The 57,383-nt window shown below is 60.1% G+C and carries 51 protein-coding genes, 1 tRNA gene and 1 other RNA gene (1 of these 53 running past the window's edge); 35 read left to right on the plus strand and 18 right to left on the minus strand.

Annotation, left to right across the window (positions count from 1 at the left end):
* Positions 1-203: 203 nt before the first annotated feature.
* Both F4V60_RS12950 and F4V60_RS03450 read right to left on the minus strand, forming a co-directional pair.
* Entirely contained in the window at positions 204-278 is a 75-nt protein-coding gene (locus F4V60_RS12950) for a 50S ribosomal protein bL37 (RefSeq protein ID WP_100227335.1), read from the minus strand.
* 81 nt (positions 279-359) lie between these two features.
* Complete coding sequence (locus F4V60_RS03450; protein ID WP_075729348.1) at positions 360-620, minus strand: WhiB family transcriptional regulator; 261 nt, start codon at positions 618-620, stop codon at positions 360-362.
* A gap of 383 nt (positions 621-1,003) precedes the next feature.
* On the opposite strand from F4V60_RS03450, the gene F4V60_RS03455 reads away from it, so the two are divergent.
* Positions 1,004-1,567 carry a hypothetical protein gene (locus tag F4V60_RS03455; protein WP_232315968.1) on the plus strand — a complete coding sequence of 188 codons (564 nt, stop codon included), beginning with the start codon at positions 1,004-1,006 and terminating at the stop codon, positions 1,565-1,567.
* A gap of 38 nt (positions 1,568-1,605) precedes the next feature.
* Here F4V60_RS03455 and F4V60_RS03460 read toward each other — a convergent pair whose 3' ends face one another.
* Together F4V60_RS03460 and F4V60_RS03465 are read right to left on the minus strand one after the other, a co-directional pair.
* Complete coding sequence (locus tag F4V60_RS03460; RefSeq protein WP_075729349.1) at positions 1,606-2,844, minus strand: Rv3212 family protein; 1,239 nt, start codon at positions 2,842-2,844, stop codon at positions 1,606-1,608.
* Positions 2,841-4,160: a DEAD/DEAH box helicase gene (locus F4V60_RS03465; RefSeq protein ID WP_075729350.1), complete on the minus strand. Its 1,320-nt coding sequence runs from the start codon at positions 4,158-4,160 to the stop codon at positions 2,841-2,843. The genes F4V60_RS03460 and F4V60_RS03465 overlap by 4 nt, the downstream gene beginning before the upstream one ends.
* Before the next feature lie 72 nt (positions 4,161-4,232).
* Here F4V60_RS03465 and F4V60_RS03470 point away from each other — a divergent pair, with 72 nt between their 5' ends.
* The 8 genes from F4V60_RS03470 (at position 4,233) to F4V60_RS03505 (ending at position 16,524) form a co-directional block, all read left to right on the plus strand.
* Positions 4,233-4,457 carry a DUF3107 domain-containing protein gene (locus F4V60_RS03470; RefSeq protein WP_075729351.1) on the plus strand — a complete coding sequence of 75 codons (225 nt, stop codon included), beginning with the start codon at positions 4,233-4,235 and terminating at the stop codon, positions 4,455-4,457.
* Between the two features lie 45 nt (positions 4,458-4,502).
* Positions 4,503-5,447 (plus strand): DUF3152 domain-containing protein, encoded by a 945-nt coding sequence (locus F4V60_RS03475; protein WP_075729352.1) that lies wholly within the window; start codon positions 4,503-4,505, stop codon positions 5,445-5,447.
* Between the two features lie 16 nt (positions 5,448-5,463).
* Positions 5,464-6,237: a hypothetical protein gene (locus F4V60_RS03480; protein ID WP_075729353.1), complete on the plus strand. Its 774-nt coding sequence runs from the start codon at positions 5,464-5,466 to the stop codon at positions 6,235-6,237.
* On the plus strand, positions 6,234-9,368 hold the full coding sequence (locus tag F4V60_RS03485; RefSeq protein WP_232315969.1) for an ATP-dependent DNA helicase: 3,135 nt from the start codon (positions 6,234-6,236) through the stop codon (positions 9,366-9,368). Before F4V60_RS03480 ends, F4V60_RS03485 begins: the two co-directional genes overlap by 4 nt.
* On the plus strand, positions 9,355-12,570 hold the full coding sequence (locus F4V60_RS03490; RefSeq protein WP_075729354.1) for an ATP-dependent helicase: 3,216 nt from the start codon (positions 9,355-9,357) through the stop codon (positions 12,568-12,570). The genes F4V60_RS03485 and F4V60_RS03490 overlap by 14 nt, the downstream gene beginning before the upstream one ends.
* 92 nt (positions 12,571-12,662) lie before the next feature.
* Complete coding sequence (locus F4V60_RS03495) at positions 12,663-13,757, plus strand: potassium channel family protein (RefSeq protein ID WP_075729355.1); 1,095 nt, start codon at positions 12,663-12,665, stop codon at positions 13,755-13,757.
* Positions 13,758-14,477 (plus strand): NAD(+) diphosphatase, encoded by a 720-nt coding sequence (locus F4V60_RS03500; RefSeq protein WP_075729356.1) that lies wholly within the window; start codon positions 13,758-13,760, stop codon positions 14,475-14,477.
* Positions 14,470-16,524: an ATP-dependent DNA helicase UvrD2 gene (locus tag F4V60_RS03505; protein ID WP_075729357.1), complete on the plus strand. Its 2,055-nt coding sequence runs from the start codon at positions 14,470-14,472 to the stop codon at positions 16,522-16,524. The genes F4V60_RS03500 and F4V60_RS03505 overlap by 8 nt, the downstream gene beginning before the upstream one ends.
* Here F4V60_RS03505 and F4V60_RS03510 read toward each other — a convergent pair.
* Positions 16,502-17,386, minus strand: coding sequence for a TOMM precursor leader peptide-binding protein (locus F4V60_RS03510; RefSeq protein ID WP_075729358.1), 885 nt, complete (start codon positions 17,384-17,386; stop codon positions 16,502-16,504). The genes F4V60_RS03505 and F4V60_RS03510 overlap by 23 nt on opposite strands.
* 111 nt (positions 17,387-17,497) lie before the next feature.
* Between F4V60_RS03510 and F4V60_RS03515 the strand changes: the two genes are divergently transcribed.
* A complete protein-coding gene (locus F4V60_RS03515; protein WP_075729359.1) occupies positions 17,498-18,013 on the plus strand; it encodes a M48 metallopeptidase family protein in 516 nt (171 codons plus the stop codon).
* Between the two features lie 16 nt (positions 18,014-18,029).
* Here F4V60_RS03515 and F4V60_RS03520 read toward each other — a convergent pair whose 3' ends face one another.
* On the minus strand, positions 18,030-19,463 hold the full coding sequence (locus tag F4V60_RS03520; protein ID WP_075729360.1) for a zinc-dependent metalloprotease: 1,434 nt from the start codon (positions 19,461-19,463) through the stop codon (positions 18,030-18,032).
* Positions 19,464-19,565: 102 nt separating this feature from the next.
* Between F4V60_RS03520 and F4V60_RS03525 the strand changes: the two genes are divergently transcribed.
* Positions 19,566-20,636 carry a YlbL family protein gene (locus tag F4V60_RS03525; protein WP_075729361.1) on the plus strand — a complete coding sequence of 357 codons (1,071 nt, stop codon included), beginning with the start codon at positions 19,566-19,568 and terminating at the stop codon, positions 20,634-20,636.
* A gap of 27 nt (positions 20,637-20,663) precedes the next feature.
* On the opposite strand, the gene F4V60_RS03530 is transcribed toward F4V60_RS03525, so the two are convergent.
* Positions 20,664-21,302, minus strand: a complete 639-nt coding sequence (locus tag F4V60_RS03530; protein ID WP_075729362.1) for a beta-N-acetylglucosaminidase — start codon at positions 21,300-21,302, stop codon at positions 20,664-20,666.
* Between the two features lie 77 nt (positions 21,303-21,379).
* Positions 21,380-21,916, minus strand: coding sequence for a PPA1309 family protein (locus F4V60_RS03535; protein WP_075729363.1), 537 nt, complete (start codon positions 21,914-21,916; stop codon positions 21,380-21,382).
* Between the two features lie 121 nt (positions 21,917-22,037).
* Between F4V60_RS03535 and F4V60_RS03540 the strand changes: the two genes are divergently transcribed.
* The 6 genes from F4V60_RS03540 (at position 22,038) to F4V60_RS03565 (ending at position 28,839) form a co-directional block, all read left to right on the plus strand.
* Complete coding sequence (locus F4V60_RS03540) at positions 22,038-24,983, plus strand: UPF0182 family protein (protein WP_075729364.1); 2,946 nt, start codon at positions 22,038-22,040, stop codon at positions 24,981-24,983.
* A gap of 155 nt (positions 24,984-25,138) precedes the next feature.
* Positions 25,139-25,215 (plus strand) — tRNA-Met (locus F4V60_RS03545).
* 112 nt (positions 25,216-25,327) lie between these two features.
* Positions 25,328-25,948: a Type 1 glutamine amidotransferase-like domain-containing protein gene (locus tag F4V60_RS03550; RefSeq protein ID WP_075729365.1), complete on the plus strand. Its 621-nt coding sequence runs from the start codon at positions 25,328-25,330 to the stop codon at positions 25,946-25,948.
* A 115-nt stretch (positions 25,949-26,063) separates the two neighbouring features.
* A complete protein-coding gene (locus F4V60_RS03555) occupies positions 26,064-26,303 on the plus strand; it encodes a hypothetical protein (protein ID WP_075729366.1) in 240 nt (79 codons plus the stop codon).
* Positions 26,304-26,329: 26 nt separating this feature from the next.
* Positions 26,330-27,100: a hypothetical protein gene (locus F4V60_RS03560; RefSeq protein WP_232316004.1), complete on the plus strand. Its 771-nt coding sequence runs from the start codon at positions 26,330-26,332 to the stop codon at positions 27,098-27,100.
* A gap of 260 nt (positions 27,101-27,360) precedes the next feature.
* Complete coding sequence (locus F4V60_RS03565) at positions 27,361-28,839, plus strand: DASS family sodium-coupled anion symporter (protein ID WP_075729368.1); 1,479 nt, start codon at positions 27,361-27,363, stop codon at positions 28,837-28,839.
* A gap of 34 nt (positions 28,840-28,873) precedes the next feature.
* Here the strand turns inward: F4V60_RS03565 and F4V60_RS03570 are convergent, their stop codons facing one another.
* Positions 28,874-29,827 carry an ornithine cyclodeaminase family protein gene (locus F4V60_RS03570; protein ID WP_075729369.1) on the minus strand — a complete coding sequence of 318 codons (954 nt, stop codon included), beginning with the start codon at positions 29,825-29,827 and terminating at the stop codon, positions 28,874-28,876.
* Between the two features lie 237 nt (positions 29,828-30,064).
* On the opposite strand from F4V60_RS03570, the gene F4V60_RS03575 reads away from it, so the two are divergent.
* Positions 30,065-31,870, plus strand: coding sequence for an alkaline phosphatase D family protein (locus tag F4V60_RS03575; RefSeq protein WP_232315970.1), 1,806 nt, complete (start codon positions 30,065-30,067; stop codon positions 31,868-31,870).
* Here the strand turns inward: F4V60_RS03575 and F4V60_RS03580 are convergent.
* The 4 genes from F4V60_RS03580 to F4V60_RS03595 all read right to left on the minus strand — a co-directional run bounded on the left by F4V60_RS03580 (position 31,867) and on the right by F4V60_RS03595 (position 36,740).
* Positions 31,867-33,117 (minus strand): acid phosphatase, encoded by a 1,251-nt coding sequence (locus F4V60_RS03580; protein WP_075731024.1) that lies wholly within the window; start codon positions 33,115-33,117, stop codon positions 31,867-31,869. The genes F4V60_RS03575 and F4V60_RS03580 overlap by 4 nt on opposite strands.
* A gap of 134 nt (positions 33,118-33,251) precedes the next feature.
* A complete protein-coding gene (locus tag F4V60_RS03585) occupies positions 33,252-33,710 on the minus strand; it encodes a hypothetical protein (protein ID WP_075729371.1) in 459 nt (152 codons plus the stop codon).
* 48 nt (positions 33,711-33,758) lie between these two features.
* Complete coding sequence (locus F4V60_RS03590) at positions 33,759-35,597, minus strand: BCCT family transporter (protein WP_084559126.1); 1,839 nt, start codon at positions 35,595-35,597, stop codon at positions 33,759-33,761.
* A gap of 78 nt (positions 35,598-35,675) precedes the next feature.
* The gene (locus F4V60_RS03595; RefSeq protein ID WP_075729373.1) at positions 35,676-36,740 is read right to left on the minus strand and encodes a pirin family protein; all 1,065 of its coding nucleotides are present in this window, start codon (positions 36,738-36,740) and stop codon (positions 35,676-35,678) included.
* A 336-nt stretch (positions 36,741-37,076) separates the two neighbouring features.
* Between F4V60_RS03595 and F4V60_RS03600 the strand changes: the two genes are divergently transcribed.
* The 3 genes from F4V60_RS03600 to F4V60_RS03610 are packed head-to-tail and all read left to right on the plus strand — an operon-like array spanning position 37,077 to position 39,669.
* A complete protein-coding gene (locus F4V60_RS03600) occupies positions 37,077-37,364 on the plus strand; it encodes a FeoA family protein (protein WP_075729374.1) in 288 nt (95 codons plus the stop codon).
* Complete coding sequence (gene feoB, locus F4V60_RS03605) at positions 37,364-39,358, plus strand: ferrous iron transport protein B (protein WP_075729375.1); 1,995 nt, start codon at positions 37,364-37,366, stop codon at positions 39,356-39,358. Before F4V60_RS03600 ends, feoB begins: the two co-directional genes overlap by 1 nt.
* A gap of 11 nt (positions 39,359-39,369) precedes the next feature.
* Positions 39,370-39,669, plus strand: a complete 300-nt coding sequence (locus F4V60_RS03610; RefSeq protein WP_075731026.1) for a helix-turn-helix domain-containing protein — start codon at positions 39,370-39,372, stop codon at positions 39,667-39,669.
* A 33-nt stretch (positions 39,670-39,702) separates the two neighbouring features.
* On the opposite strand, the gene F4V60_RS03615 is transcribed toward F4V60_RS03610, so the two are convergent.
* Entirely contained in the window at positions 39,703-40,101 is a 399-nt protein-coding gene (locus F4V60_RS03615; RefSeq protein WP_075729376.1) for an NUDIX hydrolase, read from the minus strand.
* Between the two features lie 197 nt (positions 40,102-40,298).
* On the opposite strand from F4V60_RS03615, the gene F4V60_RS03620 reads away from it, so the two are divergent.
* On the plus strand, positions 40,299-41,366 hold the full coding sequence (locus tag F4V60_RS03620; RefSeq protein WP_075729377.1) for a S1 family peptidase: 1,068 nt from the start codon (positions 40,299-40,301) through the stop codon (positions 41,364-41,366).
* Positions 41,367-41,444: 78 nt separating this feature from the next.
* On the plus strand, positions 41,445-42,176 hold the full coding sequence (locus tag F4V60_RS03625) for a glutamine amidotransferase (protein WP_075729378.1): 732 nt from the start codon (positions 41,445-41,447) through the stop codon (positions 42,174-42,176).
* A 46-nt stretch (positions 42,177-42,222) separates the two neighbouring features.
* On the opposite strand, the gene hisN is transcribed toward F4V60_RS03625, so the two are convergent.
* A complete protein-coding gene (gene hisN / locus F4V60_RS03630) occupies positions 42,223-43,017 on the minus strand; it encodes a histidinol-phosphatase (RefSeq protein ID WP_075729379.1) in 795 nt (264 codons plus the stop codon).
* A complete protein-coding gene (locus tag F4V60_RS03635; protein ID WP_075729380.1) occupies positions 43,010-43,846 on the minus strand; it encodes an inositol monophosphatase family protein in 837 nt (278 codons plus the stop codon). Before F4V60_RS03635 ends, hisN begins: the two co-directional genes overlap by 8 nt.
* 61 nt (positions 43,847-43,907) lie before the next feature.
* Here F4V60_RS03635 and prfB point away from each other — a divergent pair, with 61 nt between their 5' ends.
* The 8 genes from prfB (at position 43,908) to F4V60_RS03675 (ending at position 49,470) form a co-directional block, all read left to right on the plus strand.
* Positions 43,908-45,017 (plus strand): peptide chain release factor 2, encoded by a 1,110-nt coding sequence (gene prfB, locus F4V60_RS03640; RefSeq protein WP_075729381.1) that lies wholly within the window; start codon positions 43,908-43,910, stop codon positions 45,015-45,017.
* A 54-nt stretch (positions 45,018-45,071) separates the two neighbouring features.
* On the plus strand, positions 45,072-45,761 hold the full coding sequence (gene ftsE / locus F4V60_RS03645; RefSeq protein WP_075729382.1) for a cell division ATP-binding protein FtsE: 690 nt from the start codon (positions 45,072-45,074) through the stop codon (positions 45,759-45,761).
* The gene (gene ftsX, locus F4V60_RS03650) at positions 45,761-46,663 is read left to right on the plus strand and encodes a permease-like cell division protein FtsX (protein WP_075729383.1); all 903 of its coding nucleotides are present in this window, start codon (positions 45,761-45,763) and stop codon (positions 46,661-46,663) included. The genes ftsE and ftsX overlap by 1 nt, the downstream gene beginning before the upstream one ends.
* 60 nt (positions 46,664-46,723) lie before the next feature.
* Positions 46,724-47,227: an SsrA-binding protein SmpB gene (gene smpB / locus F4V60_RS03655; protein ID WP_075729384.1), complete on the plus strand. Its 504-nt coding sequence runs from the start codon at positions 46,724-46,726 to the stop codon at positions 47,225-47,227.
* An 83-nt stretch (positions 47,228-47,310) separates the two neighbouring features.
* Positions 47,311-47,692: a transfer-messenger RNA gene (gene ssrA / locus F4V60_RS03660) on the plus strand.
* 140 nt (positions 47,693-47,832) lie between these two features.
* Positions 47,833-48,423, plus strand: coding sequence for a TetR/AcrR family transcriptional regulator (locus F4V60_RS03665; RefSeq protein ID WP_075729385.1), 591 nt, complete (start codon positions 47,833-47,835; stop codon positions 48,421-48,423).
* The gene (locus tag F4V60_RS03670; protein WP_075729386.1) at positions 48,420-49,115 is read left to right on the plus strand and encodes a YqeB family protein; all 696 of its coding nucleotides are present in this window, start codon (positions 48,420-48,422) and stop codon (positions 49,113-49,115) included. Before F4V60_RS03665 ends, F4V60_RS03670 begins: the two co-directional genes overlap by 4 nt.
* 148 nt (positions 49,116-49,263) lie before the next feature.
* On the plus strand, positions 49,264-49,470 hold the full coding sequence (locus F4V60_RS03675) for a hypothetical protein (protein WP_075729387.1): 207 nt from the start codon (positions 49,264-49,266) through the stop codon (positions 49,468-49,470).
* A gap of 218 nt (positions 49,471-49,688) precedes the next feature.
* Here the strand turns inward: F4V60_RS03675 and F4V60_RS03680 are convergent, their stop codons facing one another.
* Together F4V60_RS03680 and F4V60_RS03685 are read right to left on the minus strand one after the other, a co-directional pair.
* Positions 49,689-50,471 (minus strand): MarR family winged helix-turn-helix transcriptional regulator, encoded by a 783-nt coding sequence (locus F4V60_RS03680; RefSeq protein ID WP_075729388.1) that lies wholly within the window; start codon positions 50,469-50,471, stop codon positions 49,689-49,691.
* Between the two features lie 119 nt (positions 50,472-50,590).
* Positions 50,591-51,928, minus strand: a complete 1,338-nt coding sequence (locus F4V60_RS03685) for a M20/M25/M40 family metallo-hydrolase (RefSeq protein ID WP_075729389.1) — start codon at positions 51,926-51,928, stop codon at positions 50,591-50,593.
* 271 nt (positions 51,929-52,199) lie between these two features.
* Between F4V60_RS03685 and F4V60_RS03690 the strand changes: the two genes are divergently transcribed.
* The 4 genes from F4V60_RS03690 to F4V60_RS03705 form a co-directional block, all read left to right on the plus strand.
* Entirely contained in the window at positions 52,200-53,759 is a 1,560-nt protein-coding gene (locus F4V60_RS03690; protein WP_249041621.1) for an AbgT family transporter, read from the plus strand.
* Between the two features lie 74 nt (positions 53,760-53,833).
* Positions 53,834-55,141: a M20 family metallopeptidase gene (locus tag F4V60_RS03695; protein ID WP_075731028.1), complete on the plus strand. Its 1,308-nt coding sequence runs from the start codon at positions 53,834-53,836 to the stop codon at positions 55,139-55,141.
* Positions 55,142-55,325: 184 nt separating this feature from the next.
* Positions 55,326-56,348 carry a siderophore ABC transporter substrate-binding protein gene (locus F4V60_RS03700; protein ID WP_075729391.1) on the plus strand — a complete coding sequence of 341 codons (1,023 nt, stop codon included), beginning with the start codon at positions 55,326-55,328 and terminating at the stop codon, positions 56,346-56,348.
* A 119-nt stretch (positions 56,349-56,467) separates the two neighbouring features.
* On the plus strand, positions 56,468-57,383 hold the 5' portion of the coding sequence (locus F4V60_RS03705) for an ABC transporter permease (protein ID WP_075729392.1). The gene runs 77 nt beyond the window's last position; 916 of the gene's 993 nt are visible here — the first part of the coding sequence; the start codon lies at positions 56,468-56,470; the stop codon falls past the right edge of the window.

Raw genomic sequence — 57,383 nt, forward strand, 5'->3', positions numbered from 1 at the left:
CCGGAAGACCAGCCCTCTACGACAACGCTATCCCAAACGAATACAACCACAACCTAGGAATCCGCAAAGGCTGGCCCGGCACCTAACCCCGACACGCCCGCAGACACACTTTTTGCTCCTTAGCCCGCAAAAGGCTCGTTCTCTGTATTTTCCTGCCTTGGGGCGGCGGGAAAGTACCTGAGAACGAGCCTTTTTTGCTGTGTTTATGCGTTAGGACGCTTGCCGCGGTTAGCGGACTTCTTACGGCGATCCTTGCGCTTACGACCACGCTTGCTCATCGCGTACTCCTTCGTTGAGGGTAAATGAACTTAGTCAACTCTAGCGGCAAGGAATGCCAGACAAGAAATTGGGGGTACTTCCTAGACGGTGACGCGTGCGCGGCCACGTCCGCGGTTGCCGCGACGCTTGAGTGCGCGACGCTCTTCCTCAGACATGCCGCCCCATACGCCGGAATCTTGGCCGGACTCGAGGGCCCACTTGAGACAGGCGGAGGCAACCGGGCAACGGTTGCAAACGAGCTTAGCTTTAGCGATCTGGGTGAGTGCAGGGCCGGAATTGCCGACGGGGAAGAAGAGCTCTGGGTCCTCATCGCGGCAAATAGCTTCGTGGCGCCAATCCATGATTGAAATCTCCTAACAAATTTTAGACAGCAGGGAACATCAGTGCCCCTTACTTCTGGCGAAGAAAGTTGCAACAAATGTCGTGGGGTGTGAGGCAAACTGGTCTGCTTGCAGTGGGGCCCAGGCTCGAAGCTGAGCCGCGTCGCCGCCGCCATGGTTTACTCTGCATTAACCCGAAAGGGCTTTCAGGTTAAGAACCGGTTAAACAGTTCGTTGTTTTTGCTACTTGAAAATAATGACATGTTTAAGTAATTCCCGCTAGGGGTAGACGTCAAAATGTGTCAAAGCTCACGGAGCCGATGGCTACTTAGGGCTGCCTAATAAGCGCTGCAGACCTGAACGCGAGCTGGGAGAAACGTTCTGAGCTGCGCAATGTTGCGCGGATGAGTGAGTTTAATGAGCGCAATCCCGTCAAATCTGTCGATCGACACGGTGCCCCCACCGCAGGTGTACCGCGGATCGCCCTCATGGGCACCAGTAGACTGTCCCGCGTGAATAGTCCCGCGAATGATCCCGTGAACAGTCCCGAGAAGAATGCTGAGCGTGCGCCGCAGCCCATCGTCATCGCCACGGCAATCTCCGTTGTCCAATCCTTGGCCGTCATCGCCTTTGGAATCTTCCTTATTGTTCGAGAGCTGATGGGGAAAGAAAACCCGTCGATGATCTCTGAATCATCAGCAGGAGGATTCGTCGGAGTCGGAACCGCGCTGTTTATCTTCGTCGTATTCGGCTTTGTCATTGCCGGTTCTTGGGCTCTGCTCAAAGGCAAGCGCTGGGGCCGCGGCGCAATCGTCCTAGTGGAGTTCATTCTTGCCGCTAGCTCCTTCCAGATGCTCAGCGGCGGTGCGGTGGTTCTAGGCGCAGTAGTTCTGGTCAGCGCCGTGGCAGTGCTCGGGCTGCTGCTTTTCGTCCCTGCCTCGGCGCAGTGGTCGGCGCGCAACTTTTAGAGCTGGGGGAGAGACCCAACTTAAACCGGGGAGGTGCTCTAACGCGCAGAGAGGGCTACCGCCACGTCTCCGCGCTGCTCGATGATGCTCTCTCCGGCCAAAGAGAGATAGACAGCGCCGCGGTAGTCCCCGCGGTCCACGGGGATGGTATAGCGGGTACTGCCGTTGGATGCATCCACCACGGCGATGCCTTCTGGAACCGGGACGAGGAGCTCTGGACCCGCTGCCACTGGAGTGCCGATGGCCTCGCCGAGGACGCGGTCTACGTGCAGATCGGAGGGGGTAAACAGATACAGACGTTCCCCATCGAACCAAGACATGTTGTGCGGGAGATCTGCGGTAGCCGGGGCGAAGGGGATAGAGGCGCCATCGTCAAGCGGGGCGGGCTGCGCTGCAGAGCGCGAGATTTCGTTGCCAGAGCGATCGTAGGCCACAATCTCTGGGCTCGGGCCGGGGATGAACACCGCCGCCGCCTTTTGGCCCACCGCCACAAGCTTTGCGCCGGAGTTATCTACTTCTATATTCGCCTCTACCTCGGGCTTGCGGGAGTCCTCGGGCGTGGTCTCTTGCAGGCGTAGCCAGGTAGAGTCTGGATCCGCAGGGCATGTTTCAGTCACGGCGAGTAATTCAGTACGCGTGAGCGCAGAAGTGATCGTGCAATCTGCATGTTCTTGCATATCGGATTCCTGTGGCGCCTCGACATCGCCATACTCCACGGAGCGAACAAGATCAGAGCGCCACAGCTCGGCGCGTTCGCTAGAAACCGTGCCGACTCGGTCATTCGAGGATAAGGACACCACGTCCGGAGAGTTGATGGCGCTGCGAGTGTCTGCATACTCGCCCGTGGCCGCAGAAATTGCTACCACGTCGCCACAACCCGCGCTCGTGCGATAGGTGGCTACGACCTTGTCCCAGGCGGTGGAAAGGGAACACAGGGTAACGTCGGTGCGCTCATAGGACCACGCGGTACGCCCATCCGCCGTGGTGGCGGTGATGGTAGAGCCTTCATGAGTAATGAGCAGGCCAGCCGCAGTCACAGCGCGGAAGTTTCCCGGGGTGAGTTGGTTGCTCAGGCGGAAGTCCTCACCGAGGCCGGCTGGCGCTTGGGAGAGCTCGCTTTCGGCAGGGGTACCAGGCGCGGCCTGCTGCGTGAGGTGGCTGTGGCGGATACTAGCGGTAGAAAAGGCTCCAACGACTGCCACGGCGCACACAATCACGATAATGAAGGCGGCCTTCCAGTCCCGGGGTGAGTCGCGGAGAATGGGGGCCGGGCTCATCGGCGCCGACTGTGGGAGCGGCGCTCCCGGGTGCTATTGCGGTGAGGAGAATTCTTCTGTGACAGGAAGCTGGCACCAATGACCTTGGTGGCCGGGCCGACGGTCTCTTCCACGTCTTCTGGAATATCCAGAGCCTCGGCGAGCTCGGGCGAAGTGCTAAACCACTTCGGGGGCTCCGGTTGCTCGAGTCCTAATTCATCATTGATGATCTGCCACTTCGGTAGCTCGTCATATCCAACCAATGTGATGGCGGTGCCGGTGTGGCCCGCGCGGCCGGTGCGCCCGATGCGGTGGACAAAGGTCATGGGGTCATCCGGAACTTGGTAGTTGATGACGTGGGTGACATCGTCCACATCGATGCCGCGGGCGGCGACATCGGTGGCAACGAGAATCTCCACCGTCCCATTGCGGAAGCTGTCGAGAGACTTTTCGCGCGCGGCCTGTCCCAGATCGCCATGAACCGCCGCCACCTTGAAGCCGCGCTGGGCGAGCTCTTCAGCCACGGTGGCTGCGGAGCGCTTCGTGCGGGTGAAAATGATGGTGCGTCCGCGTCCGCGCGCCTGGAGGGCGTGGGCGAGGACGGATAGCTTGTCCATACGGTGGGCAAGGAAAGTGACCTTGCGCGTGGAGGCATGAGTCTGCGATTCCTCGCCGGCCTCTGCGCGAATGCGAAGGGGCTTATTCATGAACGTGCGCGACAGTGTGAGAATGGGTCCAGGCATGGTGGCGGAGAAGAGCATGGTCTGGTGCTTGTTCCCGTGCAGTGCCTTGAGGATCTTCTGGATGTCTGGCAAGAAGCCGAGATCGAGCATCTCATCTGCCTCATCGAGGACGAGAATTGCCACGTGATCGAGGACGAGGTGGCCTTGTTGCGAGAGGTCGAGGAGGCGACCGGGCGTGCCGATGATGATATCTACGCCCGTCTCGAGCTGCTTGATTTGCCCCTCATAGGGATGGCCGCCGCACAATGTGGCTAGGCGTAGCGGGAGCTGGGAGGCGGCAACCTTGAGGTCTTCACCGACCTGGACGGCCAGCTCACGGGTCGGCGCAATAATGAGGGCCCGCGGGGTGCCGTCGAGCTCCTCGATGGCGGCATCATCAAAGACGCGGTCTAAGACGGGAACGCCAAAGCCGTAGGTCTTGCCCATGCCCGTGCGTGCTTGCCCAATGAGATCATGGCCGGCGAGCGCAATCGGCAGAGTGAGCTCTTGGATGGCAAAGGTATGAGTAATGCCCCGCGCGGCAAGTGCATCGCAGATTTCGGCGGCGACACCGAGGGCCGCAAAGGTCGGGGACTGGGAATTTGAGGCGGACACACCTCGATAGTAGCGGGGATCGTTATAGTAGAGCCATTAGGAAGCAATCACACAAGGAGATTTAACACCCCCATGGATATTAAGTTCGGATTCGCCGATACCGCCCGCGAACTAGTCATCAGCGTCGATGGCCAGCAGGATGAGCTTTCGCAGCAGATTAATTCCGCGCTGGCAGATAACTCGGCACTGGAGCTCGTGGACGAAAAAGGACGTAAGTACATCATCCGCACCGACCGCGTGGTTTATGTAGAGATCGGCGCCACTAAGCCGCACGCCGTGGGCTTTATGGGGGCATAAAAGCAATTCCACCTCTGGCCACCTCATTGGGTAACCTAATGCCCCATGGAGACTTCGGGCAGCAACCATAGGCGCCAGCACCGCAAACCAGCTCCACCGAACGCGGTGGAGCGTTTCGCACAGGAATATGGTTGGTGGCGTGTCGTGGCGATCCCGATCATGGTCATCATCACTGTGTGGGTGATCGTTGACATTGCCCGCGGTGGCTCGGCCACGGAATCTCGCTCGACTGCAACGTCGGTCGCCTCATCGGTTGCGCCGTCGGGTGCGGAGCACGTAGGTCCTGATCCCGCGGCTGTCGACGCCGCTCGCTTATCCATCGATGAACTACCGCCAGGCGGCCCCTTTACTGAGGCGGGAGACGGTACTTTCCGCGAGGTCGGCAGCCCAGGGGCCCACTTCGGGCAGGGCGGAAAGAAGCTGGTGCGTTATGCGCTGGAGGTGGAAAACGGCATTGATACCTCGACACTCGGTGGCGATGCTGCATTCGCCTCACTGGTTGACGCCACCTTGGGAGACCCTCGAGGCTGGACCGCCACGGGGGACTATGAGTTCATTCATGTCGCTGCCGCGGACAACCCAGATACCACCATCCGGCTGACCTCCGTTGCCACCACAGCCGAGCTCTGCGGCGCGCAGCTGCAGACCGAGACCTCTTGCCACACCACCATCACCGGAGACTCCACGGTTAACCTCAACGAGTCACGGTGGGTGCGCGGCTCAGCCACCTTTGAGGGCGATGTGGGAAACTACCGCCAGTACCTCATCAACCACGAGTTCGGGCACGCCATCGGCTATGCCTCACACCAGGCCTGCGGCGGACAGGGCAAATTGGCCCCCATCATGATGCAACAGACCCTGAGTCTTAATAACGCGGAGCTCTACGAGAAAGACTCCAAAGAGATCTACCCTAATGAGGACACCACCTGCGAACCTAACCCGTGGCCTTATCCCACCGCCGCCAGCCAGGATCCGCACAACCCCGAATAGGAGCTAAGTAGCCGCCATGCCCATTCCTCCAGAACATGTTCTCAGTGCTTTTCCCTCCGGTAGTTCCGCACGGACGTCGGCAGGCACCCAGCTCGGTTCGGCTTGGGATAACGGCATCCGCGTCGGTGATACGGTTTATGCCCAAGCCAGCGAATGGGCATCGTGGTCAGCCAAGGTGCGCGAGAAACTGGAGGTCGCCGGGGCCCGTATAGCCAGGCCAGTGCTTTCCAGCGACGGTCGTTATACCGCCGCAGGGTGGAAGGCCACGTCTTTCATCGAAGGCAGCCTGCAGGGACGCATCGATGAGACGGCTCAACTAGCGCTGCGTTTGGAAGATGCACTATCCACCACACCGCTGCCCGGATTTGGCAAGCGAGATGACGTATTCGCCCGCGCCGAGCGTGCGGCCTGGGATGAGCAGGGGGAGGCCCTGCGCGTGTTGGATCATCCGCACGTGGTCATTGGGCACGCCGACCTGTTGGGAACCACCGTGTACTCCGGCAGCAACCCTCCGGCCGTCCTCGACATCGTTCCCACGGATTCGCCTCGCCCAGCCGGTTGGAGCGCGGCTATCGTGATCGTCGACGGACTCATTGCTGGCGCCGTTGATGAGGGGATCTGTCGGCGTTTTAGCCACGTGCCAGACATGGACCAGCTCCTGCTGCGGGCGGCGTCCTATCGCCGCCACGTCAACGATATTCACCCCCACTCTCAAGCGATCACTCGTTCGCACATAGAGGCGGTAGAGGAGATGCTCGTGTCCGCAGCGACGGGGACACTATCGCGGTGAATTATAACCCCCATGCCGCCACCCGCGCCGGCGTGATCCTTCCGCCCTCGCCACAGGTGCGTCTCGTGGCTCGGCCCGCCACGCACCACGCACGGCAGTGGGACTTCGATCTCCCCGCGCAAGGTACGTGGCGGGTGCGTGGCGGAGCTGGCACCGGCGTATCGAGCCTGCTCATCGACACCGTCATCGCGCAGATCGAGGCGGGGGCGGATCCTTCCGGCATCCTCGTCGTAGCCGCATCCAAAGAATCGGGATCACTGCTGCGCCGCGAGTTGAGTGAGCGCCTGCACGATTACAGCGCGCAAGCCTCCATGGTGCGCTCCGTGCACTCTCTGGCCTTCGCGCTGCTGCGCCAAGCCAGCCCGGAGACTATCCGGCTTATCACCGGCGCGGAGCAAGATGCGGTCATTCGCGAGCTTCTGCAAGGCCACGTCGTGGATGGGCGCGGTTTATGGCCCTCCGAGATTCGCCCCGCCCTAGGCTACGTCGGCTTTGCCAGGCAGTTGCGAGATTTTCTCCTGCGGGCCATCGAACGCGGGCTGGCACCAGCTGATCTGGAGGGGCTGGGGTATGAGTATGCGCAGCCCATGTGGACCGCGGCGGGCGATTTCCTGCGGGAGTATGAGCGCACGCAGGCTCTGGCTGGTGCCAACTCCTATTCTGCGGCCGAGCTGCTCAACCAGGTGCTCCTGCGCCCGCAGCTGACCCGGAGCCATCCCTGGCACACCATCATCGTCGATGATGCGCAGCTGCTGGATCCTACCGCAGGTAGGCTCATCGAAGCTCTCGTTCCGGACGCGCGCCTCGTCGTTGTCGCGGGCGATCCGGATCAGGCGGTCTTTGCTTTTCGCGGCGCTAGTTCGCAGTTCCTGCAGGATTTCCGCGCCGAACACGAGCTGAATCTCACCCGCGCCTGGCGCACCCCGAGCCCGGCATGCGTGAGCATCGTGGATTCACGCGGCACCTTGCGCGATGTCGTGGCTGACACGGTGCGGCGCCGGCACCTGGAGGATGGCATCGCCTGGCACGAGATTGCTGTCATCGTGCGTTCCACCGGCGAACTTGCCGCAGTCAGGCGCAGCCTGTTGGCCAGTGGAGTGCCTGTTCACATCAGCCCCACCGACGTCGTGCTCTCCCAACAACGCCTGGTCAAGGCCATCCTCCTGGCCCTGCGCAGCCTGGAGGAGGAACTGAGCAATACCGAGCTGGAGGAGCTCATCACCGGTCCAGTCGGCGGCGCGGATCCCGTGACCCTGCGCCGACTCATTCGCGGTTTGCGGCGCTGGCGGCCCCAGGAGCGCGGAATCACCACCCTGCGCGAGGTTTTGCGCGGGCCTTTGCCGGACTTCAAAAACCTGCTTACCGAGCGTGAGCTGGCGATCCTCGGCCGCGTCCGGGGGGTTCTCGGCGCCGGGTTGGAGGCCATTGAGGCCGGCGCCAGCGTCGAGGAGATCCTGTGGGCGGTGTGGCAGGCCACGGGGCTGGATACGCGCCTGCAGGCCTCAGCCCTGCGGGGTGGGGCTACCGGCTCCCAGGCGGACCGTGACTTGGACGCCATCATGGCGCTTTTCGACGGCGCCGGAGACTTCGCCGAGCGCCGCCCGGGCGCCGAAATAGCATCCTTTGTCAGGCATATCAACGAGCAAGAACTTCCCACCGGCGTGCGCGATCGGCGCAGCGCCATACCGGAAGCGGTGGAAATACTCACCGCGCACGGCGCGGTCGGGCGCGAATGGGACACCGTGGTGGTCGCTGCCCCCCAAGAAGGCGCCTGGCCCTCGCTGGGGGAGACCGGATCGATCTTCGGCCAAGAGGATCTGATCGATCTGCTCGATTCCGGCATCATCCCCGGAACCCCTGTCAGCCACGGCGCTGTCCGCTTGGCCGAGGAGCGTCGCCTCTTTCACGTAGCCACCACGCGCCACCGCCGGCGGCTGCTTATCGCCGCGGTCGATTCCCCGGAGGGCGATGAGGTGGAAGAGCCCTCGCGCTTTATTGCGGAGTTTGCAGAAGCCGGCGTGGACGTTCCTGGCCAACAGGCGCGCCGGGCAGCCGCGCGTAAGCTGCGCCGCACGAGGCTATCGCGGGAGTTGGGACTGGACGTTGCTGAACCGGCCCCCATCGCCGCGCGCGAGGGCCTTGAGGTTGATCCTTTGTCGGTATCGGTGCTTTCCGTTCCCGCCTTTGTAGCGCAGTTGCGGCGCGTGGTGTGCAATCCACAGGCAGGGGAGAGTGAGAAGGCCCAGGCCGCGCGACAGTTGGCGCGCATGGCGCAGGCAGGAATACCGGGTGCGCACCCCCAGCAATGGGCCAATGCGCGCGCGGTGGCCTCGAACGTGGCGCTCAAGGACAAGGATTCGCTTTCGCCTTCGCGTGTAGAGGCGTTGGTGAACTGCCCTCTCAACGCCATGCTCGCTGGTGTCGCCGAGTCTGCGGATAATCCCATCCATCTAGTGCGCGGAACTTTGGCGCATGCCTTTTTTGAGGCCTTGGGGCGCGGCGTCGACAAGCGCGAGGCCTTCGAGCTCACGTTGGATGCTTACCTGTCTGTCGTGGAGTGCCCGCCATGGCAAAGGGCGTCCGAGGAAGAGGCCTTTGCCACCCTGCTGGACCGCATCGCAGTCTGGGCCAACGAGACTGCCGGTGTCCTAGAAACCCGTGGGGTCGAGGTACCCGTGTCTGTGCGCATCGGGGAGGAAGCGTCGATCCATGGCTACATTGACCGCCTGGTACAAGCCGGGGAAGACTTTGTGGTGGTGGATCTGAAAACGGGAAAGACTCCGCCGAGCCAGGCACAGGCACAGGACAACCTGCAGCTCAAGACCTACCAACTCGCGCTGGCCCATGGAAAATGGGAGGAAGGCGCCATTGTCACAGGGCCCGGCCTGCCACGTGGCGGCGGCATACTGGTCTATCCAGGAGCACACACCGTCAAAGTTCCCACTCGCGAGCAGGCGGCGGTGCCCCCCGAAGAGTTGGAGGAGTTTGCACAACAGCTACCACCGTTGCTCGCCCAGATGCGGGGGCCGCTCCTTCGCGCACGCGAGAATCCCACCTGCGAGCGCTGCCGCCTGCGTACTATCTGCCCGGTCCAAAAGGAAGGAAGGCTTGCCACCGATGCCCACGACTAAGTCGGAAGACCTCCGGCAAGAATCGCGCTTCGACGCGGTGACCCTGGCAGGGGCCTTGGGCAAGAAGTTTCCGCCCACCGCCGAGCAAGCCCACGTCATCGAAAGCCCGCTGGGACCCAAGCTCGTCGTCGCCGGCGCGGGTGCGGGCAAGACGGAAACCATGGCCGCGCGAGTGGTCTACCTGGTTGCTAACGGGCTCGTGCGCCCAGAACAGGTCTTGGGATTGACCTTTACCCGCAAGGCGGCCCAGCAGCTGGAAAAACGCATTCGCACCCAATTGATGGCGCTGCGCGGATCGGGCCTCATCGTTCCGGGTTCAGACGTGGCGGAGGCATTGAGCAATATCGCCCCGGCTGTGTCCACCTATGATTCCTACGCTGGGGACTTGGTGCGTGAGTACGGGCTCTTGCTACCGGTGGAACCGAGTGCCCGGATCATCACCGAGGCCGAGCGCTTTGCCATCGCCCACGAGGTAGTGCGCAACTATGGCGGCAGGCTGTCTGCGGGCCAGTCTTTGTCCACGGTGACCCAAACGCTGCTGCGTTTGAGCGAGTCCATGGATAGCGAATTGGTCGATCCCGCAGCTCTGCGCGCGCACGCGGAGGTGTTCCAGTTAACCGCCGAGGATCTGGAGAAAACGAGCAAGAAAGGGCCGGAGTTTAGCAAGCAAGTCCAGAAGTATCTCGATACCCAAAAGCTGCGGCTGGAATATCTCCCGCTCGTTGAGGCTTTGCATGAAGAGCAGGCCGCGCGTGCTGTCATAACTTTTGGTGAGCAGATGTCCATCGCGGCCCGCCTGGCACGGACGCACCCACAGGTGGGGCAGCAGCAGAGCCAGCGCTACCGAGTCATCATGCTTGATGAGTACCAAGACACCTCCTATGCCCAGCGAATCCTGCTGCGCAGCCTTTTTGGCGGCGAGAGGCAGGGGCTGGCCGTTACCGCGGTGGGAGATCCCATGCAAGCCATCTATGGCTGGCGCGGGGCCACAGCGGAGAACCTGGCCGCCTTCGTCGAGGACTTTCCGCAGGCTGGGGGAGCGCCAGCGGGCAAGGATCAGCTCACCACCTCCTGGCGCAATCCGGTCCGGGTGCTGGCGCTGGCTAACGACGTCGCCACCTCAGTATTCGCCGGCGCGCCGCGGCCCGTGGACGAGCTCGAGGCCCGCGCCGGTGCCGCGCCGGGCGAGGTGAGCCTGGGTTATTTCGCCACGGGTGCGCAAGAACGCGAGTTTATTGCCCAGCACCTCCATAAGCTCTGGGAAAAGAGACCTGAGGAATCCGGTTTTAGCGCGGCAGTGTTGGTGCGTACGAACCGTCAGTCCGCATTGATTTCGCAGGCCCTCGATGAGGTTGGCGTGCCCAATGAGATTGTCGGGGTGGGCGGCCTCCTCTGGCAGCCGGAGGTCCAAGATCTCGTGGCCCTAGCAACGATGCTGGTGCGCCCCCAAGACAGCGAGGCGGCGTTGCGAGTGCTCAGCGGGCCTTTGTGTGGCCTGGGCGTGGCTGATATCCAGGCGCTGCATTCCCGCCAGCGCAATCTCATGGGCGCGGGGGATGCCCGCGTGCGCTGGGAGGAAGGCAGCGATGCTTTGGCCCATTTATCGGCGCAGCTAGAGCAGGCGGTGGCGGAGGGCCCGGACCAAGTCCTGGGGCTTGCCGACGCCCTCGCTGACTTAGGCGAGCGCGAGCGCTACACCCCGCAGGGGCTGGCGCGCATGGAAGAAGTAGGAGCTAAGCTGCGGCACCTGCGTACCTATGCCTTGTCTAAGCCACTCAGCGATCTTTTCGCCGACATCGAGGATCTCTTTTGCCTGCGCACCGAGGTCCTTACCCGCGGCGGCGCAGGCGCTACCACCCAGCTTGATAAGTTTGCAGAGGTGGTAGCCAGTTTCCACGGTGATTCTCTCTATGCTTTCCTCGATTTTGTCGAGCTTGCCCGCGAGCGTGAAAATGGCCTGGACTCCGGCGAGGTTCCCACCCGCGGGGACCGCGTGCAGATCATGACCGTGCACAAGGCCAAAGGCTTGGAGTGGGAGCATGTCTGCGTCGTCCACGCGGACTCCAGCAGCTATGGCGCTAAGGCAGAGACCTTCCTCACCAACGTCCATAAGGTCCCCGGGGATGAGGATGTCATTGAGGTCGACCCGGATGCCACGAAGCGCTCCGCCTTTGGCAAGGCCTGCGAGGAGTATAAGGCGCAGGTGCGCGAGCACGAGGCAGAGGAGGCCGCGCGCCTGTTCTATGTGGCGCTCACGCGCTCCGAAGCCACTCTCACCATCACGGGTTCCGGAACTAACCTCAAGACAGGGGCCAGCAAGCAGGGGCCCTACGCGTATTTGGCGCTCCTGCGGGCAAAGCACCCAGATCTCGTTGTCCACTGGGATGTGCCGGAAGACCCCGAAGCCCTCGAGGCAGCGCCGCCACAGGAGGCAGACTTCCCGGCGCTGCACCCTGCACCGGAGGCGCTTGCCGGGGCCGAAGCAGTCTTGGCCGCCATGGAAGAACTTCCGGATTTAAGCGCGGGGGAAACCTACGAGCTCTGGGAGCAAGAAGCCGGTGCCTTGATCGAGGAGTATTCCTTGCTGCAAGCCCCGGTTGTCGAGGTAGAGATGCCTAGCGAGCTCACGGCCTCTGACATGGTGGCGTTGAGCACGGATCCCGTCCAATTCGCGCGCCGACAACGCCGACCCATTCCCTTCAAGCCCAATTCCTATGCCAAGCGCGGCACGGCTTTCCATGCCTGGTTGGAGGATTACTTCGCCATGCCCGCCTTGCTCGGCGAGGATGAGCTTCCCGGCGCAGAGGAGACGGAGCCTGTCGACGTCGAGAAGCTGCGCCAGGACTTCCTCGAATCGGAATGGGCCGACCGTGTGCCGGCGTTCGTGGAGGCGCCCTTCGAAATCACTATCGGTTCCAGCGTGGTGCGCGGAAGGATGGATGCGGTATTCTCACAGCCTGATGGCTCGTGGTTCATCGTGGATTGGAAGACGGGGCGCCCTCCTGCGGGCTCGGCCTTGCGCTCGGCGGAGGTGCAATTAGCGGTCTACGCCGAGGCGTGGCGGCGCATCCGTCGTGCAGACAATGTTCGTGCCGCGTTCTACTATGTGCGGGAGGGATACCTCTTCGAACCCCGTGATTTGCCGCGGGGCGATAAGCTTGCTGAGCTTTTGGAATCGGCGGTGACTCCGCCACAGGTTTAAGGTATAGGACAGTTCTCAGAAGAGAGTTTAAGTCCACTACAAGGTTTGATAGAGCGGAGAGATCACTGTTTGCCAGGAAACGCGCCAGTCGTATGAGCGCAAGGCTCAAGGAGCGCTTAAATCCGCAAGCGGAGCGCAGCACCGAGCCCGACTATGCCCTCATCGACATCATCAGGGTCCCACGGGATGAAAGCTCCAGTCCGTGGCGTCAGTTGGGCTATCGTGCGCTGTGGGCCTTCGGCCTCGTTGTCTTTGTTACCTTCGTGGTCTACTTCGACGGCGAGGGATATAGCGAAGATATTTCCTTGCTCGATGCCGCATACTATGCCGCGGTTTCGCTGACCACGGTGGGCTACGGGGACATAGTGCCCGTCACCCCACAGGCTCGTTTCATCAACCTCATTATCATCACCCCGGCCCGCCTCGTCTTCTTGGTTTTGTTGGTCGGTGCCACCTTGTCAGTCCTGACCGATAAAGCGCGTAGGACCTTCGAGATCCAGAATTGGAGAAAGCAATTGCGTAACCATACCGTTGTCATCGGCTACGGCACCAAGGGCGCAGGGGCGGTCTCCGCGCTGCTGGCGGATGGTGTTGCAGCTTCGCAGATCGTGGTCATCGATTCCAACCGCGCTTCTCTCGCACATGCCGAGCACCACGGCCTCGTCACCATCTATGGCTCGGGCACCAAGCAGGACATCTTGAAAATCGCCGGCGTCGAGCATGCGCAGTCTATCGTGGTCACCCCGTCCACGGACGATACCGCCGTGCTGTGCACGCTCTCCGTGCGCGAGCTTAATCCCAAGGCCAAGATCGTCGCCTCCGTCCGTGAGTCCGAGAATCGCCACTTGCTGCGCCAATCGGGAGCGGATTCCGTGGTCACCTCCGCAGAGACTGCTGGGCGCATGCTGGGGCTGGCTACCGTTACGCCCACGGTGGTGGAAATGATGGAGGATCTGCTTTCCCCGAATGAGGGATTCTCCGTGGCCGAGCGCCCCGTCCGCGAGTTTGAGGTGGGCTCTAACCCGCGTCACCTCGCGGATATAGTCTTGGCTGTGTTGCGCAACAATGACCTCCACCGCGTCGATACCGCGGACGCCTCGGCGCTGAAGCCGGGGGACCGCTTGCTCTATATCAAGCACGATATGGAACGCCCCGTGGAGGTCACAGAAAAGGACGAGGAGGACTAGGTGTACTTGCCAGTAACCGCTACTGGGCACGTGCCCGTTGACGGTACAGGTCTGCCGCTTTTTCTTCCCGCGCCCACGGGCCAGATTCAGGTCGCACTCCAGGGTTTCGTTGCTTTCTTGATCGAGGATTCCGCTGCGGCCCGGCTAGGCCAGCTACACGATGCACCTTATTTCGCAGCGAATCCGCAGATCCTGCGGGCCATTGCGCTCATCCGCAACCGTCGCGAGCAGCGCTTCGATCCACGCACTGGCAAGCCTCTCGAGTTCCCAGAACCGGGTATCGTAGGCCACGATGCTGATGACGCGAACCGGCAGGTCTTTCCACGGCTGGATCCAGCGGTCATTGGACTCATTACTCTGGCCGGCAGCGAGCGCATTCTTCTCGCCCGCAACCGTCAGCGCTCCGGTTTTTACTCCCTCATCGCTGGTTATGTTGAGTCCGGAGAAAGCCTAGAAGAGGCCTTTAGGCGCGAAGCTCTGGAGGAAACGGGGCGCCGAGTCGATGACGTCACCTATTGGGGCTCGCAGCCGTGGCCCCCAAGTGGCTCCATCATGCTCGGGTTTTCTGCGGTGACGGAGGATGTCCACGCCACCTGCGATTCTGACGGGGAGTTGGAAGAGATTCGGTGGGTATCTCGCAGGGAGCTTCCCTCCCTGCCCATTGCCCGCCCGGGATCAATCGCACACAAAATGATCATGGAGTGGTATCACGGTGATTAAACCGGACTTGTCCCTATTAGATGAGGATCAACGGCGCGCGGCCGTCGCGCCTCGTGGCCCCGTCTGCATTCTGGCTGGCGCGGGTACGGGAAAGACCCGCACAATTACCTACCGCATCGCCAACTTGGTAGACCAAGGCTTCGTCAACCCGCAGCGCGTCCTCGCAGTGACTTTCACCGCGCGCGCCGCTGGAGAGATGCGGGATCGCCTTGCCGCCATGGGGGTCGGGGGAGTCCAAGCCCAGACTTTTCACGCCGCTGCGCGGCGTCAGCTGCGCTACTTCTGGCCACAGGTAGCCGGTGACCTGCCTTGGCAGCTCATAGACAATAAGTTCTCCTTGGTTGGCCGTGCGGTTCGTTCGCTGGGGGCAGATAACTCCAAGGATTCGATCAAGGACTTCCTTTCAGAAATCGAGTGGGCCAAGTCCTCGCTCATCAGCGCGGATTCCTACCCGGAGGTCATCGCCACCACGGCGCGGGAGGCGCCCACGGATCCGGCCAAGGTCGCTGAGGTCTATCGGCGCTACGAGCAACTCAAGTCCACGCCGGAACGCATGCTGTTGGACTTCGATGATCTCTTGATGCACATCGCCGGAGCGATTGAGAACGTCCCTGGCGTCGCCGAGGTATTCCGGGAGCAATACCGCACCTTCGTCGTGGATGAGTACCAGGACGTGACGCCCCTCCAGCAGCGCGTGCTCAACGCCTGGCTGGGGGATAGGGATGATCTGACCGTGGTGGGGGATGCCAATCAGACCATCTACTCCTTCAACGGGGCCTCGCCGGAGTACCTCTTGGACTTTTCGCGGACCTACCCAGAAGCCACCGTCGTCAAGCTTCAGCGGGACTACCGCTCCACCCCGCAGGTCACGGGACTGGCCAATACTGTCATTGGCAAGGCTACCGGGCGTGCTGCGGGCACCCGGCTGGAACTGCAGGGCATGCGTGAGCCCGGTCCGGAGCCTACTTTCCGTGCCTATGAATCGGAAGAAAATGAGGCCAAGGAGGTCGCGGGTCAGATCCTCACGTTGCTGGCGCAGGGCGTGCGCGCCTCCGAGATCGCTATCTTGTACCGCATTAACGCGCAATCCGAGCCTTTCGAGCAGGCCTTGGCGGATGCCGGCATAATATACCAGGTGCGCGGAGGCGAGGGTTTCTTCCGGCGCCCCGAGATCCTCGAGGCCATCCGCGTACTCATCGCGGCCTCGCGCCGTGAAGATTTGCCTGATGATCCGGTAGCCATTGCCCGCGCGGCCTTCGTCGAGCTCGGTCTAAGCGCCACCGAGCCCCAAGGTGCGCAGGCCCGGGAGCGCTGGCAATCGCTCAATGCATTAGTTGATCTCATCGCCCAGATTGTGAGTGATAGCCCTGATTTTGATCTACCTGCGGTCTTGGGGGAGCTGAAGCGCAGGGCTGATGCCAAGCAGAACCCCACCATGGAGGGCGTCACCTTAGCTACTCTGCACGCGGCCAAAGGCCTGGAGTGGGATGCAGTATTCCTCGTTGGTTTGACGGAGAAGCTGCTGCCCATCAACCACGCCATCAAGGCCGGAGATGAGCAGATCGAAGAGGAACGCCGGCTGTTTTACGTGGGAATTACCCGGGCGAGAGTGCACCTGGCGTTGTCGTGGGCCCTGGCCAAGAGCACAGGCTCGCGGGCTTCACGTGAGCGCACCCGCTTTCTCGACGGGATTGTCCCTGAGGTGGCGCAATCACATACGGCAGGGCGCAAGTACCGCCCGCAGCGATGCCGGGTATGCCGCGGCGAGCTGCAAACGCCGGCCGAGAAAGTTCTGGGTCGGCACGAGGACTGTGAGTATCAGGGGGACGAGGAGGTATTCAGCGCCTTGCGTGCCTGGCGTTCGCGTGCGGCGCGGGACGCCAAGGTGCCGGCCTACGTAATCTTTTCGGATGCCACTTTGCGCGCACTCTCTGAGGATCTACCAGGCAGTGATGCGGAGATGCTCGATGTGGCTGGCGTCGGCCCCGCCAAGCTTGAGCGCTACGGCGCCGAGGTCCTCGAGGTTATTCGCGCAACAAGGGGCTAATGGCCTGCAAGGCCCCGCTAAAGCACACGGGGCAGCGGCGGTGCTCGTTGAGGAAGCGCTGCTGGTTGCGCCCGTAGACATCGACCTCGAGTACTTCTCCGTTAAGCATGGTGGCGCCGCTTGCGCCTGGCGGAAGGGGCCGGCCCGCTAGTTTGCGGATCTGGATGAGGGCCTGGGCGGCGACGGCCTGTATCGCTGCCGGGTCCGCAATTCCAGGGGTCTGCGCCAGCTGTTGGGAGACGTGGTGCCAGCGCGGATCTGCATCTACGCGGTGTAGGTGTGCACACAGCGGGCACGGGCCCTGCTCACCGCGGCGCAGCGGGCCGATGAATCCACGGGAGTCGAGCAAGGAGACCGGTAACCAGGTGAGTCCGTGGCCATCAAGCGCGTTGGCTGTGTCCACGGGATCCGCCAGGAAGTCCACGGCGACAACCGGAATATCCGAATCGAGGCTTGACGCATAGGAGCCCAGAGATTCCTCTCCCAACGGCGTGCGCAGCTCAAAGCCATCGGACTGCGCCATGGCGCGCAGTCGCCCTGCTAGGACGGAATCCCCGAGGATGGTGAGGTAGCTCGCCATCGCCGGGGGCCTGAGAATGCCATATCCCACCAGGTCCGCGACGAGGCTGGAAGAAGCCATGACCCCCAGGCCACAGTCCCGCAGGTCCTCGATGATGCGTGCGCGTGGGGCGGGCTCAGCCAGCGCGTTCAGGACGGCGGCAACCTCTGTGGCTCCTTTTACCTCGATGAGACCCATACGAGTTGCGTCTGCGCCAAATTGCACCACGCCCGGCTCGCGCACCACAGCTTGGCAGCCATATGTCAGCTGCAGTAGTTCTCCGCCTTGGTATTCGTCATACATTCGCGTTGAGTCTTTCTCCCCTTGGTGTTCTCGAGTTGGACTCCTCGAGACTGCGTGACACCCCCTGCCCCGCAGATAGGCACCATTGCACCACAGGTAGAATCTGCTGTCATGTCGAGTGCCCAGATTCCCGTGGACGTTATCCGTTCTGCCCGCCGCCGGCGCACGGTGCAAGCGCGCGTGACCGACGGAGTGCTGCAGGTGCGCATTCCGGCATGGATGTCGCGCGAAGAAGAGGCCCAGGCTGTCGCCGACATGCGCGCGCGGCTAGAACGCAAGCATAAAAGCCGGCACTCCTCTGATGAAGACTTGGCTCGCCGGGCACGGGAGCTCAATGAGCGCTACCTCGCTGGCCGCGCCACTTTTAGCTCCATCAGGTGGGTGAGTAATCAGAATTCGCGCTGGGGTAGTTGCACCACGGGAACAGGTGAGATTCGCATCAGCGACCGCCTGCGTGACGTGCCCGATTATGTGGTGGAAGCCGTGATCATTCATGAGCTCACGCATACCTTCATCCCCGGTCACGGAACCGAGTTCTGGGATTGGGCGGATAAAGCCCCGCAAGCCGAAAGGGCAAAAGGATACCTCGAGGCCTATCAGCGTTTTAGCGCCGAGGCCCCGAGGTAGTTAAAGCGGGACTTTCTTAGCCCTCGTTCTTTTCGCCGTTGTCCTTATCGCCCTTGTCGCTGTCGTCACCGGTGTTCTTATTTTCGGTGTCACCATCACTGGCGTTGCCTTCAGCGCCGCTGTCTTGCTCACGCAGCATCTGCTCAAGCTTGGCAAACTCCTGCTCGAAGCCCTCATCCGTGGAATCATCCAGGAGGGAATCGATGAATGCGGCGGGGTTATCGATGTTGTCTGCGGTGGGCAGGAAGTCCGCGTGATCCCACGTCTTATCACGCTGCTCAGGACCGACGGCCACGGTGGCGCGGTGCCACAACTCTGCTGCCTCGGACACCTTTGGTGCACTGAGTTCGATGCCCACGACCTTCGAAAGGGCTTGGTCGGCGGAGCCTCCGCTAACGCGGCGCCGTGCCCAAGCCTCGGTCAAGGCGGCGGTGGAGGGGATGCGCTCGCCCAAAGCCTCGGAGACAACGTGCTCGACCCAGCCCTCGACCAAGGCCAGCAAAGTCTCTAGGCGTGCGGCGGCGGCCGCGTTACGAGAACTGATCTTGGGGGAAAGATCCATGCCCTGCAGCTTGCCAATGGCATCTTGGATGGCTTGGGGGTCTCCCGATTCTAGGTTGAGATCGCGCGCTGCTTCCTCGATGTGAGAAGTATCGATAACTAGGCCCATGGCGTATTCCTCGACGGAGGAAACGATGCGCTCCACTAACCAAGGAACGTGCTTGAACAGGCGCTGGCGAGCTGCCTCACGTGCAGCCACATAGACTAAGACCTCCTGGGCTGGAATGTCCAGGCCGGCGCTGGCTTTTTGGATATTCTGCGGCAACAACGCGGTCACTCCAGCAGGCGCGATGGGCAGCCCGAAGTCCGAGCCAGTCAAAGCCTGGGAGGCCAGATCCCCTAAAGCGTGCCCAAGTTGCATGCCGAAGTTCATGCCAGACATCTGGTTCATCATCTGCGAAAGAGGACCCATCATGTTCCGGGCTTCTTCAGGCATGGACTCCAGCTGAGCATCATTCATGTGCTTGGCCACGGGGGAGACCATGCGCTGCCACATGGGCAACGTAGCCTCGAGCCACTCCACGGAGTTCCATGCGCTCACTGTGCCAGAAGCGGTGGGTAACGTCGTGGCGTCATCGAGCCACAATTCCGCAAGGCGCACTGATTCCTCTACGGCGCGTGCGTCTTCCGGACTGACGGGCTTGCTAGCAGAGATCTCCTGCATGGCGATCCGCTTTGCCAGATCGTAATTAACCGGCCCAGCACCGCCCTCAGAGTTCATGGAGGAGCCCATGCCGGATAGCATCTGACCGAATTGGTTCAGCATGTCGCCGAGCCCGCCACCGCCGGCGCCGAAGTTAAAGCCCCCGAAGGGGTTGTGGTCGCGGCGGCCGTCGTTGTCATCGTCGTCATCACTATTGGGGAAGGAAAAACCGAATCCTTTGCTCATGCGTCCCAATGTACCGATACTCGCGCTCACTATTCTATGAAGCGCGCAACGCTGACAGCGAACACAGATAACTCCGAATAAAACGTTGTAGGCTAAGGCCTCGTGAAATCAGCAGCAAACCGTCGACGCCGCACCCTCGTCTTGGGTGCTATCCCCGTCGTGCTTACCGGAGCATTGGTGAGTATCGATCGTATTCCGGGAACAGACATCTCCCTGACTGTTCCCTACGCGGCCGAGGGGCCAGGGCCCACAGTGAATACGCTGGGGGATGTCGATGGAGTGCAGGTAGTCGCGGTTAAAGCCCCGCACGTCTATGACACAGACGGCAACCTAAATATGACCACCGTGTCCGTGCGTACCAATATGACTCTTGCACAGGCCTTTGGCCGCTGGTTGTTTACGGATGACACCATCGTGCCCATCGAGACCGTCATTCCGCAGAATATGACTGATGAGGAAGTAGAACAGTCCAACAAGCAGGCTTTTACTGAGTCTGAATCTGCCGCCACCGTAGCGGCTATGAATTATCTCGACCTTCCTCTAAAGATTAAGGTCGTCGACGTGCTTGATGGTTCCCCCGCGTCAGGCAAGATTCAAAAAGACGACGAAGTAACAGCCATCGATGGCGAGGAAGTGACCGAGCCCGGGCAGGTTCAAGATCGCATCCGCGCCAAACAGCCGGGCGACAGCGTAGAGGTGAGCGTTTTGCGGGGTGGGAAAGAGCTCACAAGTGCGGTGACCCTCGGTTCCTCGCCTGCTGATAAGAAGGTATCGTTCCTCGGCCTGAGCATGCTGTCTGAGCCTGCGGAGGACATCACCGTGGACTACAATCTCCAGGACATTGGCGGCCCCTCGGCGGGAATGATGTTCACCCTCGCGGTCATCGACAAGCTTTCCCCCGGGGATCTCAACGGCGGCAAGTTCGTGGCCGGAACTGGCACGATCGACGAAAGTGGCACCGTGGGGCCCATTGGAGGCATCGAACACAAGGTGCGGGCGGCCGAGGAAGCAGGGGCGCAGATCTTCTTAGCCCCGGCAGACAACTGCGCGGAGGCTACCAAGGGCGCAAACGGAGACATGGTGATAGCCAAGGTGAAAAGCCTGCAGGATGCGACCACCGCCATGGACAACTTCTCCCAAGGAAAACCTGTAGAGACCTGCCAGGCGGGGTAGAGGAAGTCCCCGGCGAAGGGACGAAGCCTAAGCGAGGCCTAGCTCTTTAATCCTGTCCTCGGGATCTTCCTGGTCGGTCGAAATCATCTGCTGCATCACCAGTCCTTCCTTATTATCTACGACGGTGATGACCGCGGTAGTGCCCAGAGTGGACCAACCCACGACGCGGTCGCCGTCATCTTCCACGACGCGAGAGCTGCGCAGCTCGGTGAGCACCTGCGTGGTCTGCGAGGCCTTGGATTGCGACTTAAAGAACTGGAATTGGCCAATTTCCGGGCCAGAGCAGTTATAGGAATCTTTGACCCCGGCTGGATCGCAGCGATCGAACTCGGCGAATACCGTATCCGGGGCAAGCGAGCCGAAGATCTTCTGTGCATCCGCCACCGACTTGACCTGCCGGGATTCCGAGCGCGTGGAGTCTGCAGGTTCGCTGCTTTGCGAAGCCGCCTCCTCGGAACGGTTTCCAGATTCAGAGGCGGAAGCCTCAGTGGATGAAGCGCTAGCGGAAGAGTCCTGTGCAGAGGTAGAGCTGGCCGTAGTCTCCGGGGTAGAGGAGTCGGATGCGGCGGGATCCTCGTCTCGGGTGGAGCAACCCGCCAGAAACAGCCCCAAGGAGAGGCCGAGCGCGGCGGCGCCGGTCAAGCGGTGGACAGCGCGGTTGCGCACGATAGGACTCCTTGCATACGTACTTAAGTGTTGGTGCCTTTAGCGAGGTCGCCGGAAAGGCAACCCGGTCTATTAGTCTAGTCGAGTTCTTCCGGTTCTTGTTCCAAACCGTATCGAAGGGCGGCGATGATCCCCGGCGCCACGTCCGGCCCGCCCCGCAACTGGATCTCGTCCTGCGCGAAGGGGCCTGCCTGCGCCAGATCTTCCTCGGTCGGGCGCAGCTGAAGCAGCGTCAACTCCACGCCTTCCTCACGGAGGACACCGGAGAACAGGCGGGCGGGACTCGGTTTCGCTGCGGGGTTCGACGTATCGCGAAAGACAATTTCCTGGGCGAGGATGACCCCCGCGACCTCGGGAGGCCAGGCCAAACGCGATACGTAGTCCGCAAGTTGCTCGGAACCAGGCTCGATGTTGTCGGGAAGAGAATCTTGGACCACGAGAGTCAGCGGTGAATCATCCGCTTCGTCCCATTGGCCTAGTTGCTCTGCCAGCAGCTCGGTCGGCACGAGGGCGAATAGGGAAGGCCGCGCGTCCCAGCCCTCGCCGTGGACAAATTCGACGGCTTCACGCATGGCCTTGTTGAGAGCGGGCTGGGAGATTCCGGGGGAACTCATAAACATCCTTATTCGTTATCTGTGTATTGCTTCCCTAAGCTGGAAGTCTATACCGGTAATATTCATACGATTTTGATTGGAGCTGGCGTTGGTCTCTGGACTATCCCAACCCGCGGCCCCTATGAAGCGACCCCCTCGTGCGCTCACGTGGGTCGTGGCTATCATAGCCATCCTATTGTTCGTCGGGCCTTTGGCCGTCGGCGTTTACACGGACTGGAGGTGGTTCGGGGCAATCGAGTATCGCAACGTCTTTACCAAGACAATTCTCGCGCGCATCGTCCTCTTCGCGGTCTTTGCGCTCGTCAGCGGCGCCGTCGTGTGGCTGGCCGGCTACCTAACCTGGCGTGGGCGCCCTGATGAGTTCGATATCGGGGATCTCAATTCTCCGGTGCATCAGTATCGCCGTTCCATTGAGAAGGGCATGCACCTTTTCTTCCGGGTGGTTCCCTTCATCGTTGGCATCGTCGCCGGCATCTTGGGCCAGTCCGCATGGCGCGACGTTTTGCTCTTCCTCAACCGTCACCCCTTCGGCGTTGAAGATCCGCAGTTCGGCAACGATCTGGGCTTCTATGCCTTTAGCTTGTCCATGTGGCAGCTGCTCGTCAGCACGCTGTCGGTGCTCACTGCAGTTGCTTTCCTTATCGCATTGTTTGGACACTACATCCTCGGCGGCATCCGCATTGGTAACCGTTCCGCAGGCATCACCGGTGCCATCTCCCGTCCTGCTCGCGTCCAGCTCGCGGTGACCGCAGGTATCTGGATGCTCCTGCAGGTAGCAAAATACTGGTTCGAGCGCTATGAGCTGCTTTACGCAGATCACGCACTTTTCACCGGTGCTTCTTATACGGACATCAACGCCTACCTGCCGGCGAAGATTATCTTGATGATCATCGCCGTATTCGTCGCAATCGCGTTGTTTATGGCCCTCGTAGTCAAGGACCTTCGCATCCCCGGACTTGCGGTTGTGTTGATGCTCCTTTCCTCGCTCATCATCGGTCAGGCATGGCCGCTGCTCATGGAGCAGTTCTCGGTGCAGCCTAACCGTCAGGCCAAGGAAGCGGAGTCCATCGGGCGCAACATTGAGTCCACGCGCTACGCCTATGGCCTCACCGATGAGGACGTGACCTACGAGCGCAACTGGGGCGCTAGCGAGGTCGCTGACTCTGAGGTAGCCTCCGAGTCCGCCACGATCTCCAACCTGCGCCTTCTTGATCCGGATGTTTTGCCTCCGACCTTTACTCAGATGCAGCAGCTGAAGAACTTCTACGGCTTCCCCAGCCCGCTGGCCATGGACCGCTATGAGGTCGATGGCGAGATGCGGGACTTCGTGGTCGCCGCGCGCGAGCTAGATCCCAATGAGCTGCGTGAGAACCAGTCGAACTGGATCAACCGCCACACTGTATATACCCACGGCAACGGCTTTGTCGCCGCACAAGCAAATACCGTCGATGAAGTAGCGCGTGACGCCGGATCTGCCCGCGGTGGTTTCCCCGTCTTTACAGTCTCCGATCTTCAGACCAAGGCCGGCAAGGCCCAAGGTGAGGGAGAGACCAAGGATGCTGAGGAATCCCTGGGCATCCACGTCGACCAGCCGCGCACTTACTTCGGTCCTGTCATCGCCTCGGCGCAGGACGGACTGGACTATGCCATCGTCGGACAGACGGGTGATGAACCGGTTGAGTATGACACCGATTCCTCCACTTACACCTATGACGGAACGGGCGGAGTCTCCATCGGGAACGTCTTTGACCGCGCCGCCTATGCGCTTAAGTACCAGGAGATGAACTTCCTGCTCTCGGATCGAGTGGGCGAGGATTCCAAGATCCTCTATGACCGTGACCCGCGTGAGCGCGTCGAGAAGGTTGCCCCCTGGCTGACCACGGACTCTTCCACCTATCCTGCCGTCATTGATGGCCGCATCAAGTGGATAGTTGATGGATACACCACCCTTGACGCCCTGCCTTATTCTCAGCGCACCTCGCTGACGGAAACTACGCAGGATGCTCAGAACCCGGACGGCACGAGCCAGCGCCTCATCAATGACAACGTTGGTTACATCAGGAACTCGGTCAAGGCTACGGTTGATGCCTACGACGGCACGGTAGACCTCTACGAGTTCGACACTGAAGACCCAGTCCTCAAGGCTTGGGAGGGCGTGTTCCCCAACGTGGTGAAGCCCAACTCTGATATCTCGGCTGAGCTGCGTGATCACTTCCGATACCCGGAGGATATGTTTAAGGTTCAGCGCACGCTTCTGGCCCGCTACCACGTTGATGACCCAGGGGTATTCTTCAACAACGACGCATTCTGGTCCGTTCCTGAAGATCCTACTGCCGGCGAAAATGAAGGCCTCAACCAGCCGCCGTACTACGTGATGGCCGCCGATCCCAAGACCGGCAAACCTAGCTTCCAGCTGATCACCTCTTATCGTGGACTTAACCGTCAGTTCCTCTCGGCACACATGGCTGTTTCCTCCGACCCGGAGACTTATGGCAAGTTCACCGTGCGTGTCCTTCCCACTAATACTCAGACCCAGGGTCCGAAGCAGGCGCAGGATGCCATGATGTCCTCGGACCAGGTCGCGCGTGACCGCACTCTGTGGGAGGGCTCCAACGACCTGCACAACGGCAATCTGCTGGCATTGCCGGTTGGTGGGGGAGAGATTCTCTACGTCGAGCCCATCTACTCGCAGCGCAAGGGCCAAGAGTCTGCGTTCCCGAAGCTGCTGCGCGTACTCGTCTCCTATAAGGGACGGGTTGGCTACGCACCGACCATCGCCGAGGCGCTGGAGCAGGTTGGCATCGATGCCAAGGCTGCCCAAAGCATCGAGGAGGTTAGCGGTGACGGCGGGGATGCCTCTGCTGCCAAGGAAGGGGATGAAAAGCCCGCGGATTCTGCTCAGCCGGCGACTGCTCCTTCTTCCTCCAGCGAGGGCGAGGCAATTTCCAAGATCAATGATGCTTTGAAGAAGGTCGAGTCCGCCCGCAATGGTTCCTTCGAGGAATACGGCAAGGCACTCGATGAGCTCGACAAGGCAGTTGACGCGTACCAGTCACTTTCCAAGTAGTGACTGATTGCTCAAAGAGTGAAAGCGGCACCTGACCGGCTGATTTGGGAGGGTGCCGCTTCCTTATGTATAGTTACAGAAGTCGCCAGCACAGAGGGCTTAACTTTAAAAGGTTAGTTACTCGGTGTAGCGCAGATGGATGGAAGTCATCTCATCGCGGGGTGGAGCAGCTCGGTAGCTCGCTGGGCTCATAACCCAGAGGTCGTAGGTTCGAATCCTGCCCCCGCTACCAACTTCCGATTATCCTCTCGTCACCTTCGGGTGGGGAGAGGATTTTCTCGTATTCGGGTACAGTATTGGCTCGCACTGCTGCTAGGTGAGTCCGGTAATGATAGCGTTCAGGCATGAATATGCTCCTGTTGTCCCTTAACGTGGGCGCAGTCCCAGCCTTTCTGGAGCAGTGCGTGGGTGGGCTCGCCCGGCCACTGCGCCTCGGATACATCACCGATGCAGCGGAGGGGATGCCTTTCGCGGCTGCGGAGCGCACCGGCGTTGCGGAATTGGGCTACGAGTTGGTAGATATTTCTGCCCGGAGGGAAACTGCCGCTTCCTTCGCCGAGGTGCTTGGCAGCCTCGATGCCGTGTATGTAGCAGGAGGGGAAACCTTTCTCTTGCTTGAGGCATTGCGTTCCAACGGCACGGGGGACGTCCTTGCGGAGCGCGTGCGAGCGGGATTGCCTTATATAGGGTGCAGTGCAGGATCGATCATTACGGGGCCGTCAGTGACCCCGGCGGAGTTGATGGACAGCCGTGACGTCGCGCCTGGGCTCAGCAGTGATAGGGGGCTCGGCCTCATTGACAAGGTCATCGTTCCTCACGCAGACGGAAAGCTTCCCCCGTATCCGGCCGAGTTGATTGCGCGCATCGTTGAGACTTACGGGGACAAATATCCGCTGTTGCTGCTGCGTGACGGTCAAGCGCTGCACGTCAGCGGCGCTGCGGCGGAAGTCATCCCTTCACTGTGACAGAAAGTGAGAGTTGATTCACCCAGTGTTTTCCTAGGGATCATTTCCTGATCATGGACCTCCGATACTTTGTTGAGGTTCGTGAAAAGTTACTCTCCCTGGAAAGTGGTCAATAGTGAAGAAGTTCAGTCTCCTCGCAGCCCCGGTGGTGGCGTCGGCAGTGTTGTGCAGCAGCGTCGTGGCGGCAGGTGCCACCGAGGTCACGAGCTCCCCAGTCGTGGTCAATGAAGCGGAGTCCAATGGAGACCCCATCGGTGATTTCGTTGAACTGGCCAATAAGGACACCAACAACTCGGTGGACAGTGGGCTACGGGCTACCCAGAAGGCGGCGGCGCACCGGACGCGGAAGGCATAGTCGCCGCGCGCAATGGCGATATCTACCTGGCCACCGAGCGCAACAACGAAGATAAGAAGGCTTCCCGGCCCTCGATTCTTCGCTTTGCCAACCCCACTGGCAAGGAGGGCACGCAGAACGCACAGCAGGAGCGGAACCTCGCGATGTTCACGGGAGATATTCAGCCTAATGGCGGCTTGGAGGCGCTCGCGCAGCTGGAGGATGACGTCTTCGCCGCCGGTGTCGAGGAGACCGGTGACGTCCTCGTTGTCGATCTCAGCCAGGGGGAGCCGAGGCTTATGCAGCGATATTCTTCGCCTTTCAAGGGAGTAATGGCACTTGATTACAGCGCGGCTTCCAAGCAGCTCAGTGTCCTCTGTGACGAGATATGCGGGGGCGCCTCCCAGGTGTTGAACTGGGACGGAAATAAGCTCAGTGAGTCAGATGGAAAGATCTACGAGCGTCCGGAGAAGATGGGCAACTTCGCAAACGAGGGTTTTGCCAGCCACACAGACCAAGTTGAGTGCGAAGCCGGCGGTACTGTTACCGTCACCAGCTTCCTCTGGGCGGATGATGCCGCGACTGATGGTGTATCCTTGCGTTCCGCGCAGGTGCGTCATGGTGATTGTGCGCCTAAGCAGCCGACCCCGCCTACGGAGTCATCTCTTGGTTCTTCTTCCACCGACTTTTCTGCCGGTAGCGTCGTGGGAGCCCTCGTCGCAGCCTTGGCGGGCGTTGGCCTGGTCGGCGCGCTCGGTGCGATCCTCCCGCAGCTTCTGAAGGCATTCCCAGCCCTTAAGGCTTTCCTCCGCCTTTAGTGTGGCACCACTATGACTGAGTCCTAAAAGGCAAGTTTCAACGCCCTCGCGCCCCATATGCGAGGGCGTTTATGCGCCTTCGGAGGCTGTGAGCAACCACATAGAAGGGCTGCAGGATGCCCGTTTATGTGGGAAAATGCAACAAGAATTGTGCGGTGGGGGACTGTGAGGACTAATGGGATTTTCGTACGTTTTCTTAGCAACGACCTGCGGAGTACCGTAGAAGTCGTGCAGAAAACTCCGAGGAAATGGATACTCTCATGACCGCCCCCACTAAGGCACCAAAAGCCACACCGGTGCCCGAAACAACAGCAAAGCTGTATTTCAATTGGAAGAAGCTCCTCATCCCCCTCGTGGTCGGAGGAGCCATCGCGCTCATTCCGATTCCTGGTGACCTGGAGCCCCGCGCCTGGTACATGTTGGCACTCTTTGTAGCCACTATTGTGGCGATCATCGCCAAGGTTATGCCCATGGGTGCGGTGTGTTTGGTGGCGCTGACCCTCTCCGGTCTGCTGGGGCTGACCCCCATCAAGGCCGAGCAGGGCGATGTCGGAATGCTCTCGGGATTCGCCAATTCCACCATCTGGCTCATCGGCATCGCGATGTTCCTCTCTCGGGCCGTCATCAAGACTGGGCTTGGCCGGCGCATCGCGCTCTTCTTCGTTTCGGTATTCGGCAAGAAGATGATCGGCGTGGCCTATGGTTTCGCGCTTGCCGACGTCGTTATTGGCCCCGGCGTTCCCTCTGCCTCCGCGCGTGGTGGCGGAATCATGTACCCGATCATGCAATCGGTCGCCTCGGCCTATGGCTCTGAGGCCGGCCCCACAGCGCGCAAGGCAGGTGCCTTCCTGGCCATTGCCATCTCGCAGATTGACGCCATTGTCTGTGCAATGTTCTTGACCGCCATGGCTGGCAACCCCATCATGCAGTCCATGGCCGCCGACTACGGCGTGCATATCACCTGGACCTCATGGTTTGTGGGCGCTGTTGTCCCCGGCATCGTGGCGCTCATCGCCATTCCTTTCTTCCTCTACAAGGTCTATCCGCCAGAGATCAAGGATTCTCCTGAGATCGCCCAGTTTGCCAAGAAAGAACTCAAGGAAATGGGCCCCATGTCGCGGGCTGAGGCCATCTTGGCCGCGGACTTCGTGCTGCTGCTCTTCCTGTGGGTCGTAGGGGATATGGTCTTCGGCATCAACGCCACCGTCTCCGCTTTCATTGGCCTGGTTATCCTCATGCTGGCCTCCATCATGACCTGGGATGACATCATCAAAGAAAAGGGCGCGTGGAACACCATCTTCTGGTTCGCCGTGCTGGTCATGATGGCTGGAGCTCTGAACACTTATGGTGTGGTCGATTGGATCGCAAGCTCCATCGCTGGCTCTATCGGCGGGCTGTCCTGGCAGCTCGGACTGTTCATCTTGATTCTGGTATTCTTCTACACCCGCTATCTCTTTGCCTCTGCCACTGCGCACATTGCCGCGATGTACTCGGCCTTCCTTGCCACGGCAATAGCCCTGGGCGCTCCTCCCACCTTGGCGGCCATGGCACTGGCCTACACGGCCTTGCTCAACATGGGCCTGACCCAGTACTCGGGTGGCCCCGGCCCGGCTCTGTTCGGCTCCGGCTATAACTCGACCGGCCAGTGGTGGGGGTACAGCTTCTTGTGCTCGATTCCTTCCCTCGTCATCTGGTTCGTCGTCGGCGGCCTATGGTTCAAGGTGCTCGGCTGGTGGTAATGCTTTCGCTGCTTTAGCAGCCCACGTAGCTGGCCTAAGACCCCTCCGGTTCTTCCGGTGGGGTCTTTTCTGCTGCAGCAGCAATGGCTTGGGCCAGGACCAGATCTTGCCAGCCCATACCGGAGGTCTTGAATACCACGGGGCTCTCGCGGTTGAGGCTATGCCGGCCGGTGACGATGTCCTTGAATTCGATGAGCGAGCCGGCCTCGAGGCTGCCTTCTTCGATGGCCAGGATGACGTCTCCGCATTCGCGCAAAGCGTTAGCCGTGTCCTCGACGATGACCTGTGCGCTGCCCATGACATCGGAGCCGAGCTCGCGTTTATGGGGCTCATGGGAGCCCATTGCCACGATGATCGAGTCCTGGCGTGCTTCCGGGAGGCTAAAGAGTGGCTCAGCGGAGGTGGTACAGCACATCACGAGCTCTGCCTGCGCGAGTGCGGTCCGAGCCTTATCACTTCCCGCCTTCTGCCAATTGTCTAGGTCGGCGGCGGGAGATCGGCTGATAAAGGTGATGTCGATGTCGCGGCGGCCATTGATAAAGCTGCTCAAGGCCTCGGCGTGCCCCCGGGCTTGAGGCCCAGTGCCGAAGATGACGGTGGGCAGCGCAGTATCTTCTTCCTCGAGCAGCTGGCTGATCCCGGCCAGGGACAGTGCGGGGGTGCGCAACGTGGTCAGGGCGGCGCCGTCGATAATAGCGCGTGGGGAAAGCGTCGCTCCGTCGAAAAGCAGGTACTGCCCTTGGATGCGCGGAATGCCTTCGCCGAGGCTTTGTTCAGCGATTGTAAGCACCTTGATGCCGGCGCCGGTGTCCGTGGAGGAGGGCATGGTCAGCAGCTGGCCATGCGGAATGGGCACTGCTTGGCGGGGAGGGTTGGTGGAGGGCTCATAGCCCGTGGCGAGCGTGCGGCGGATGATCTCCACAGCAGTAGCGGGGGAGAGCCTGGCAAATACCTGTGCGGCGGAAATGAAGGGGATGTTGCGGCTCATAGGAAGAGTTTCTCCTTAGAATCTAGGAACTTTGGTTTATGGGCACCGGAATCCGTAGCCAATGGAGTGCCCCACCCTACCCAAGAAGGGCTGAACACTTTGTTGCCCGGACTGCGGGGCAGGCGGTCGTGTCTGGCGCCTTAATGGCTTATGAACCGAGTATGTCCCCGGTTATGTCTTGGGTAAAACTTGTGGAAAATCTAGTTGACCTGCCCGTTCCCGGTCAGCATTGTGTGAGTGGGCGGGGTACTCTCCCCGAACGTGACCACGTCTTGGCAGAGATCTCAGACCGCCCCAACTCGTAGCGTTTCCCGGCGCTCCTTCCTCGGCGCAGGCGCGGCGACAGGTGCCGCTGGGATCTTCGGCGCTAGGGCGCGAACTGCCCTAGCTGCGGAGGCGAGCCCGGTATTCGCGCATTCGTTGGCCTCGGGAGATCCCTACCCGGACAGCGTGGTGTTGTGGACTCGGGTGACACCCACCCCGGAGGCTCACCCGGGTTCCGGATTAGGGCCGTCCACTCGCGTGCGCTGGGAATTAAGCTCTGATCCGGGCTTTGGAATCCTCGTGGCCTTCGGGGAAACACTCAGTGATGCGGGCAGCGACCACACCATCAAGGTGGTGGCCAGAGGGCTCGCTCCCGCCACCACATATTTCTTTCGCTTTAGCGTGCTGGATGGTCCCGCCAGCGGCGCAGTGTCGCGGACGGGACGCACCCGCACGGCCCCTGCGGTGGATGCACAGCTTCTGCGGCTGCGCTTCGGGGTATGTTCTTGCTCGAATTATGAGGCTGGGTACTTCCGCGCCTACCGCGATATGGCGGACCGAGACGATCTCGAGTTCACGCTGCACCTGGGAGATTTCACCTATGAGTACGCCAGCGGGGAGTACGGTGCGGCTCATAAGACCACGGTGCGCCGTGTAGAGCCCGCGCAGCGCACCACCACTTTGACCGATTACCGCATCCGGCAGGGCCACTATCACACGGATCCGGACCTGGCAGACTTGCTGGCAGCCAAGCCGCTTATCGCCATCTGGGATGATCACGAGTTCGCGGATAACTCTTGGCGTGAAGGCGCCACGGGCAACTCCATCGACATTCATGATGACTTTCCTGCCATGAAAGCCCAGGCCACCCAGGCCTACTTCGAGTGGATGCCGGTGCGCGCCGGGGAGGGGTTTGGCACGTCCGATGACCGTCACCTCTACCGCCACCTGCGCTACGGTGACCTAGCGGAGCTCATCATCCCGGATCTGCGCAGCTTCCGGGATTATCAGGTGCTGATGACTCCCTCCAATTCGGGGCTGGCCGCAGACCCTGATTACCTCCGGGCGGTTGGCGCCCCAGATCGCAGCATGCTGGGAGGCACACAATTTCAGTGGTTCGCGGATGCGTTGGCCACCTCTGGCACGCGTTGGCAGCTCATTGGTAACGAGGTGATGTTTGCCCCGCTGACCCTTCCTCCAACTTTAGATCCCCACATCCATGAGTGGCTGGTTCACCAGATAGGCTTGCCTGCAGAGGGAATTGCGTTGAACGCGGATCAGTGGGATGGCTACATGGCCGAGCGTTCAAGGATTGTTGAGCTCATCGCGGCTGATAAAAAGCCGGGAGTGGTCTTTCTCACTGGTGACATTCATTCGTCTTGGGCCGCTGATATTCCCGCCAATGCGGGACAGTTTCGCCTTGGGCAGGATAACCGCGTGGTGGCCACGGAGTTCATTACGCCCTCGGTCACCGCCGGCAGCGCCTTTGATTCCTTGGCATCTAATCCGGCGCTGGATGTCCCAGTACGCGAACTTTTGAGAGTAGGCCAAGACCTCATTCGCAGCGTCGATACTTGGTACCGCTATATCGATCTCACTTCGCACGGTTACATGGCTGTGGAGGCCACCGCCGAGCGCGTCCAAGTGGATTGGCTGCATGGAGACGTGCTGGAGCCCAGCGCCGGTGTGTCCCACAGTGCTAGTTACCAGGCGCTTTATGGCGCGCCGGGAGCACGCTCGGTGGGAGAAGAGTTAGACCGCTCCGCTGCGATCTACTAGACTGGGGAGCCGTTGACGCTGAGCTCGCCGTTGGGGGCGACGGTGACCTCGGCGGCGAACGCTGCTGCGAGGTTGACGCGTTGCCACGAACCCGCGGCGCCGTTGTCTTGTTTATCCAGAGGAGAGCCGGAGGGGAGCGCGGTGGCAGCGATGACGCGCGCTCGTTGTTCCCAGGACAGCTCCGGGAAACGGTTGTGGAGCAAGACCGGAGCCCCCTGCGGAATATTCATGGGGCGATCCGTGGCATAGACGGGGGCTAGTCCATACGTTGCTTGGTTGGCATATATGGTCGCTGCCTGGGCATTGCTGGCATAGGCGCGGCCGGCTGCCTGCTCGGCGGCGATGGTCTCTGTGAGGGGCTTGCCGGTCCGCCACGTCAGTTCGGTACGAATCTCTTGGCCTACCTGGTTGAGAGCGTCTCGCATTTTTGGATCATTGAAATGATCCGCTGCTGCAGCGGTGCCGGTCATGCGCCCGCCGATGACGTCGAGTGGGTAATGCACTCCCATGACCACCCAGCTCTCCCCAGCCTCGGAACCGCGGGCGAGAAGCTGAGGGCCCAGCTCGGGCAGAGCTGCGGCGAGCAGCGTGGTGATAAGAACCGCCTGATTGGTGTGCCCGGAAGGAAAGGAGGCGGAGCCATTCAGGGCATAGTAGTCCTCGCGGCCATCGTTGTGCTTGTTGATGAGTTCTGGGGCCACCTCGAAGGGGCGGGGATAGTTAAAGATCTCTTTCTCCACCAGCGTGGAAGCTGCAATGCCCTGGGCGCGGGAGACATAGCCGGAATCGAGGAAGGCCCGTGTCTTAGGCAGCCGGTTTTCCGCGATGGCGGCGCGTAGTTGCTCGCCGAGGGTGGGACCGAAGGCGTCGGAAAGCGTGCCAAGTAGCCCACCGCTGTCGGCGCGAGCATCCGCCTGGGCGCGCGTGATCCGCTCGGGAGAGGCGGAGTTATTGATGCTCAGCGTGATATTCAGATTCTCGGCGAGGGTATCTGGGTGGTTGGCGCGCAGGTCAGCGAAGCCGTCGACCACAGAGTAATACGTGCCGCCGGGATAAGAGCTGATGTCAGAGATGTACCCAAAGTAGGCATCCGGACCGAAGGGTTGCGGTTGGGGCGCTCCTGATTCCGCTGGATAGGTGGTGGCAGGCAGAGAGCTAGGAGCGTATTGCTCCTGCAGTTCTTGCAGCTGCTGAGGGGGAGCTAGAGGCAGTGTGGCCGCAGAAGCCGGCGCGACTACTGCTTGCATGGCTACGGCGCCAGTGATGAGAAGCGCTGAGAGGCGAGGGAGAACTATGTTGCGTCGATGATTCACACAGGCACACAGTATTGACCTTGTTTTTCCTCTCGGGAACGCCTAGATGTCGAAGCGGTGAATTGTGGCTAACGCAGGCGCGCTGATTCGATGCGCCGCGGGGCTATGTAGGCAGTAGAGCCCGCGCAGATGACGGCGACGAGGGTGAGGATGGTCTCCCAGTCGCCGTCGAGAAGCCCGCCGAAAAGAACCCAGACGATGATTGCTGCGGCGGTGAGCGCAAGGATGGCCACGCCAAAGAGGTTCTCGTTGCCCGTGCCGACAACGGGGATATACAGCAGGCCTGCGCACACGCCAACTAGGCCTGCGACTATTGCGACCAAGATGGCCATGGCGGGGCCCTGTTCGGCCCAACCGGAGATGGTGGAGACGATGAGATCGGTGACGATGACGACCGCGAAGGTGATAACGGCACAAAGAACGCCCAGGATCGTCAAGTTGATAGCTAGTTTCTTGGTATCAAACTTTCCCTGTGGCTGTGGAGAATAGTAGCGCGATTCATCATCATAGGGCTGTTGATATGTCATGGCTCTAATTCTCGCATGCGCGGGCAAGCCGAGGAAAGACGTGGGCCCTTACTTCGGCTTGCGCACGATGGTGACATCTTCCTCTGGGTCGTCGGCGACGGCATCGGTGTACCACTCTGTCAGGGCGGGATCGTTGGTCTCGAAGTCGGCGCCGGCGCCTTGATCAGAGGGAACCTTGGTGACTCCAAAGACGAAGTCATCGCCGTGATCGTCGATTCCCTGCGCAACCCCCTTGCGGATCGCAGCGAGGGCGAAGCGGCGCCGGATCATAACGGGGTCATTGCGTAGATCGATGGCCCAGGAGACCATAACGCCCACGAGGATGATGGCGAAGGGAAGTGCGCAGGTAACCATGATGGACTGGAGCCCGGACAGGGCATTTTGTCCGCCGGCGAGCAGGAGCGACAGCGCCACTAGGCCGAGCGCGGCGCCCCAGATGATGGTGACTGGTTTGGAAGGCACCGCGCGTGCAGACTGGGACATCGAACCCATGACATTGGTGGCAGAATCTGCGGCAGTGGTGAAGAAGATGAGGATGGCGACCAAGACGATCACGTTGGTGATGGAGCTGAAAGGAAGGTTCCCCATGAGATCGAACATGACGTTCTCCCCGGAGTCCTTGACCTCCATGTCGCCACCGTTGAGGCGTTGCCAGATGGTGGAACCGCCAAAAATGATGAACCAGAGCATGGATATTCCTGCTGGAACGATGACGACGACGGTGACAAACTCGCGGATGGTGCGTCCGCGCGAGATCTTGGCAATGAACATGCCAACGAACGGGGACCACGAAATCCACCAAGCCCAGAGCAGCGTAGTCCATCCGAGGAGGAAGGCGCTTTGGGTGTCACCTTCGCTGGCATAGACCGAGAGCATGGCTGGTACCTGGTTGAAGAAGGTGATGACGGTTGAGGGGATGAGATCGAGCAAGAATACGGTGGGGCCGGTTAGAAGCGCGAAGATAGTAAGACCCAGCACGAGGAACATGTTGGCGTTTGATAGCAACCGGATGCCTTTCTTGACGCCGGAGACTGCTGAGATGACGAAGATAACCGTGAGTATAGTGATGGCAATGACGAGGAAGATGTCGCCGCCCAGCTCCTTACCGGTGACTATGGAGGTACCGGTTTGGATCTGCAAGGCACCAATGCCTAGTGAGGTGGCGGTGCCAAAGAGGGTCACCAGCACCGCGAGGATATCGATGATCTTGCCCAGGATGCGATTGTTGCCATCGGGGAAAATCGGCTCGAAGAGGGAAGAAATCAGCGGTAGCCGTCCGCGCCGGAAGGAGGCGTAGGCAATTGCGCCGCCCACCAGGGCGTAGACGCCCCAGGCTAGAGATGCTTGGTGCAAGATGCCTTGGGAGATGGCAAAGGTGACTAGTTCGGGAGATTCCGCGGGTAGATCCGTGCCCGGTGGTGGGGTAATGAAGTGGATGAGTGGTTCCATCGGGCCGTAGAAGATGAGCCCGATTCCAAGACCCGCGGCAAAAAGCATGGAGATCCACGACAGCGTTGAATAATCGGGCTCGCTATCGTCGGAGCCGAGTCGGATTTGGCCGGTTGGTGCTAGGCCGATGACGATCATGAAGATCAAGATGATGATCATCAAGGCGGTGAAGAACCAGCCGAAGTTGGTGACGACCCAGCTTTGCATGGTCATGCCTACTTCGTTGAGGCCGGTCGGCGAGATGAGTGCCCAGACAAAAACTGCGGTCGACACGAGAAGTGCAACCGCGAAAACAACCTTATTGGTGGGGAAAGTCGAATTGGTATCATCGACGTCGATTCCGGGAACGAGTGCCGGGTGAATCGAGCGATTTCCCGAAGAGGCCTGTTTGACCGCCGATTTCACCCGGTTTCTTGCTTTTTTCTTTTCTTCAGACATAGAGAGTCCATTCGATTGGTCTAAAAGCTTGCTGGGGTGATCTTAGCGGGGAGGGTGCTAAGGAGTTTCTATAACCCCCTAGAAAATGGTCTCATTCTTTTCATTGGTGGCGCCGGACTGCGTCGGTGGACGATAGGGATCTTGGCCCGGCCGGGCCACTGGCGCTGGGTTCTTGCGCTGCCGTAACTGCACCGGAGGAATAGGGGGCGCAGGCAGTCGGCGCGGGGAGTCAGGACTGTGGCCTATATAGCCTTCGACCTGCCCGAAGCGCTCACTGCCGGCCTCCCATTCCGCGCGGTAGTGACGGATCTCGGCATCATCGCGGCCGATGAAGTTCCACCACATCACCAAAGACTCGGGGAAGGGTTCCCCGCCCAGCAGGATCAAACGGGCGCTCTCACTTCCAGTATTGCTGATGCATAAGGTGTTTGCCCCGGTTCCGGCGTAGGCGAGTTCGGTCCGGTTGACGGTGACGCCTTCTAGCGAGATGCGGCCCGTGTCTACCAAGATGCCGTGCTCGAACTCGGCATTCACCGGTAGATCGAGCGTGGCGCCAGGTTCAAGGTTCAGCTCCGCGCCGAGCAGGGGACTGAAGGTGGTCACGGGCGAAGTAGAACCGAGCGCCGACCCGAGAAATACCAGCGCGCTTCCGCCTGGAAATTCGACAGGTTGGGGAACGTAGTGGTCAAAGCGGCGCTCGCCGTGCCGTGCGCTTTCCGGCAGCGCCGTCCAGAGCTGCACCCCGTGGAGGATTTCCGTGTCCTCGGTTGAGACCTCAGAATGGCAGATTCCGCCGCCGGCAGTCATGAGGTTGACCTCGCCGGGGCGCACGATCTCGTGAATACCCGCGGAATCATCGTGGCGAATAGTGCCGGAGAAGAGCCACGACACCGTCTGGAGTCCTGTGTGGGGGTGGGGAGCTACATCCATACCGCCGGATTCGCCGACTGGGTCTGGCCCGTAATGATCGCAGAAACACCAGGCGCCAATGAGGCTGCGGCGGCGCTGGGGGATGGTGCGGTGTACGGTCATGCCGCGTGGCCCTCCCAAGGGGACATCGCGCGCGGTGATGATTTCGATGTCGACGCGGGTGTCACCGGCGCTGCACACAACTTCGGCCGGATGGGGATCAGCATTGGACATGGCGGCGGCTCCTCGCTCGACTGGGAAATTTTCAGACGTGTCCTACATCATAGCTTTTGTGTGCGAGATTCCGGAGCAAGTTGCCTGGCAAGGGGGAGCTTAAGTAACGGAGGTAGATGCTTATAAAAGCCTACGTTAAAACCTATCCTGTGGTGCAAAAGACAAAGCTGTGGAAAAAACCTCCTGGCCAGCAGTTTCGGGCACTTTCGGGATGGTGGGGAACCGTTATAGCCTCTAGAATATTCGACAAAATTCACTGAGCAGTTGTTTAATCTAATTAGCCAAGACAAACCTTATAACTACGTCTCCCCTTGGCTTATGAGAAAAGAGAATGTCATGTCGTTCCTGCGTCGTGCCGCCAGTGGTGACACCCCAGCACAGCCCCTGCTGTCCTTGTTTTCTATCCCCGTCGGTCACAGCTGTGTCCTGCAGCACGTAGGGGAGGAGTTCCTCAGCCGGCCAATGCGCCAGCGGATGGCAGAACTAGGCTTGCGCGCGGGCACTCACATCGCCATCTGCCAGAAAACGGCCGGTGGTGGCCGAGTACTGCGGATCGGCAACACTCGTTACGCGGTGGACAAGGATACCTCGAAGCAACTCATGGTCGCGGCGGGTGAGAACTAATGGCTCCTAAGACTGCTCCTACCACCTGCCATTGCGAGTCCCACGGTGGACCCGTCGCCCCGGCAGGAACACCAGTCATCGCCCTCGTCGGCGCGCCCAATGCCGGAAAGTCCACGCTCTTTAATGCTCTTACCGGCGCTAAGGCACGCATGGGCAACTGGCCAGGCACCACTGTTGAGGTTAGCCGTGGGGCATGGAAGGCGCACGCGGGCAAAGAGAAGCACAATGAGAATGCATCAGGTCGCGTTTTTGACGTGATCGACTTCCCCGGCGCCTATTCTCTTAACCCCATGAGCCCCGACGAACAGCTCACGCGCGATCTCGTGATCGATTGCGTCGAAGAGGAGCTGCCGGACCTCGTACTCGTGGCCGTTGACGCCTCCAGCCTCTCGCGCAGCCTCTACATGGTGGCGCAATTGGCTGAGGAAGCCGCGCGCATCGTGGTCGTGGTGACCAAGAGCGATATCGCGGCGGAAAATGGCGAGGTCTTCGACCTCGACGCAATCTCGAAGCAGATACAGGCCCCCGTCGTGGCCATTGACCCGCGCCACCGTGTCAACCTGGAAGGCTTGGCAGAGGTCATTGAGGCGGAGTTGGCGCGCCCGCGCCGGGTTCGTCGTCAAGCGGAGGCGTCCACGGATGCCTTTGCGCTTGCCGACGGCCGCTTTTCCTGGATCGAGCACATCGTGGCTGAGGCCAGCACGGTAAAGCATCACGCCAGCGCCAGCCGCAGTGAACGCATTGACCGCGTGGCGTTGCATCCGTTAGCCGGACCTTTGCTCTTCTTAGCCGTCATGTGGGCGGTATTCCAGATTACGACCACCGTTGCTGCGCCTTTCCAGAATTGGCTGGACGGATTCTTTAGCGGCCCCGTCAGCGACGGTGCCACCGCGCTGCTCGAGACCCTAGGTCTGACGCACCCGGTGTTCTCCGGACTCATTGTCAACGGCCTCATTGGGGGCGTGGGCATGGTGCTTACCTTCGCACCGCTCATGGCCTTGATGTTCCTGTGCCTAGCAGTACTCGAAGATTCCGGATACATGGCGCGTGCGGCGGTAGTGACGGATCGCGTGATGAAGGCCATTGGCCTGCCGGGCAAGGCTTTCATCCCCCTGATCGTCGGCTTTGGCTGCAATGTGCCTGCCATCTCTGCGACCCGGGTACTTGGACAGCGCCGCCAGCGGGTACTGACCGCGCTGCTCATTCCCTTTACCTCTTGCTCGGCGCGGCTGACCGTGTACCTCATGCTGGCGGCGACCTTTTTTCCTGATCATGCCGGTTCCGTCTTGTTCGCGATGTATCTCATCTCCATTGGCCTCGTCGTCGCGGTAGGCCTGCTGATGAAGAACACCCTGTGGCGCAGGATGGGCTCCGAGCCCTTGGTCATCGACCTTCCCGTCTACCAGCTCCCCGGCGCGCGACTGGCGCTTTCTGTGACCTGGATTCGCCTGCGTGGATTCTTGCACACTGCTGGTGGAATCATCGTCGCCACCGTGGCTGTGGTCTTCGTGCTGCAGTCGACTCCGGTCACCGGTGGTTACGGCTTCGCCGACGAGGATATGCCTTTCGACGACACCGCTTATGGCCGCATGTCCAACGCGGTGGCCCCCGTATTCGAGCCGGCCGGATTCGGTTCCGGCGCCATTGCCGGCACTTTGGTGACTGGGTTCGTGGCCAAGGAAGCTGTTATTTCGACGTGGGCGCAGACTTACAGTCTTGATGATGTCAGCGATGAGGATCCGGATGATCAGGGTCAGTCCGCTCTGGCGGAGGCAGTCCGCGAGGACTTCTCGCAGGCCTCCGGCGGGCACACCGTGGCCGCGGTCTGGGCGTTCATGCTATTCCTCTTGGCCTACACGCCCTGCGTAGCTACCCTGGCAGCACAACGCCGCGAGATCGGCACCAAGTGGATGCTTTTCGGCGTGGGGATTCAGCTGGCCACGGCATGGTTGCTGGCGGTCGTAGTATTCAACTTTCTAAAGATCTGGTTCTAATGACAGCGCAAATGACACAACAACCTTCGACGCGCAGTGAGCAGGCTGGGCCGCTTTCCAAAGTGGCTGCCGCCGTGCGCGAGGGAGCCACCACAGCTGCGGAGATCTCTCGGGCGACGGGGCTATCGGCCTCGACGGTGTCTGCGGCCTTGGACTACCTCACGCGTGTTGGCATGATGCGTTCCTCGCAAGAGTCGAGCGTATGCACGGAATGCGGCCTGCGCAGCTCCTGCACAACAGGCCCCAGCTCTTGCGGCTCTCAACGCGGCGGACTGGTCACCTTAACCCTCCTAGACACACCTCCGCGCTAAAAAGTGCCCGCAGGAACTGTGTGTTCCTGCGGCTTAGTAATCTTTGAGAAGATGCGCAAAGACCTGTTCGCGCAACAAAGGCGCCAATGGCACTCCCGGGGCAGCGGGGTTTACCCAGGCAAGTTCACTGATTTCCGTTGAGGGGTGCGCCACGGCAATGGACTCGGGGTAGGCAAAGACATGCGCGCGGATGGTGTCATCTTCCTCATTGGCGGAAGGGCTGACAAAGACCCCAACGGGAAGAAGCCTATCTGTATTGATGGTGGCGCGAATGGTCTCAAAAGTCACCCGGCACGCGGCGGTGGCGGGGGACTCACCGCTGGAAATGTCTCCATTGGGCAGCATGAAGTGCGGCGTGTCCGTCTTGCGGATGCTCAGGATACGCCCGTGAATGTCATGGAAGACAACGGCGGAAACCTCGCGGGTGCTCATGGTTTAACAGCTTAGTCCGCTGAAAGGATTTTTCCTGTTAAGTAGATCCCTCGGGCTTAGTGACATCGATCCGCGCGTTCAAGATAACGGCTTGGACACAGTCCCGGCGAGTGTCTTTGGAAGCCCCACATCCGTGACACCATAGGTTAAAGCAACGACTGCAGCGCCTAGACCTTATAAAAGGAAGTCCTTTAATCATGTTTCCGATACCGTATCTGAAGACAACTCTCGTGGCCTCGGCCTTTGCCGGTGCTTTCTTCTTGGGTTCGCCATTGGCCGGTGCTGCGGAGGCGCCGGCGGGCTACTTTGAACAAGCTCGCACGGAGTTGGAGAGCGCGGGAGTCGCTGTACCTGCAGTGGACCCAGCAGTGACTAAGGCTATCGATAGCGGGTTGGGGTCCCTTCTCAACACCGAGCAAGCGCGCGCAGTGCAGGAAAAGTACGCGCAGCCAGCAACCAATCCGAACCCTCTGGGGCTGGTAGAGGAGGCTACACAGCCTGAGTTTCGTCCCCAAGGCACGGATCCAAATTACAGCTGGAAGAATGACGCCTTTTCCAAGGTAGCAGCCGGGAAACCGGGCGCAGATTTTGTCCTCCACCGAGTTCCCGGCTCCTATTTCGACGCTCCGCGCATTCCGGAGGAGTCCAACACGGCCATGACCCAGGGGCAATCCCTGTATGGCCCAGGCACTCCTCTCTATGTCAACGACAATACGATGTGCACACTCGCCGTTGCGGGTGAGGACGGCGAGGGAAGAAAGGTGGGGATTACTGCCGGGCACTGCGGAAACATCGGCGATGATGTCGCCTCCGCAGACTCCTGGCACGTGGGGCCGACCGGCACTATCGCCGCCAAAAACGAGTACTTGGACTATTCCGTCGTCGAGTTTGGTTCCCAGGCTAAGGTCAGCCGCAGTTACAACGGCCTTGAAGTAAATAGCTTTGGCGGGCAGGTGAATCCGGGTGAGGTGGCCTGCAAGAATGGCGTGGCAACCGGTACCACCTGCGGGGTGACCTATGCGGAGAACTCCGAGATTCAGATCAACCAAGTCTGCGCCATGGGTGGGGATTCAGGCGCCCCGCTCTATTCCAACGGCCGGGTAGTAGGTTTCATCACGGGCGGAATCATCAACAACTTTGATTGCCGCACGCCGTGGCAGGGAGCTATTCACAGCCCCACCACCGCCACGCGCGCGGACGCCGTCCTTGCCGATCTCAACGCGCGAGGCGGAGTGGGAGCCGGATTCCGGTTGCCGGAGGATTAGATCCGCACTTCCTGCGGGATTAAGAGCATAATTCTCCTTATCGAAGGAAAACACCTACGATGAGGAGAAGAGAAGATCATGACTGATGCCCGCAAAAACGCCTATGTACTGCAACAGCTGGCATTCGAGGACTTGGGTATTCTAGAGCCGCTTTTGAGAGAACGTGGCTACTCAATCCGTACCTGGGAGGCGGGAGAAGTCCCTGAGCTTCCCTCCCAACTCGGGCCTGCGGATCTATTAATCGTTCTCGGCGGGCCGATTGGCGTCTACGAAGAGGAGGCCTATCCATTCCTGCGGGAGGAAAAGCTCCTCGTGCGTCAGTGGTTGGACAAAGACTTAGCGATTCTCGGCATCTGCCTAGGCGCGCAACTCATAGCTGAGGCTCTAGGAGCGCCGGTAACACCCACAGGCCGCAAGGAAATTGGATACGCGCCGCTGACTCTGACTCCGGCGGGAGCATCTAGCGTCCTTGCACCGCTGGCCGGTGAGCAGGGCGAACCGGTGCCCGTGCTGCATTGGCACGGGGATGAGTTCGCCATTCCTGCCGGGGCGAAGCGCCTTGCGGAAACGGCAGGTTTTCCCAACCAGGCATTTAGCGTGGGCGAGAAGGTGCTCGCGCTCCAATTCCACCTCGAGGCGGATTACCAGCGCATTGAACGCTGGTTGGTCGGTCACGCAGGCGAGCTTTCTGCCGCCGGAATCGATCCCACCACCATCCGCGAGGACGCGCGCCGCTATGGACCTCGCCTGGCCGTGGCTGCAGGAGCTGTTTTCAACGGCTGGCTCGACGGCGGAACACTTGGTGACTAATCGGCGGAACACTTGGTGACTAATCGGCGGAACACTTGGTGACTAATTAGTCACCAAGTGGGGGATGCAGGCTACTGAGAACTTGGTCGTGGAGGAGTCCGTTCGAGGCGAGGGCGGAACCGCCATGGGGGCCGGCAACACCTTCGAGGGAGGTGAACGTGCCGCCAGCCTCCGTCACCAAGAGGGAAGGGGCAGCTAGATCCCAGAGCGAAACCTCGGGTTCGGCCGCGATGTCAACTGCGCCTTCCGCAACGAGGCAGTAGTTCCAGAAGTCGCCGTAGCCGCGCAGGCGCCAGACTTTATCCGTCAACGCGATGAACTCTTCGCGCAAGCCGTGCTCTTTCCAGCCACTCAGGGAGCTCATAGACAAGGAGGCATGCTGGAAGTCACTGACGCGGGACACCTGGAGACGCTTGGGCTCGCCACCGAAGACGCGGTAGGCGCCGGCGCCCTTCGCTGCATACCAACGCCGCCGCAGTGCAGGGGCAGAAACAACGCTGACCACCGGCTCGCCATCTTCCAGAAGGGAGATGAGTGTGGCCCATACGGGGACGCCACGCACGAAGTTCTTGGTGCCATCGATGGGATCAATGACCCACTGGCGGCCGCTAAAGCAGGCCTCGCCACCAAATTCCTCGCCCAAGACCTCGTCACGAGGACGGGTGCGCTTGAGCTCGCTGCGAATGAGTTTTTCGCAGTCGAGGTCGGCATCAGAAACCGGGGTCATATCCGGCTTGTCTTTCACCGAAAGATCAGCTGCCTCGAAACGGTCCATGGTCACCACGTCTGCGTGACCCGCCATCTCGAGGGCTAGTCCGAGATCCTCTTTGTACTTACCCACGAAGCAACTCCTCCATTTGTTTAACTACCTGCTTGTTTCCAGCCAGGCTCCATTCCACTCCGCCGGAATTGACCTTGATGGCGCTACCACCGGCGGCCTCGACGAGGGCCTTGCCCGGGAACCAATCCCAGTCAGCCACGGAATGCTGCATCCATGCGCCCCACGTGCCTTCGGCAACGGAGGCTAAGTCTACCGAGCCGGCGCCCAGCATCCGAACCGTGGCGAATTGGCTAGCTACTTTCTGCCAGGTGGCGTGAATAGCCGGATCTTGCAGGGAGGAGGGGTGGAGGTAGGTAGCGAGGCAGACCTTTTCAATGGGGACATCACCGAGCGGGGCGACGTCTTGTCCGTCGCGGGAGGTGGGAAAGCCGTGCCCACCAAACCAGGTGTATCCCATGGCGGGACGGTGGACGGCGCCGAGGATGACATCTTCGCCGGCGACGAGAGCGAGGGCGGAGCACCAGTAATCAGAACCGGAGGTAAAGTTGTAGGTTCCATCGACGGGGTCAATGACCCAAGTGCGGCCTGAGGTGCTGTGCGCTGCCGCGCCCTCCTCGCCGAGGATCCCATCCTCAGGGCGCGAGGCAGTGATGACGCCTGCCACGAAGCGCTCGGCGGCGCGGTCGGCATCGGTAACGACATCGGAGATGGAGGTCTTGTAATCTACGGAGAGTCCTTGCTCGCGCATGCGCCAGGCAAGACGGCCTGCGTTGTAGACCAAAGCCTGCGCCAAGTGGGCGTCGGAATCCTGCGCGTGAGCAACGTTGAAGGTCTTGATGAGAGCGTCAATCATCTCATTCAAGCTGGGCGGTTGAGTCATGGACACCATTGTCGCGCTTAACGCCACCGATCGCTAATTGAACGCGGTCTCACGGGTAGACTAGGCGGCTATGCGCCAGGAAGTATCAGCACGAATCTCAGAATTGAACGCCACTTACGGGAGCATCGAAAAGGTTTCGGATCCGGAGGCTTTGGCCGAGAGTATTCGAGAGCTAGAGGCCCAAGCGGGAGATCCCTCCTTGTGGGATGATCCTTCCCACGCCCAGAAAGTCACCTCTGCGTTGTCGGCGGCCCAGGCGAAGCTGCGCAAGCTTGAATCCCTGCGCGGGCGCCTCGACGATCTGCCCGTGATGTATGAGCTGGCGGAGGAAGAGGGAGACGCGTCGATCGCAGACTCAGAGCTGGAGGATCTCGCAGCCGCTATTGATGCGCTCGAGGTCACCACGATGCTCTCTGGCCCTTATGACGAGCGCGAGGCTGTGCTTAATATTCGTTCCGGTGCCGGCGGCGTGGATGCGGCCGATTGGGCGGAGATGCTCATGCGCATGTACACCCGCTGGGCGGAAAAGCACGGCCACAAGGTAGATGTCTACGACATTTCCTATGCCGAGGAGGCGGGCATTAAATCGGCCACCTTCGTTGTGCACGGTGAGTATATGTACGGACAGCTTTCCGTTGAGCAGGGGGCGCACCGCCTCGTGCGCATTTCTCCCTTTGATAACCAGGCCCGGCGCCAGACTTCCTTTGCAGAAGTTGAGGTGTTGCCTGTGGTTGAACAGACGGATTCCATCGAGGTCCCTGACTCCGAGATTCGCGTTGACGTCTACCGCTCCTCGGGCCCGGGTGGCCAGTCCGTCAACACCACTGACTCCGCGGTACGCCTGACCCACATTCCGACTGGGATTGTTGTGACCTGTCAGAATGAGAAGTCACAGATTCAAAATAAGGCCTCGGCGATGCGTGTGCTGCAGGCCAAGTTGCTCGATCGCAAGCGGCAGGAAGAGCGCGCCGAACTCGATGCCTTGGGCGCGGGTGGTAACGCCTCCTGGGGAAATCAGATGCGCTCCTATGTTTTGCACCCTTATCAAATGGTCAAGGATCTGCGCACCAACTACGAGGTGGGGGATCCCTCGAAGGTGCTCGACGGTGACATTGATGGCTTCCTGGAGGCGGGGATTCGCTGGCGTATGGCCGAAGGCGGCGCTAATACAGGAGCCTAAAGAGCGCCGCGTTTGAGGTTCCCAATGCCAAGCCATGTTGCTAAAGTGGCGCAAGTGATCACCTTCGAAAAAGTATCCAAGATCTACCCGACCTCCACGCGACCAGCGTTGGATGAGGTCTCTTTCGAGATCGATGACGGGGAATTTGTGTTCCTCATCGGGCCTTCCGGATCCGGCAAGTCGACATTTCTGCAGCTCATGGTGCGCGAGACTAACGTGACCTCCGGTGATATCCACTTTGATAAGTTCCACGTCAATAGGCTCAAGGGCCGCGAGATTAATCATTTGCGCCAATCCATTGGTTACGTGTTCCAGGATTTCCGCCTCCTTCCCAAGCTCGATGTCTACCACAACGTGGCTTTCGCGCTGGAGGTCATCGGGAAGAAGAAGTCGCGCATCGACAAGGCTGTGCCAGAGGTACTGGAGATGGTGGGCTTGGGCTCCAAGCAGCACCGCATGCCCCATGAGCTCTCAGGTGGTGAGCAGCAGCGCGTGGCCATTGCCCGCGCCTTCGTCAATCGCCCCACACTAGTGCTTGCCGACGAACCTACCGGCAACCTCGATCCAGCTACCGCGTCGGAGATTATGGGGTTGTTGACCACCATTAATCGTCGCGGAACAACGGTCGTTATGTCGACGCACAACGCGCGCGCCGTGAATGAGGCGCGCCAGCGCGTCCTCGAGCTTTCTAATGGCAAGCTCGTCCGCGACGAAATTAATGCACTCTATGGGGAGGCGCTCTAATGCACTTGGGATACGTGCTGCGCGAGGCTTTCAAGGGCCTCGGACGAAATCTGACGATGACCATCGCCATGATCATCACCACGGCGATTTCGGTAGGCCTTGTTGTCGCCGGTATTCTCGTGACAGACATGACCAAAAACACCAAGGAGATCTACCTTGAGCGGGTCGAGGTTATGGTGCAGCTCGATGAGGACATCTCCGCCAATGATCCGGAGTGCACCACGCCTGCCTGCGCGGATTTGAAGGAGGAGCTGGAGACAAACAGCGAGATCGACTCGGTAGAGTACCGTAACCGCCAGGCCTCCTACGATCGCTTCGTGGAGCTTTTTGAAGACACCGACCCTGTGATGGTGCAAGAAACCTCACCGGATGCGCTGCCTGCGGCTTTCCACGTGCGCCTCAAGGATCCGACCAATACTGAGGCGCTCGCGGCCATTGCCGATGATCCCGCCGTTTCCGAGATCGTCGACCAACAGGAAGAGGTTCGCGGCGCGGCCAGCAACCTCGACTCTATTCGCAACGCCACCTTCATTCTGGCGGCAATAATGGCGATAGCCGCGGTGTTCCTCATCGCCAACATGGTGCAGATTGCGGCGTTTAACCGCGCTCGAGAGACCTCCATCATGCGCATGGTCGGCGCTTCGCGGTGGTTTACCCAGGCTCCCTTCGTTCTTGAGGCCGTCCTCGGTGCCTTCATTGGCGTGGTGCTCGCCGGGGCGGGTGTGCTGGTGGGCAAGAAGACCGTGCTGGATCCCTCGCTAGAGAATCTCTACCAATCTCAGCTGCTTGCGCCTATCAATACAGGGGATATTTGGGTGGCTTTGCCCATCGTCGGACTCATCGCTCTCATTTTTGCCGGGCTTACCGCGCTTGTAACAATGCGGGCTTATGTGCGCAAGTAGGACGCGGCTTCGACAAGCGGCTTGATAGGTGGCTGGCGTGGCCGCTACAGTGAAGTAGTTATGGCTAAGAAGGGCAAGAAAGACAAGAAGGCGGCTTCCGGCGAGGCAACGCTGGCGACAAACCGCCGCGCCCGGCACGACTACAAGATCCTCGAGGAATATGAGTGCGGAATCGTGCTCCTGGGCACGGAAATCAAGTCCCTGCGCGAGGGGAAGATCTCCCTCAACGACGCCTTCGCCACCATCGACAACGGTGAGGTCTACCTGCGTAACCTCCATATTCCGGAGTACTCCATGGGGTCGTGGACAAATCATAGCCCCAAGCGCACCCGTAAGCTGCTGCTGCATCGTCGTGAGATAGATAAGCTCTTTGGCCAGGTACGCAACGGTAATAAGACGCTTATCCCGCTCAAGGTCTACCTCAAAAATGGCTATGCCAAGCTCTTGCTTGGGCTGGCTGAGGGTAAGCAAGACTACGACAAGCGCGAGGACATTAAGCGCCGGGACCAAGACCGAGACATCTCCCGTGAGTTGGGGCGCCGCGTTAAAGGCATCAACGTCTAAACCATCCGCCTTGAAGGAATAGAGTGCCGTGGGGTAGCGTTGTAGCTAACATAAGGAAGATGCACATCCCGCCTTATGAATATGGGGTTGATTTGGTTTCGACTTCGTACATTGCGCCAGGGGAAGCGTGCCGGTGCAGGCTAGAGACCACCGTATAAGCGTCGTAGCAACCAATAAGCGCAGAGAAGAACTCTCAGCGTGACTACGCCCTCGCTGCCTAATTACAGCGACGCGTGTCTGTCAGCCTAGGTTTTGTTCCTGACCTAGATCCTGGCATCGACTAGGGAACTTGCCGTCTGGTTGTGCCAACAGGGCCAGATGGGACTCTCACTGATGGCTGGGCTCATCATCCGGAACGTGTTCGTCCGAGCCGGAGAGCCGAGCAAAGATCCCGCGCGAACTGCGCACGGAGAAGCCCTGGCAAAATGACGAAGGACCCGGGTTCAAGTCCCGGCAGCTCCACCGTTAGGCCCCCTGAACAGCACTTGTTCAGGGGGTATTTGCATGCCCCTTAGTCCCCCAGTATCTCGGGAGTGGCTTTCACCTTTTCGGAACTAATGGTTTTGTTTGACTAGTCAGTCAATTAATGATGGATGGAGTTCCTAATGGCCAGAAAGGTTGACCCAGAAAAGGTTGCTCAAAAGAAGGCAGAGATCGCCGAGGCAGCAGCTCGCTTGTTCGCCTCCCACGGATACGAAAACACCAGTGTTACCCAGGTTGCCAAAGAGGTTGGTACCAGCCCGGCGAGCATCTTCTATTACTTCCCGGACAAGGCCTCCCTGTTTCGTGCGCCCTTCGAGGATGACGTCCCCAGAGCAGAAAAGTTGATCGCGCAGCACCAGGACACCGCTGACCCCCTCACATCGATACTTGAGATTGTCGAAACTCTCGCCGCCGACGCCGCCTACCCCTACGCTGCGGGCATGCTCGTCGAGTCATTGCGGCGCATGGGGCATGATCCAGAACTCATCGCAGTGTCAGAAAATGCCTCAACCACCCAGAAAATAGGTCTGGCCGGGTTAGTTAGGAAGGCTATTGATGCCGGTCAGATAGACAAGACGCTGGACCCTGAACATACCGCTGGTTGGCTACTGTGCATCGTCGACGCCTGTTATCTCAATGCGGAACCGGGACACGATCCATCTTCCGAGGTGCGAAGAACTGTTCTGGGCTATCTCAAGGGTGCAGCGGCATGAGCGAATCCACGAGCAATACCATCACGGTTGGCATATCTTCCAGATACCTCACAGTGTTCACCGCAGGTGGGGCGCTGATTGGCTTAATCTCCTCGTTCATCGTAGGCCCCGTCGTTTCCTGGCTCTTAAGCCTCATCGGTGATGCGCCAGGGCCGTTGCGTCTTGCTGCCGAGCTGCCCCTCGCCTTGGCCATCCCCGTGCTCACGATCATCGGCGCGGTAGCTGGTTTTCTCATCGCGTCCAGCTGGATTCGGGATGCCGGAACCATTGACGTCGGGGGGGATGGGTTCACCGTTCATAAGAAAGACTCTCACCTCTTCATCGCCAAAGATCGGATCGCCTACGTCGTCGCGGAACAGGGTTCTCTGGTCCTCATCGATGACGACGGCTGTGAGCTATTTCGGGGCCCGCTGGACAAAGACTTGATCCCTGGACTCAGGGGTGCACTGGAGAGGTGTGGCTACCCGCCGCTCGCCGAGGCTGACCCTTTCGATTCGGAATTCACTACTTGGGTCGACGGTGACGGACGGTTGGAAGGCGACCTCGAGGATCTGTTGCGCACTCGGAGGAGGGCATTGGCTGATAAGCATCCCGGCGCCGCCGAGGCCGCCCTGGAGGAACTCCGTGAGAAGGGCATCATGGTCCGTGACCGCGATGATTGCCAGCAGTACCGGGTGAATAAGAGATGTTAGCTCAGCTCGATATACCATTGCCGTGCTCGTGCCGTGGTGGGGTGTTGAGAGTCTCCACCTCGGCGAAACGGTTAACGCGCCAGTCACCGATGTTAACTGACTGCCCTGTTCATGCTTATAGAACCAACGAGAGAGTTGAGGAAGATACATGTCGGAGACTGACCCTTTAGCACTCGCTCAGCTCATTGCCGTGACAGCTAAACCGCCGGCCGTGTTTGGCCGCATCCCCATCGAAGACCGAGTGCTGGACATCCTCCTTGATGATCTAGTCGAGACCCACGCAGTAGTCGATTCGGCGATGAAAGAAGCGTTCATTGGGTTCTTTGTCGATGCTGGGGAGCTCGACGCCCATTGAACCTGAGTGCCCAGAGGATGCGTTGACGCAGAAAAACATTTGGGCCTTTGCAGGCATGGAGCCAAGAGTTGAACTCGAGCCTCTCCTCGCGGCTCGTCGATCCACAACGTGACTATCGGCTCGTCGCGCCTTTCCCTCAGGCTGAATTTGGCGGTGGCGCTAATGACTAGGCGCAGGCCTGGGGTGTGCTCAAAGGTTCTGCTTGGCCGAGGTCTTGCCTAGGCTGCGTGGGGCCCGCGCCCCCAACCGAAGTCCTCGAAGGGATCGAATCCGCGGAACCCGCGGCGGGCCTTCCCGAAGTATCCACGCAGCTTCTTGCGCTGGGATTCTAGGGCAAGATATTCGCGGAAGAATACATCATCCGGGCGTCCTTCATCGTGGGGTCCACCGTGATGACCACGCCGACGCCTGCCATGAGGGCCTTCGTGGCGCTGTCCATGTAGCCCTTCGTGAGGTCCGCGCCCAAAGCCGGGTCCGCCGCGGTGCCAAGAATCGGCACGTTCGCGGATTTCCGGGAACTGCTCCTCCAGCGAGGAGATTACTTTCGCGGTGAGGTCTGCATACGTTTGGCGTTCTTCGACGGAGAGTACGTCGAAAGGATCTTCCATGGATAGTGAGTCTATTTCGGCCGCAGCTTCGCGTCCGGCCTCGGTGAGCTCGATGAGGAAGGAACGCCTGTCGGCATCATCGCGGCGGCGGGTGACCAGGCCGTTGGCCTCGAGCTTTGAGACCAGTTCGCTCAGAGACTGAGGGCGGACGCCCAGCATGTAGGCAAGGCTCTTTTGCGTCAGTGGGGATTGCAGAGCGAGGATTTGCAGCACACGGCCTTGACCGGAGCGGATTTCCCCGCGGAAGCCTCCGTGGCGGCCGCGCCCGCCGTGTTCGCGCCGTTGTACTCGGTCAGCTATGCGCAGCAGAACGAAGAGTTGTCCGATCTGTGCCGACAGGTCGGCGTCATCGCCAGTGAAGTCGGGGTTAGAGGTGTTGTTTGCGTCAGTCATGAGTTCTCCTTTGAGTTGTGTAGGTACCTGACTTTCTCAATAATACACAGGTACCGAACTATCTCAACAGGTACCTGATTAATACTGGGTTGGGTGGAGGGTGCTCGGTGAAGGCATAATTAGTAGACAAACCTCTTGCACACCCCGCGGTAGGCGGCGAGCGTGAGGTCGACGTCTTCCAAGTGGATGCACTCGTCGTGGCTGTGTAGTTCTTCGTTGACTTCGGCCAAGAAGCGTCCGCGCGCGTGGAGTGAGAAGCCATAGCCAATTCCGCCCATCCGGCGGCCGAAGCGAAGGTCGGAGCCGCCGGCAGCGTAGACCGGGATGACGGATGCCTGGGGGAAGAACTCGCCGTAGGTGTCTACCATTGCCTCCCATAGTGGACCTTCCGCCGGGGAAGTGGAGGGCGGCTCGTGGGTAAGGCGCTCAATTTCGATAGTGTCGGAGAGATCCCCTAGGGCTGCGCGAATCATAGCGTCGACGCTGTCGGCGGTGTCACCAGGTAGGGCCCTGATGTCCAGGTTGAGATAGGCGTGCGAGGGGATGACGTTGACGGAGCTTCCAGCGCGCAGGCCTGTTAAAGCAATGCTGTTATGGCTGAAAGACAGCGCGAAGGTGGTGAGATCGCCAAAGGTCTCATAGGCCTCATCATCGGCGGCACCAGCTACTAGCGCTGCGGTTGTTGCGGGATCGAAGTGAAAGGCCTCGACAAAGCGGGCCCACATGTGGTCGAAAGCAGCTGGAGGTTCGAAAGATCCTATGCGCTGGGCCGCGTCCGCGAGGGCGAGGATTGAGGAGTGCTTTCTATAAGGCATCGATCCGTGTCCCGTATCGCCGCTGGCGTGTAGGCGCCTTTGGAAAACTCCTTTCTCGCCGACGTTGATAACCAGCGCGTCACTTCCATCGCGCACGGGCAGGTGGGATCCGCCCATCTCGGAGAGGCAGTTCTTCCAGGAGAAGGCTTCGGGGTGGTTCTCTGCGATCCAGCGCGCGCCGAGGCCGCCGCCGTTTTCCTCATCTGCCAAGGCGACGAAAGTGACGGTCCCGCGGGGAGGGTTGCCTTGCTGGGCCTGGATGGCAATCTCGCGCACGGCGGTGGCCTGGGCGGCGGTGATGAAGAGCATGTCTAGGGCGCCGCGCCCGTAGAGCACGCCGTCGACTATTTCGGCCCCGAAGGGTTCATGGATCCACTTGTCCTCGTCGACGGGCACCACGTCGATGTGTCCGAGCAGGGTCAAGGGTTCGGCGCTGGGGTCTGAACCGGGGACGGCGAAGGCTATGGAAACTCTTCCGGGGAGCGGCTCGAAGCGCTGGACTTGGGCCCCGGAGCCTTGGAAATACTCCTCGAGAAGGTCTGCGTTGCGTACCTCGTGACCACTTCCGGGGGTGCCGTCGTTGACACATCTATTGCGTATGAGACCTCGGAGAAGTTCCAAATTTTCTGCCTGTATATCTATGAGAGAGTGGATACTTCGCGCCTTTCGTGGTTTGCTTGTACCGCGACAATATTAACTGTCGACATATAGAAAAGGAAATGTTTAACAACACTACCTGCACTTCTGTGATGCCCGTTACATTAATGTAGGGTTATGAAAAGCATTTCTCAATTCGAACAAGAATCCGTGCGAAGCCGAAGGAGGCGCCGTGGAATTAAAAGAAGAAAACCCCAAGAAGCAAGAATACGTCCAAGAGAAGGACTCTGGCTCTGGGGGGAGCAAAACGGGGGCCATAGATAAGTTCCTGTCCGGGGTTGAATACCTGGGAAACAAACTTCCGCAGCCTTTCACAATATTTTTGTTCTTGTTCGTCCTCACGGGCGTTATTTCATCCATTCTTGCTTGGAATAGCGTCACCGTTGTGGTTCCCGGCACCGACGAGGAACAGGCCGTCAAGGGCCTGTTTACCGGCGAGGGCCTGACGTGGTTTACCACCACGATGGGCGCGAACTACATCAACTTCCCGCCGCTGGTCACCGTTCTGCCCATCATGTTGGCAGTTGGTGTGGCAGAGCGCTCGGGAATGCTCTCTGCGCTCATTCGTAGGCTTTTCGGCTCCGCAAAGGGCTGGGTCCTGCCTTATGCGGTTGGCATCATCGGCGTTACCGCCTCGATCATGGCCGACGCCGCGTTCGTCATCGTCCCGCCCCTGGCGGCCATGGTGTTCAAGGCGGCTGGCCGCCACCCCGTGGCCGGGCTCATCGGTGGCTTTGCTGCCGTGGGTGCCGGATACTCCACCGCAATGGTTCCCACCTCGCTGGATGCCTTGTTCGCCGGTATCACCGGTGCTGTCATGGAGACCCTCCCCGGTGTCCACTACAGTGACGTCAACGCGATGTCGAACTACTTCTTCAACGTTACTTCTTCCATCGTCCTCGGCATCTTGTCCGGCTTCATCATCGCCCACGTGGTTGAGCCACGCATGTGGAAGCAGAACATCCCCACTGAGGAGCATGTCGATGCAGAGGACGCCGCCGAGCGCGGCGATCGGAACGAGGATGGCGAGGAAATCACCGCCGAGCTCAAGCCCATCGAAAAGAAGGGCCTTGTCTGGACCGGTATCGCCACGATCATTGTGGCAGCCATAGTCATCGCAGCCATCCTGGTTCCAGGCTCGCCCTGGCGCAACGAGACCGGTGGTTTCTTGCCTAAGTCTCCGCTGATGAGCTCCATCGTATTCTTGGTGTTCTTGTTCTTCCTAGTATTCGGCGTGGTCTACGGCCGAGTTGTGGGTACGGTCAAGGGCATCGGCGATGTGGTCAATATGATGATCGGCGCACTCAAGGACATGATGAGCTTCCTCATCTTGGCCTTCATCTTGGGTCAGTTCGTGGCGTTGTTTGCCTGGACCGGCATCGGTACTTTCACCGCAGTCAAGGGCGCGGCCTTCCTCGAGTCGATTGGTTTGACCGGTTTCCCGGCCATCTTTGCCTTCATCGTCCTGGCTTCGCTGCTCAACTTGCTTATCATCTCTGGTTCCTCGATGTGGACGCTCATGGCCGCGGTGTTCGTGCCCATGTTTGCTCTTCTTGGCTATGAGCCGGCCTTCGTGCAGGGCGCGTTCCGCGTAGGTGACTCTGCTACCCAGATCATCACCCCGCTTAATCCGTACATGATTGTTATGTTGGGATTCCTGCAGCGCTATGAACCAAAGGCGGGCCTTGGAACGCTGATTTCGCGGCTGATTCCTTTCGTTATTCCCTTCTTTATCGCGTGGACTCTTGTCCTGGCGGTGTGGTTCTACGCCGATCTTCCGCTCGGCCCCGGCAACGGAATTATGATTGAAGGATAAGAATAGTGAGTCAGAACAACAGTTTCGAAGCTTCAACGCCGGTTAATAAGCCTTCTACCGCGTACCTAGACGCGATGGAGCAGTCCATCTTGGCCAAGGTGGCCGCAGCGCACGAGGAGGCCGCGGTCGATGACCGTGAGTCCTATCCTGGGCAGCAGGCCTTGTGGGAGGAGGCGTCGGCAAGCGCGGATGCCAACCAGCCCCTAGCGGAGATGATCGTGCGAGACTTGCATGATCATCCTGAGACCGCTTTCGAGGAGCACCGCTCGATGGCTCTGCTCAGCGGCATCGCCTCTGAACGCGGCTTCCCCGTTGAGCGTGGCGTTTATGGGGTTCCCACCGCCTTCGAGGCCGAGTGGACAAGCCCCGGCTACGACCCGGTGGTCCACCCCACGGTCGCCATCATGGCGGAGTACGATGCTCTGCCCAACATCGGCCATGCCTGCGGGCACAACGTCATCGCGGCCGCCGGAGTGGGTGGATTCTTGGCGGCCACGCAGGCTATTTCGAGCTTGGGTGGGGTGGAAGGGCGCATCCTGATCCAGGGCACCCCTGCTGAGGAAGGGCACTCCGGCAAGGAATACATGATTCGCGGTGGCAGCCTGAAGGGAGTGGATGCCGCTGTTATGATCCATGGCTTCGGCTACGACATCGGCTCCCAAGCCTGGGTGGGTAGGCGCAGCGTGCAGGTGACCTACCGCGGCGTCGCGGCCCATGCGAGCAGCCAGCCTTTCATGGGACGGAACGCGCTGGACGCAGCCTCTTTGGCCTATCAGGGCATAGGGCTTATGCGCCAGCAGATGCCGCCTAGTGACCGCGTTCACGCGATTATGAACGGCGGCGACCGGCCTTCGATCATTCCCCGCGAGGCGCACATGCACATCTTTGCTAGATCCTTGGGAACGGATACCCTCATGGATCTCTCGCGCCGCGTCGACGATATCGTGCGAGCCGCTGCCGTCATGGCTGGGGTGGAGGTGGAGGTCGAATGGGACGAGCACCCCATGACCTTGCCTGTGCGTAATAACGAGATGATGGTCGAGCGGTGGACTAGGGCGCAGGCCCTGCGCGGAAGGACGGCCTTGCCTGCCGGAACCGTGCCCGATACCGTGGCCGCCTCCACCGACTTCGGAAACGTTTCGCACTTGGTTCCAGGAATTCATCCTATGGTCAAGGTCTCGCCTTCCGACGTCGCCTTGCATACGGAGGCCTTCGCCGAGTGGGCGCAGACCCCGGCAGCCGTGAGCGCGGCGGTCGATTCCGCGGCGGGACTCGCGCAAGTCGCTATTGACTTCCTAGCGGATCCACAATTCCGCGCCTTGGCGCAGGCGGAGTTTGACGCACAAGGTCCAGTTTCCGTGCAGGAGCTTTTGGGGGAGTAGAACCGAATATTTCGTCGCTCCAGATACAGGGGCGTGGTGCCGTGGGGGCACCCGCCCCTGTTTCTCTGCGCAGGGACAACAAGCAATTAGGACACAAGAACGTTGCATATTGTTGAGTACTTAGGGTTGGTTCAGTTAAGTTAAGTGAGTACTCGCTCAATCTAAAACGTCTACAAAGGAAAATATGGTCCACAAGATTCGTCGTTCTCTAATTGCCTCCGTGGCGGCAGCAGCACTCCTGCTCTCCGCCTGCTCTAACTCGGAAGGGGAAGGAACCTCATCGAGTGCTTCCTCTGCCGCCGCTGGAGATTCCACCGCCACCGCTGCAGCCGGTGAGCTGAAGATCGAAGACAACTTCGGCGAAAAGACCGTAACCCTTCCGGTCGAGCGCGCTGCAGTCACGGATAACCGCGCTTTCGAAATCCTCTCAGACTGGGATGTCAATATCGTCGCCGCTCCGAAGAAGATCATCCCCGCCTCTTTGCGTGACCGCTACGCCGACGTCGAGGTAGACTTGGGCAACCACCGCGAGCCGGATCTAGAGGCTTTGGTCGCCGCCGACCCAGATCTGGTCTGGAATGGTCAGCGCTTCGAGCAGCACCAAGAAGACATTGAGAAGCTTTTGGACGGAGTTCCCGTCCTCGATTTTGAGCCGCGCGATGACAAGGACTTTTCCTCCGAGCTCAAGCGCCATGCCACCGCTCTCGGCGAGGTATTCGAGCACGAGGCCGACGCCGAGGCACTCATCGCCGACTTTGATGCCGCAGTTGAGCGCGCCAAGAAAGCCTATGACCCTTCCAAGAAGGTCATGGCCGTCAACACCTCCGGCGGAGAAATCGGCTACATCGCCCCAGGCATTGGCCGTACCTACGGTCCGCTCTTCGATCTCATTGGGATGACCCCTGCGCTTGAGGTTGCCAACAGCTCCGAAGACCACGAGGGCGATGACATCTCCGTCGAGGCCATCGCAGAATCCAACCCGGACTGGCTCCTCGTCATGGACCGTGACGGCGCCGTCGCCTCCGAGGAAGACGGCTACACCCCTGGCGGAGCCCTGGTGAAGAACAACGCGGCGCTGCAAAATGTCACCGCTGTCAAGGAAGGTCAGGTCTACGTCGCCCCGGCCGATACCTACACCAATGAAAGCATCATCACCTACACCGAGATTCTCAACGCCATGGCTGATGCCTTCGAGGCCCAGAAATAAGGATCCTCAGTAACATGCGTGAGACTTCAACTCACCAATTCTCTTAACCGGAAAGCACTCCTCGGGGAGCTCTCCAGTTTTGGTGTGAGTAACGCAGAAAGCGACAAAGCCTAAAAGCAATGAAAGAAACGACAAGCACACCCACGCGCACACCCACGCGGGCGCGGCTTTTTGATTGGAAGCTCCTGCTGGGAATAGCAGGGGTCATCGCGTTGATGGCAATCTCCCTTATGGTGGGGGAATATGACATCTTCGGGCACGATGATGGCGCGGAAATGTTTAATACCACCCGCGTTCCCCGCACCATCGCGTTGATGCTGGCCGGCGCGGCAATGGCGATGAGCGGCCTGGTGATGCAGCTGCTCACCCAGAACAGATTCGTCGAACCCACTACGACTGGAACCACGGAATGGGCCGGTCTAGGCCTGTTGGTTTCTCTGGTGTTCTTGCCCCAGTCGAGCATTCTGGGAAGAATGATCGTCGCGGTGATCTTCTCCTTTGTGGGCACGATGGTCTTTTTTGCTTTCTTGAGGCGCGTAAAGCTGCGTTCTTCCCTCATCGTGCCCATCATCGGAATCATGCTGGGATCTGTCGTCAGCGCCGTGTCCTCCTACTTCGCTTTAGCCACCGACATGCTTCAACAGCTGGGCATATGGTTCATGGGCTCTTTTACCTCCGTCTACGAGGGCCAATACGAGGTGCTGTGGGTCGTTGTGGTGGTACTCGTCGCGGTTTTCTACTTCGCTGACAAACTCACTGTTGCGGGCCTGGGGGAGGACATTGCGACCAACGTAGGGCTCAATTACAACCGCCTCATCCTCATCGGAACTGGGTTGATTGCCGTCGCCACCGGTGTTGTCACCGTTGTTGTCGGAGCACTGCCCTTCTTGGGGCTTATCGTTCCCAACGTGGTGAGCATGTTCCGCGGCGATGACTTGCGTTCGAACCTCCCGTGGGTGTGCCTACTCGGTATTGCCACCGTAACGGTCTGTGACCTCATCGGTCGCACCATCATTGCGCCTTTTGAAATGCCCG

Source organism: Corynebacterium flavescens (assembly GCF_008693105.1).
Lineage (GTDB): Bacteria > Actinomycetota > Actinomycetes > Mycobacteriales > Mycobacteriaceae > Corynebacterium > Corynebacterium flavescens.

What these genes read in the sequence shown, in the direction of transcription:
- F4V60_RS03450 (WP_075729348.1), bottom strand. Translation starts at nt 620, where the DNA reads ATGGATTGGCGCCACGAAGCTATTTGCCGCGATGAGGACCCAGAGCTC.
- F4V60_RS03455 (WP_232315968.1), top strand. Translation starts at nt 1,004, where the DNA reads ATGAGTGAGTTTAATGAGCGCAATCCCGTCAAATCTGTCGATCGACAC.
- F4V60_RS03460 (WP_075729349.1), bottom strand. Translation starts at nt 2,844, where the DNA reads ATGAGCCCGGCCCCCATTCTCCGCGACTCACCCCGGGACTGGAAGGCC.
- F4V60_RS03470 (WP_075729351.1), top strand. Translation starts at nt 4,233, where the DNA reads ATGGATATTAAGTTCGGATTCGCCGATACCGCCCGCGAACTAGTCATC.
- F4V60_RS03475 (WP_075729352.1), top strand. Translation starts at nt 4,503, where the DNA reads ATGGAGACTTCGGGCAGCAACCATAGGCGCCAGCACCGCAAACCAGCT.
- F4V60_RS03480 (WP_075729353.1), top strand. Translation starts at nt 5,464, where the DNA reads ATGCCCATTCCTCCAGAACATGTTCTCAGTGCTTTTCCCTCCGGTAGT.
- F4V60_RS03490 (WP_075729354.1), top strand. Translation starts at nt 9,355, where the DNA reads ATGCCCACGACTAAGTCGGAAGACCTCCGGCAAGAATCGCGCTTCGAC.
- F4V60_RS03495 (WP_075729355.1), top strand. Translation starts at nt 12,663, where the DNA reads ATGAGCGCAAGGCTCAAGGAGCGCTTAAATCCGCAAGCGGAGCGCAGC.
- F4V60_RS03510 (WP_075729358.1), bottom strand. Translation starts at nt 17,386, where the DNA reads ATGTATGACGAATACCAAGGCGGAGAACTACTGCAGCTGACATATGGC.
- F4V60_RS03515 (WP_075729359.1), top strand. Translation starts at nt 17,498, where the DNA reads ATGTCGAGTGCCCAGATTCCCGTGGACGTTATCCGTTCTGCCCGCCGC.
- F4V60_RS03520 (WP_075729360.1), bottom strand. Translation starts at nt 19,463, where the DNA reads ATGAGCAAAGGATTCGGTTTTTCCTTCCCCAATAGTGATGACGACGAT.
- F4V60_RS03535 (WP_075729363.1), bottom strand. Translation starts at nt 21,916, where the DNA reads ATGAGTTCCCCCGGAATCTCCCAGCCCGCTCTCAACAAGGCCATGCGT.
- F4V60_RS03540 (WP_075729364.1), top strand. Translation starts at nt 22,038, where the DNA reads ATGAAGCGACCCCCTCGTGCGCTCACGTGGGTCGTGGCTATCATAGCC.
- F4V60_RS03550 (WP_075729365.1), top strand. Translation starts at nt 25,328, where the DNA reads ATGAATATGCTCCTGTTGTCCCTTAACGTGGGCGCAGTCCCAGCCTTT.
- F4V60_RS03565 (WP_075729368.1), top strand. Translation starts at nt 27,361, where the DNA reads ATGACCGCCCCCACTAAGGCACCAAAAGCCACACCGGTGCCCGAAACA.
- F4V60_RS03570 (WP_075729369.1), bottom strand. Translation starts at nt 29,827, where the DNA reads ATGAGCCGCAACATCCCCTTCATTTCCGCCGCACAGGTATTTGCCAGG.
- F4V60_RS03580 (WP_075731024.1), bottom strand. Translation starts at nt 33,117, where the DNA reads ATGCAAGCAGTAGTCGCGCCGGCTTCTGCGGCCACACTGCCTCTAGCT.
- F4V60_RS03585 (WP_075729371.1), bottom strand. Translation starts at nt 33,710, where the DNA reads ATGACATATCAACAGCCCTATGATGATGAATCGCGCTACTATTCTCCA.
- F4V60_RS03590 (WP_084559126.1), bottom strand. Translation starts at nt 35,597, where the DNA reads ATGTCTGAAGAAAAGAAAAAAGCAAGAAACCGGGTGAAATCGGCGGTC.
- F4V60_RS03595 (WP_075729373.1), bottom strand. Translation starts at nt 36,740, where the DNA reads ATGTCCAATGCTGATCCCCATCCGGCCGAAGTTGTGTGCAGCGCCGGT.
- F4V60_RS03600 (WP_075729374.1), top strand. Translation starts at nt 37,077, where the DNA reads ATGTCGTTCCTGCGTCGTGCCGCCAGTGGTGACACCCCAGCACAGCCC.
- feoB (WP_075729375.1), top strand. Translation starts at nt 37,364, where the DNA reads ATGGCTCCTAAGACTGCTCCTACCACCTGCCATTGCGAGTCCCACGGT.
- F4V60_RS03610 (WP_075731026.1), top strand. Translation starts at nt 39,370, where the DNA reads ATGACACAACAACCTTCGACGCGCAGTGAGCAGGCTGGGCCGCTTTCC.
- F4V60_RS03615 (WP_075729376.1), bottom strand. Translation starts at nt 40,101, where the DNA reads ATGAGCACCCGCGAGGTTTCCGCCGTTGTCTTCCATGACATTCACGGG.
- F4V60_RS03620 (WP_075729377.1), top strand. Translation starts at nt 40,299, where the DNA reads ATGTTTCCGATACCGTATCTGAAGACAACTCTCGTGGCCTCGGCCTTT.
- F4V60_RS03625 (WP_075729378.1), top strand. Translation starts at nt 41,445, where the DNA reads ATGACTGATGCCCGCAAAAACGCCTATGTACTGCAACAGCTGGCATTC.
- F4V60_RS03635 (WP_075729380.1), bottom strand. Translation starts at nt 43,846, where the DNA reads ATGGTGTCCATGACTCAACCGCCCAGCTTGAATGAGATGATTGACGCT.
- prfB (WP_075729381.1), top strand. Translation starts at nt 43,908, where the DNA reads ATGCGCCAGGAAGTATCAGCACGAATCTCAGAATTGAACGCCACTTAC.
- ftsX (WP_075729383.1), top strand. Translation starts at nt 45,761, where the DNA reads ATGCACTTGGGATACGTGCTGCGCGAGGCTTTCAAGGGCCTCGGACGA.
- smpB (WP_075729384.1), top strand. Translation starts at nt 46,724, where the DNA reads ATGGCTAAGAAGGGCAAGAAAGACAAGAAGGCGGCTTCCGGCGAGGCA.
- F4V60_RS03665 (WP_075729385.1), top strand. Translation starts at nt 47,833, where the DNA reads ATGGCCAGAAAGGTTGACCCAGAAAAGGTTGCTCAAAAGAAGGCAGAG.
- F4V60_RS03670 (WP_075729386.1), top strand. Translation starts at nt 48,420, where the DNA reads ATGAGCGAATCCACGAGCAATACCATCACGGTTGGCATATCTTCCAGA.
- F4V60_RS03675 (WP_075729387.1), top strand. Translation starts at nt 49,264, where the DNA reads ATGTCGGAGACTGACCCTTTAGCACTCGCTCAGCTCATTGCCGTGACA.
- F4V60_RS03680 (WP_075729388.1), bottom strand. Translation starts at nt 50,471, where the DNA reads ATGACTGACGCAAACAACACCTCTAACCCCGACTTCACTGGCGATGAC.
- F4V60_RS03695 (WP_075731028.1), top strand. Translation starts at nt 53,834, where the DNA reads ATGGAGCAGTCCATCTTGGCCAAGGTGGCCGCAGCGCACGAGGAGGCC.
- F4V60_RS03700 (WP_075729391.1), top strand. Translation starts at nt 55,326, where the DNA reads ATGGTCCACAAGATTCGTCGTTCTCTAATTGCCTCCGTGGCGGCAGCA.